This window comes from Nocardioides carbamazepini, assembly GCF_024614185.1.
GTDB lineage: Bacteria > Actinomycetota > Actinomycetes > Propionibacteriales > Nocardioidaceae > Nocardioides > Nocardioides carbamazepini.
In genome coordinates, this window is record NZ_JAHTLF010000025.1 from 622038 (window position 1) to 679708 (window position 57671).

Consider the following 57671-nt stretch of genomic DNA (forward strand, 5'->3'; position numbering starts at 1 on the left):
GGCGGAGCTGGTCGAGAGCCGTGCCATCGGTGACGTCGCGCTGTTGCGCTACGCGCTCTCCGACCGGTTCGAGGCCTGAACCTGCCGGATCCGCGGCAGGCAGGGGCCGTGGCTCACATTCGTGCAGCCACGGACCCTGCTCCTTTCTGAGCCGCAAGATCTCTTGTCGAGGGCGGGGTGTCGGCGTTTCGATGAGCGCGATCCACCCCTTCCATCGAAAGGTTCTTGCATGTTGTCTTCTCGGGTCCACAAGATCTCCGCCGGAGTCGCGTGCCTCGTCGCTGCCCTCGCGGGCGCGGCGGTGTCGACCACCGCAGGTGCGAACAGCACAGCGGACGTGCCGACGTTCAGCGAGTTCGAGTCCTCGACGTACGTCGACGTCGACGGCGCCTATGTCGTCAACGGCGACGAGGCCATCAGCACCAGGGCCGAGCTCCGCAAGTTCTACAACCGCATGGTCACCAAGCGGACGAAGGACAACGGCCTGGTCGTCAACACGGTGGGCGGCCGCGACGACAGGTGGAGCGCCGCGCAGGCGCTCAACCTGACCTACTGCGTCAGCACCAGGTTCGGCACCCGCCACGCCGACATCGTCGCCGCGATGAGCGCCGGCGCCGGGCTGTGGGAGGCCGCGACGTCGCGGATCAACTTCGTCTACGTCCCCGCCCAGGACGGCAGCTGCACCGTCCGCAACAACAACGTGCTGTTCTCGGTCGAGCCGGTCAGCACCTCGCAGTACATCGCGCGCGCCTTCTTCCCGAGCACCGCGAAGCGGCAGCGCAACGTGCTCGTCGACGACTCGATCTGGAGCTCCGGCACCTGGGAGCCCGGCGACATCCTCGGGCACGAGCTCGGGCACGCGCTCGGCTTCCGGCACGAGCACACCCGCCCGGAGTCGGGCACCTGCTTCGAGGACAACAACTGGCGCCCGCTGACGCCGTACGACGCGGCGTCGATCATGCACTACCCGCAGTGCAACGGCAGCTCGTCCGACCTGGAGTTCCAGGCGTCCGACGCGGCGGGAGCCCGAGCCCTCTACGGCTCCTGACCCGGTGACCGGCGCGGGGGGGGCTCCGACTCGGGGGAGCCCCACCCGCGCCGTCGTCGGTCGTGACCTCGCGGCGATGCGAGCGGCGGGGCCGCGCGGCCATAGAATCGCCCCCCGTGGCACTCACCATCGGCATCGTCGGTCTCCCCAACGCAGGCAAGTCGACGCTCTTCAACGCGCTGACCAAGAACGACGTCCTCGCGGCGAACTACCCGTTCGCCACCATCGAGCCCAACGTGGGCGTGGTGGGTGTGCCCGACCCGCGGCTCGGCAGGCTCGCCGAGATCTTCGGCTCCGAGCGCCAGCTGCCCGCGACCGTCGAGTTCGTCGACATCGCCGGGATCGTCCGCGGCGCCTCCCAGGGTGAGGGCCTCGGCAACAAGTTCCTCGCCCACATCCGCGAGTCCGCGGCCATCTGCCAGGTGACCCGCGTCTTCCGTGACGAGGACGTCACCCACGTCGACGGCGAGGTCAACCCCGGCAACGACATCTCCACCATCCAGACCGAGCTGATCCTCGCGGACCTCGAGACGGTCGAGAAGTCCGTCGTACGCCTGGAGAAGGAGGCGCGCAAGGTCAAGGAGCTCGCCGCCAACCTCGAGGCCGCGCGCGAGGCCAAGGAGGCACTGGAGGCGGGTACGCCGATCATCGCCACCTCGATCGACCGGGCACTGCTGCGCGAGCTCTCCCTGCTGACCGCGAAGCCGTTCATCTACGTCTTCAACTGCGACGCCGACGAGCTCCAGGACGACTCGCTGAAGGACAAGATGCGTGAGCTGGTGGCGCCTGCCGAGGCGATCTTCCTCGACGCGAAGTTCGAGTCCGAGCTGATCGAGCTCGACGACGAGGAGGCCGCCGAGTTCCTCGCCGAGGCCGGCGTCACCGAGCCCGGCCTGGAGGTTCTCGCCCGGGTCGGCTTCGACACCCTCGGCCTGCAGACCTACCTCACTGCCGGCCCCAAGGAGTCCCGCGCCTGGACGATCCCCAAGGGCGCCACCGCCCCCGAGGCCGCCGGCGTCATCCACACCGACTTCCAGAAGGGCTTCATCAAGGCCGAGGTCGTCTCCTTCGACGACCTCGTCGCCGCCGGATCGATGGCCAAGGCCAAGGAGGCCGGCAGGGTCCGGATGGAGGGCAAGGACTACGTCATGGCCGACGGTGACGTTGTGGAGTTCCGCTTCAACGTGTGAACCGGCGCGTTGTGCAGGTCCGAGGGGCAGGGGCCCTGCGGTCCGCACACAGTCCGCGACATTGCCAGCAGGTCGGTTCCCGGCTTGCCCCGTCATGCCGAGAACCGACACGTGTGTGTTCGAGCGGATCGGCACCTGGTCGGCGTACCCGCCTAACCTGAACCGGCCGCGCCCGAGTATCGGCAGCAGAGTAGGCACCATTCGCGGCGCTCGGACGCTAGGCGCCGGCAGCGGCGGATGCCTGCGTCAGGCGGCGTGGCTCGTCTGAGACGGGAGGCTGGGCAGTGACTCCCAGACCACCGGTACCCGGCGCATGAGGAGCGCGCTGTCGAGCTCAACGGTTCCGGCCGGAAAGCCTCCGGCGTCGAAGAAGGACGAGTGGGCGTGAATGACCGAGGTCGGCTCGATCTTCCAGGCCGTCGTTCTCAGCTTCAGGCCGTCGAACTGACCAGACTGTGCGGTGGCGGAGTAGCCGACGGCGCCGGACTCGAAGAAGGCCGAGGCCTCCTCGAGGTTCTGGAAGAGGCGGCTGCGGTCGAGCTGGTCGGCTGCGCGCACCGCGACGTCGACGGTGGCGGTGCCGTCGCACGATTCATATCCGACCCGAATCTCGGTGTCGGTCTCGTCCACGTGGAACCGTGCTCGGTGGTGCTCTCCGGGATACAGGCGGCCGCCGAGCAGCACGTTGGCTCTGGAGTTGGTGTCGCGACGCGGGATGTAGACCCCAGTTTGGGTGCCGTGGTCTGTTTCCCACTCGACGGCGATGCGGTGGGCTGCGTTCTCACTCCCGAGGCCGATCCAACGTGGCGTGTGCATGGGGCGGATCTGGCCAAGACGGATCAGGCAGATGCCGGCTACCGCGGCGCCATCGATCAACTGCGGTCGGAAGCGGTCTGGCAGAACTCGCGTGATGGCTTCCGGATCCACGCGGTAGTTCACCAGCAGTCGACGCTCGATCTGGCCCTGGATCTCGGGAAGTCGCACGCTGCCCTCCGTTCGGTCATGTCGATTGTCCAGGGCGTCAGCGTATCCAGTTTCGGTCGCCGCTGGAGCGGTTCGCGCGGGGGGTGGCTCAGCAGGCGCTTCTCGGCGGGACTGAGCGACTCGCGGCGTTTGTTTGGTGTGTGGTCCGAGGCGTCGCAGTCTCAGCGCTGACGTTCGATCTGCCGTTCCAGCTTCTGCAGCAGCTCCCAGAACTCACGCTCGAGCTCTCGCTCTTCCTCAGCTTCTGCTTCAGGTGTCAGCGGCGTGGGAGGCGACGGTGGCTGCCTTCCAGCGATGGCCGCCTCGGCTTCGAGGAAGACCTGCAGCGGTAGCCCGATGCCGTCGAGTCCCGACAGATCAGGCCCGGTGCCGATGCTGCCGCTTGCCCACCGTGCTCGTTCGGCATGAGGCCAGATGTCTTCCAACACTCGACGCTCCGCCGGTAGCAGCTGATCGTCATAGCGGATGAGCAACCTGGCGACGACGTCGAGCTGGTGGATTCGCTCGAAGTACCGGACCGCAAGGATCAACTCGTTGAAGTCGCAGACCTTCCGTGCATGTCGACCCGTCAGCCGCCTCTTGGTCCAGTGCTCAACGAGGGCGGCATTGACGCCCTCCGCGTCGTGGTGGCATGAGGCGCCGATGCCGAGCATCTGGAAGAAGAGGTCCCGGTCTCGGATGGCCTTGCCGTAGACGTCTACTCCAACTGGGCCGAGCATCCTCGCGACGCCTTGAAGAGCGGCCCGTCGTTGATGCGCGGAGGACTTGACCGAACGTTCGACGATGCTGATGAGCAGGCGCGCTGATTCCGAGTCCGGGTCTCCGACAGGCCCACCCGCCCGGCCAAGTCGGTACAACAGTGCGCTCCGGTTCCATTCGCCCCGCGCGACGGGCAGCACTGCGAGTATCCGACGCTGAAGCTCGGTGTCAGTCACGGACCGGACTCTAGGAGACTGTCAGCTTCGAACGTCCCGGAAACCGGCTACGTCGGCATCCTCTGCGCCCTGGAGCTGCGGCTATGTCTGACGCCAGCTCGCCGAGGCGAAAGGGGGCCTGAACGCGGCGCGTTCAGTGAGTGCCAACAGGGGGGTCGCGGTACTCCCAGATCGGCGGGTCCGCACTCTCGGACATGGGGTAGCCCGCACCGCAGACGTCGTTGATGGCGATGCCGCGGTCCCTGCAGAAGTCGAAGACGTTCTGCGACCGAAGGTGTCCTCTGATGCTCTGGAGGTGCCAGGACGCGAGCTCCGCGTCCTTGTAGGGGTACTGGAGCATGACTGCGTCGTTGTCCAGGCGGAACACGACGATCTCGGCATCGACTCGTGGGCTGTAGTCCCAGAATCCGTAGGGGATGAGCGAGGCGACGAGCGACCTCACTGAACGCCAGAACCGCCGCCCGGTGCTGGCCTGGAGGACGACGGCCTTCACCCCGAACCATCGGGCTGCTTGTGAGCCTTCAGTCACCAGGTTCTGCCTCTCGACTCGATGCGTTGCCCCGTTCCGGAGGACTCTAGGACGTCCCCTTCACCGCGAAAGCGCTCTTAGGAAAGAACCTGCTACACGTTCGGGGGTGGCAGCCCGAACTCCGCTCAAGGGCGCGCCCTCGCTGCGGACTGACGCTGCTTGGGAGCTACACCGCCATCGGGGACTCAACCACAGCGGGGTCGAAGTCCTTTCGCTCATCGCCGGCCGGTCCGCGCGTCGTCGGGCCATCCGTCGAACAGGACATCGTGCAGGTCGTCGGGGTCGAGAGTGTTGTGCCGGAAACGGACGGGCCCTCCGGTACGTCGGCGAGGGTCGTTGCCGTCCCGATACACCGTCCGATGGAGGACGACCCCGTTCGGGAGCTCGGAGCTGACGCGGAGCTGGTACCACGCGTGGTCGTCGTCGCCGGGCTCCTCGATCACTCGGTCGACTCGCCCTGTCGACACGTACGCGTCGGCGAAGCAGGCTACGAGACGCTGGCGGCTGCCGACGGCCATGACGATGCCTCCGACGAGCGGTACGCCGACGGCGATGCCCCACAGCCACCAGTAGACGTCCGTGCGTTCGATGCCGGCGACACCGAACCAGACGAGGAGGACGACCGTCGCGACCGGGGCAGCAAGGAGCAGTATGAGGCCGATCAGCGCTACCGCCAGGCCGATCGACTCCGCCCGCGACCAGCGCCGGATGCGTGCGCGCGTCTCGGGTGTGCGCGCGCTCGCCATCCACTCCGTGGTCTGGTCGTCAGCGTTGTGGAGCGGGATCGTCTGGTCGAGCCAGGACACGAGTCGCTCATAGGCCTGCATCGTCTCCCCTTCCCGAGAAGGATGGGACCGCCACGTGCACAGCACTCTCCCACAGGGGCTTCTCCCGATCCCGGAAGCGCCGGCGGGTACGCGGCATCGACCTCTGACGCGGTCGGCTGTCGAGCATGCGCATCGAGGCGTCGGTGAGATGGCACTTCTCATCGCTACTTAGGTTCGGCTAACCTATGGTCATGATCGTCTGCCAGTGCCGCGTCGTCACGGATCGTGACGTCGACGCTGCCCTGACAGGGGGAGCCAGGTCGGTCGGCGCGGTGTGCCGCACGACCGGCGCGGCGCAGGACTGCGGGTCCTGCATCTTCTCGGTGAAGGCGCTGGTGCAGCAGCACCACGAGCGCGAGTGTGCGCACCTTCGGGCCGACGGCGCCGCGAGCTGATCCGTACCCGAACCTCCAACTGAGTCTGTCCTCACCCCGGGGGCGGTGTGCCAGCATCGGGCGGCAGGGTCCCCAACGCCGGAGGTGTGTCGTGCAGCCAGTCGATCCCCGCGTCGTCGAGCTCCTCAACGAGGCACTCACCTTCGAGCTGACCGTCACCAACACCTACTTCCTGCATGCCCGGATGCTCGACAACTGGGGTCTGCCGAAGCTGGGGAAGGTCTTCTACGACCTCTCCATCGACGAGATGCGCGACGCCGACGACCTGATCAACCGGATCCTGATGTTCGACGGCCATCCCAACGTGCAGCGGCTGGGCGCCATCCAGGTCGGCGAGACGGCCGAGGAGATGCTCGACCTGGCCCTGGCCAGCGAGCGCGCCGCGGTGGCCCAGTTCAACGCAGCCGCCGAGGAGTGCCACCAGCTCGGTGACCACGGCACCGCCGCGGTCTTCGAGGAGATGGTCCGCGACGAGGAGAGGCACGCGGACTGGTTCGAGAGCCAGGTCGACGCGATCGGCCGGGTCGGCGCCCAGCAGTACCTCGCCCAGCACATCGGTGCCGGCGAGGGCCCCGCCTAGGCGGGGAGTCCCGGCAGCGCCAGGAGTGGGATCCCGCGCCCGAGGCGCAGGGGCGCGGCGATCAACCCGTCGCCCCACAGGTGCGCACTCGCCACGCCCCATGGCATGACCACCGACGCGACGACCTCGCGCGCGGCGTCCAGGACGAGCAGCCGCTGACCGTGCTCGCCCGGGTACGCGCTCGTGGCGCCGACCAGCAGGTGGTCGCGTTCGAGGAGCACGCGGACGACGCCGGCGCGGGCAGCGGCGACCTCGATCGACCGGCCCGGGACCGGGGTACGGCGCTGCCGCCCGGCGTACTCCAGGGTCGCCATCGACACCAGCGCCTCGGTGGTCTTGGCCTGCTGCCCGATCGCGACCAGGCCGTCGCGCTCGAGACGGATCTCGTCGTTGTGCTTGCCGATCCGCGCCGTCAGCTTCCTGGTCACGACCGGCGTCGCGAGGTCCGCCTCGAACAGGCCGTGCTCGGTGAGCAGCAGTGCGCGCCGGTCGGGCAGTGGCACGGCACCGCGCAGCATGCCGCGCACGCCCGTGAGCACGCGCCAGGCGCCGTCGACGAGGTCCAGGATGCCGACCCTCACCGCGGCGGTGCCCTCGACCCACGAGGTGAGCAGCGTGTCCGGGCCGAGCAGGACCGTCGTGGTCGCGAAGCCCTGCGGATTCTCGCCGCGCGCGGGCAGCGGGATCTCGAGGGTGGCGCCTGCGGTCATGCGCTCACCCTAGGCTCGCGTCGATCCTGATCCCTCGAGGAGCCTTCGGGAGGTACGTCGTCGCCAACGACGATCTCGTGGTCGCCGGGTGTGAGATCGCCGTCGATGAGGACCACGGACCGAGCGACCGGATCCGGTGGAACGAGCTCGTCGGGTTGTGTCGTACCCCTGTTGTTGGGTTGGGGCATGGTCAGTGATCGGGTGGTGGCGGGTCTGGAGGACCTGTCGGCGGCGGGGGTTCTCGACTTCGTCGAGGCCCAGCATGCTGCGCGCCTGTCAGCTGAGCGGGAGATCTTGAGGGCGGCGTATCAGTGGGCGGTACTGCATTCCCCGGACCGGCTCCCGCCCGGTGATCGTCGGAGCAGGTCACGGGCTCGTCGTGTGGGTGGGGTCGGGACGCCGTTGGTCACCGAGCACGCCGCAGCAGTGTTCGGTGCCCGGGTCCAGACCAGCCCCTACGGTGCACGGCGGCTGATCGCCGACGCCGTCGACCTACAGCTACGGCTCCCGCGGTTGTGGGCCGGCGTGGAGGCAGGCACGGTCCGGGTCCCGCATGCACGTCACGTCGCCCAGGTGACCCGCGACCTCGCACCCGACGAAGCGGGGTGGGTCGATGGTGAGGTGGTCGAGGTCGCGGACGGTCGTCTGGCGTGGGCCCGGTTCGAGACCCTGGTCGAGGGCAAGGTCGCGGCCGCGGCCCCCGAACTCGCCCGTCAGCGTGAGGACGCTGCGGCGCGGGAGCGGGGCGTGCGCGTCTCCCGGGTCAACAAGCACGGCATGAGCACCCTGATCATCAAGGCCGACGCGATCACCATCGCCGGCATCGACGCCGCCGTGACCGCGGTCGCGGACAAGCTGACCGAGTCGATGCCCCACGCGGATCGCAATGACCGCCGGGTCGCGGCCGCAGCACTCCTACTGAACCCAGCGGCTCGTCCCGATCTGTCGGTGGGTCCGGTCAAGGTACGGGCCAAGGTCTACCTCCACCTCACACCCCAGACACCCATCGCGCGTGTGGAGGGCCACGGGCCACTCACGATCGGCCGGGTCGTGGAGCTGCTGGACGCCACGGCTGCGAAGGTCCAGATGACCCCGGTGCTCGACCTGGCCGCCATGGCACCGGTCGATGCCTACGAGATCCCCGCCCGCCTCCGTGAAGCAGTCCACCTGATCCACCCCGCCGACGTGTTCCCCTACGCCACCAACACCACCCGCCGCATGGACCTCGACCACGCGATCCCCCACAGCCAGGGCGGCGCGACCAGTGTCGACAACCTCGGACCCCTGACCCGCACCCACCACCGGATCAAGACCCACACCGGCTGGGAAGCACGACATCCGTTCCCCGGGATCGTGATCTGGCGCGATCCCTACGGGGCCCACTACCTCATCGACCCGACCGGCACCAGACGCCTCACCCCCAGCAGCAGCGGGGAGACACCCACCCGGGTCGACATCATGGTCACCCAGCTGCTGCTCGACTACACAGCTGCCTGAGCGTCACCGGAGTCGAGTTCCGGCGGAGTGCCGGCGAGCTCGCGCAGCGTCTCGGCCTGACGCACCAGGAAGGCACGCTCGTCCAGCTTCTTGCGCCTCATCCAGGTCACCACCTCGACGTTGCACTTGCTGGCGTTGCACGAACGGCAGGCGGGGACGACATTGGCCAGCGTGTAGCGGCCGCCCCGTGAGATCGGCAGGATGCAGTCCTTCTGCAGTGCCACACCGTCGGCGCGACAGTAGGCGCACCCGGACCATGCGTCGAGGATCGCGGCCCACTGGGCATCGGTCAGGTCGTGCTCGACCTTGGCCATCCGCCGCTTGCGGCGGCGGGCGTAGGTCGCGGCGCGGCTCCGGTTCACGCGGACGAGTATCGCGTGTCCCGCGTCGCTAGGGTCGGACCGTGGCCGTGACCATCGACGAACTCCTCATCGCCGACCCTCCCCAAGCGTGGCGGGAAGCCGGGTTCGCGGTCGACGACGACGGCACCTGCCGGGTCGGGACCGTCCGGATCCGGCTGGTGGGCCGGGAGCGCGGCACGGGGATCGTGGGCTGGTCCCTGCGCGGCCTGCCGGGCGACGGGGCGACGTTCGATCTCGACGGCATCGCGACCACGTCCTCGGCGGCGGCACCGCCGGTGCCCGCGGCCCACGTCACCGGAGTGACGCACATCGACCACGTCGTGCTGCTCTCGCCCGACCTCACCCGCACCCGCGGTGCGCTGGAGGCGATCGGGCTCGACGTACGGCGGGAGCGGGACGCGATGCTGGCCGGAACGCCGATGCGGCAGATGTTCTTCCGGCTCGGCGAGGTGATCCTCGAGGTCGTCGGATCGCCCGACGAGACCGGCGAGGGGCCGTCGAGCCTGTGGGGCATCACCTACACGGTGGCGGACATCGATGTCGCGGCGGAGCGGCTGGGTGTGCGGACGTCGGTGGTGAAGGACGCGGTGCAGCCAGGTCGGCGGATCACCACGCTGCGCCATCGCGATCTCGGCATGTCGGTGCGTACCGCGCTGATCTCACCCCACGTGCGTCGCGGCTGATGCGCCGGGTCTCGGTGGTCGGCAGCTCGGGGACGGGCAAGACCACGCTCGCGCGCCGCCTCGCGGCCTCGTTAGGGGTCGAGTACGTCGAGCTCGACGGCCTGTTCTGGGGGCCGGACTGGTCGCCGGCCACCGCCGACCAGCTGCGTGAGCGGGTCCGGACCGCGACCGCCGGTGACGCCTGGGTCGTGGACGGGAACTACCAGAGCAAGCTCGGCACCCTGGTCTGGGAGCGTGCCGACACCGTCGTCTGGCTGGACCCGCCCCGCTGGCGGGCAATGTGGCAGTCGGTCACCCGCACCGCACGCCGAGCGGCGACCCGTCAGGAGCTGTGGTCGGGCAACCGCGAGACCTGGCGCGGCCTGATGTTCTGGCGCGGTGAGGACTCGGTCGTGTGGTGGGCCTGGACGTCGTACCGCCGCACCCGGGAACGGTACGCCGCCGCGATGGAGGGCGCACCGGCCACGGGCCCGGCCTGGCACCGACTGCGCACCCGCCGTGACGTCGCGCGCTTCCTCGGCGCCGTCAGGGACGGCGCTGCAGCACGACCCAGCCCAGGGCCACGCCGAAACCGGCGATGATCGGGCCGATGATCGAGAAGGTCTCGGACTTCGTGTCGCCGATGACGCCCCACGACAGCAACGTCCAGTAGCCGCCGACCACCAGCAGGAGCAGGGCCGGAGGCAGGCCGAGAAGCAGTTTCTGCCGGCGCGATCGTGCGCCGTAGCGATCCTGGTTCACGTCCCGCAGGCTACTCGGCGGCCCCCGCCCGGCCCGGACCGGACCAACCTTCGGCCAATCTTCGGCTGGTCTCCTGGAGTGACCGTCATCTCATCTCGGGAGAGTCAGTCATGGGGAAGTCACTCGGGCCCGCCGGCATGCCCGCACCACCGAATGCCGGAAGACCATCCACGGCCCGAACACCATCCACGGCCGGAACACCGAAGACCGGGATCGGCCGCCGCTCCTTCGTCGGCTACGTGATGGGCGGGACCGGCCTGGTCGTGGCCGCGGACCTCGCGCTCGGCGCGGCACCGGCGCAGGCCGCGGGCCTGCCGATCCCTTCGGTGCCGCAGATCCCGGAGGTCTACGACCTCAACGACTTCCTCACCCATTGCGCGCTGCCGACGTCCGGGCTGATCGCGATCCACGTCGATGAGCTGGGCGACGCGCATTTCGCGCTGCCGCGGATGGAGGTCGGGCAGGGCATCACGACCTCGACGGCGATGATCATCGCCGAGGAGCTCGACCTGCCGCTCGACCGGGTACACGTGACGCTGGCGCCGGCGCGCAGGGATCTGCTGTTCAACCAGCTGACCGGTGGCTCCAACACGACCATCTCGACGTACACGCCGATCCGGGTCGCCGCCGCCGTGGCCCGCAAGGCGCTGCTGGACGCGGCGGCGATCCAGCTGGGCGCGCTGGTCACCACCCTGACGGTGAAGGGCGGTGTCATCAGTGACCTGCTCGGCAACGTGCTGCCCTACGGCGATGCCGCTGCGCTCGCCGCACCCGCGACGACGCGGAAGGTGGAGGTCGAGCTGAAGGCGGAGTCCGAGCACACGATCGTCGGTACGCCGCAGCGGCGGGTCGATGCCCGGGACGCGGTCACCGGACGCAAGCAGTTCGCGATGGACCTGGACGTGCCCGGGGCGCTGCCGACCATGGTCTGCCGCGCCCCCGACCTCAACGGCACGGCGAAGGAGGTCCGCAACCAGGCGGCGGTCGCGGCGATGCCGGGGGTCACCCACGTCGCGATCATCCCGACCGGTGTCGCCGTCCGGGCGCGGACCTTCGGTCAGTGCATCGACGCCGTCCGCGCGCTCGATGTCGCGTGGAACGCCGGCACGGTCCCGGGCAGGTCGTCGGAGGACATCCTCAAGGAGCTGCGCCGGGCCCAGCTCCCGCTCGCCGTGCCCAAGCTGGGCGCGACGACCGTCGAGGGCGAGTTCGTCTTCCACTTCCGCAGCGGCTCCGCCCTCGAGCCCAACTGCGCGGTCGCCGACGTCCGGGCCGACTCCGCCACCATCTGGGGTGGGCTGAAGTCGCCGATCGTCGCGCAGTCCGAGGTCGCCCGGGCGCTGAAGCTGCCGCAGGGCAAGGTGACGGTCAACGTCGTCCAGGGTGGCGGCTCCTTCGGCCGGAAGCTGTTCAGCGACGCGGCGATCGAGGCGGCGCACGCGTCGAAGGCGTTCGGTGCGCCGGTCAAGCTGATGTGGCACCGGGCAGACGAGCCCCGCCAGGGCCGGGTGCATCCGATGGCGACCTCGCGGATCCGGGCGACCGTCCTGCTCGGCAGCGTGATCAGCTTCGAGCAACGGCACACCTCGGTGTCGACGGACTTCACCCACGGCCTGGGGGAGCGACTGACCGCCGAGGTGGCAGCCCTGCCCACCGGTCTCGGCAACCTGGGGTTCTCCGAGACCGTGTTCCTGCTGAGCCAGGAGCTGCCCTACAACTTCGGCGTCGTCACCCAGCTGCTGAACGAGTCGAACTACGACTTCGACCGGTTCAACACCAGCTCGGTGCGCAACATCTACTCGCCCGACGTACGTTGTGCCAACGAGCTGATCGTCGACCGACTGGCGGCCAGGCTGAAGCTGGATCCCGTCGTGTTCCGGTTGAGGTATGCGAAGAGCGGCATCGTCAAGCGAGTCCTCAAGCGGGCGGCCGAGCTGGGGGAGTGGGGCAGGGCGATGCCCGCCGGCACGGCGCAGGGGATCGCGATCCACAAGGAGTACAAGGGCGCGACAGCCGTCCTCGTGGAGATCGACTGCCGGCCAGAGACGGTGAACCGGAAGGTCCGCGACGCCGTCACCGGGCCGCGGGTCACGAAGGCGACCGTCGTGGTCGACTGCGGCCTCGCCATCAACCCCCTCGGCATCCAGGCGCAGATGATGGGCGGCTTCGCCGACGGACTGGCCCAGGCGTTGAGCTACGGCAACCACCTCGTCGACGGCCACTTCCTGGAGGCCAGCTGGGACAACTCGGCGTACACCCGGCAGTGGAACTCCCCGTTCGACTTCCACTGCGAGGTGCTGGACTCCGACAGCCCGGAGCCCGGTGGGATCGGGGAGGCCGGTGTCGCGGCATCGATGGCCGCCGTCGCGTGCGCCTACGCACGGGCCACCGGGACGATGCCGACGGAGTTCCCGATCAACTTCCGAGACCCCCTGCACTTCGAGCCGAAGCCCTTCGTCCCGTCCATCCCCGAGTCGCCGGTCAACGGCCTCGACCACGTCTCCTGAGGTACCGCCATGACCACGCACACCTTCCGGCTCAACGGCGAGACCGTGTCGGTCGACGTCGAGGACGACGTCCGCATCCTCTGGGTCCTGCGCGACGTGCTCGGGGTGACCGGCCCCAAGTACGGCTGCGGGATCAACGTCTGCAAGGCCTGCACCTCGCACATCAACGGCAAGGCGTTCAACCCGTGCGCTGTGCCGATCGGCGAGATCGGCGCCGACGACGAGATCACCACGATCGAGGGCCTGGCCGACACCGTCCCCGGTGACGGACTGCATCCGATGCAGGAGGCCTGGCTGGAGTACGACGTCGCCCAGTGCGGCTACTGCCAGCCCGGGCAGATCATGGCGGCGGTGGCCCTCGTCGACCGGGTGCGCGCAGAGAACCGGGCGATCACGGAGGACGACCTCGACTCGATCCGCAACGTCTGCCGCTGCGGCACCTACCCGAGGATCCGTGAGGCGATCCGGGCCGGAGCCGAACACTCGTAGTGCTCAGCCCAGCGCGAGCTTCGCCGCGACCAGCACCATGGTTCCGGCGATGCACAGCTCCACGACCTGCCAGGCCCGTGGACGGGCCAGCAGGGGGGCCAGCAGCCGCGCGCCGAAGCCGAGGCCGCAGAACCACAGCACGCTCGCCAGGGCCGCGCCCACCCCGAACCACCAGCGCCCGGACGGCTCGCCGCCGTCGTGGGCGGCGGCGACCGAACCGATGAGGAGCAGCGTGTCGAGGTAGACGTGCGGGTTGAGCCAGGTGAGCAGCACGGTCCGGGTGACGACACTGCGCCGGGTCTCGGACGCGGCATTCGCCGTGCCGTTGGCAGCGGCCAGCGCCTCGGGCCGGGCGGCGCGCCGCAGCGACCCGGCGGCGTACCCGAGCAGGAAGGCGACACCGAGCCATCGCACCACGTCGAGTGCCCAGCCGGTCTCGTCCACGATCGCCCCGACGCCGGCGATTCCGGCGGAGATCAGGATCGTGTCGGACGCCGCGCAGATGAGGACCACGATGCCGACATGGGAGCGGAGCAGGCCTTGCCGCAGGACGTAGGCGTTCTGAGCGCCGATCGCGACGATGAGGGACGCCGTGGTCAGTAGCCCGGCGAGGGCGGGGGCGAGCACGGGTCGAACCTAGAGCGAGACATGGGTGAAGACCAGCGAATGTTCCTTCAGGAACATGAGCACAGCTTAACCTGAGCCCCGTGCGCTTCGAACCGACCCAGCTGGAGACCCTCGTCGCGATCACCGAGGAGGGAACCTTCGAGGCCGCCGCCCGCCGCCTCCACGTCACCGCGAGCGCGGTGAGCCAGCGGGTCCGTGCGCTGGAGCAGGCGGCCGGTCAGGTCCTCGTCCGCCGTACGACGCCCGCGGCCGTGACGCCAGCGGGGGAGCCGCTCGTCCGGCTCGGCCGTCAGCTGCGTCTCCTCGGGGCCGAGGCGTCGGCGAGCCTCGGTGGCGGCGAGGTCGTCGACCTCGCCGTCGCGGTGAACGCCGACTCGTTGGCGACCTGGTTCCGACCGGTGCTGGCGGCGCTCGCGCAGCGTCCGGGGACGGCGCTGTGCCTCCATGTCGAGGACCAGGCCTACTCCGACGACCTGCTGCGCCGCGGCGAGGTGCTGGCCGCGGTGACGGGGGAGCCGCGGCCGGTGCAGGGCTGCGTCGTCGAGCGGCTCGGCGGCCTCCGCTACACCGCCGCGGCCGCGCCGGGGCTGGTCGAGCGGCATCGCCGCGGCCGCGGCGTCGACTGGGCGGCGATGCCGCTGGTCGTCTACAACGAGAAGGACCACCTGCAGGACGACCTGCTCGCCGCCCACGGCGCGGGACGGCCGCCCGTCGTGCACCGGGTGCCCAGCACCGCCGACTTCCACGAGGCGATCCGCGCCGGCCTCGGCTGGGGGATGCTCCTCGATCCGCAGCTCGCCGCCAGCCTGGCCGCCGGCGAGGTGGTCCGGCTGCCCGGCGCCCGCCCCGTGGTCGTTCCTCTCTTCTGGCAGCGCTGGCGACTCGACAGCCCGGCGCTGGCGGCACTGACCGAGGACGTCCGGCACGCGGCGCGCGCCTTGTCGGCGGCGGGCGCTAGGAAGGTGTCATGACCGACGTGTGGCCGATCGTCCGCGAGGAGCGCCTCGCCCTGTCCGCCGACCTGGAGCCGCTGGCGCCCGATCAGTGGGAGCAGCCGTCGCTGTGCGCCGGGTGGACCGTCCACGACGTGCTGGCGCACCTGGTCGACACGGCGAAGACGTCCGTGTCGCGCTTCCTGCTGACCATGGCGCGGGCTCGGTTCGACTTCGACCGCCAGAACCAGGACGGCGTGGACCGCGAGCGTGGGACCACGCCGGCGCTGACGCTGGAGCGGTGGCACGCGGTCACCGACCTGCGCCGCTCGCCTCCGGCACCGCGCGACAGCCGCCTGGTCGAGGCGATCGTCCACGGCGAGGACATCCGTCGCCCGCTCGGCATCGCCCGCGCCTATCCCGCCGCCGCTGTCGCCGCGGCCTTCCGGCTGCAGGCCCGCACCTCCGAGGCGATGGGCGGCACCCGCCGCACCCTCTCCGGCCTGACGCTGGCCGCGACCGACACCGACCTGGTCCACGGCGACGGGCCGCGCGTCGAGGGGCGGGCTCTCGACCTGCTCCTCGTCTCGGCCGGGCGCACGGTCGTCCTCGACGGGCTCACCGGACCGGGGGTGGCGACGTTGCGGGAGCGGCTCGTCTGAGCGGCGGCCACTCAGGCCTCGGCGGCGGCCTTGATCCCCGCCAGCGTCTGCCGCATGCCGTCGCGCAACGACGCGGTGAAGGTGTCCATGCCGCCCAGGAACCCCTCGGTGAGCTCGCGGGAGAGCTCGGAGATGCCGTCGGGCGTGGCCCTGCGCTGGGTGAGCCGGGTGCCGGCGCCGTCTGGGCCGTCTGGGCCGTCTGGGCCGTCGGGCGCCAGGTGGAAGGACCAGACTGCCCAGTTCTCCTCGATCCGGAAGGCGATCTCCTCCTCGGGCGTGAACCGCACGATGCGGGCGTGGGTGGTCCACTCCAGCTCGCCGTGCCGGTTGCGGTTCGTGAATGCGGTGCCCTCGCCGAGCTCGGCTCCTTCCGCGATCCGGGTCGAGGTGACCTGGGGACTCCACTCGGCCATGCGGCGTACGTCGCTGACGAGCTCCCACACCCGCGCGAGCGGCGCGTCGATCGCGATCGAGTCCTCGAGCTGCTGGTCCATGAGTCCTCCCGGGGGATCTGTGCGACCGGTCGGTCGCATTTCGCGGCACGGTAGTCGCGACCCGGTCGACGACGCCTTCCGGATCGATGCCCATCTCACCGCTGCGGACACCCGGCGTCAGCTGTTCGGCGACGACACAGCTCTCGACCGGGCGCGGCGGCACGCTCGCGGTGTGGTGCCGCCGGACCGACCGGACCGACCAGCATGAACAGCTGAGGAAACGGCTCGCGCCGACACCCACCGTGCCGGATACTGCGAGACATGCCGTCCGCCAGCCAGCTCGCCGCGTTCGCGATCGCTTCGTTCCTGTTCATCCAGGTGCCGGGTCCGAGCCTGCTGTTCACGATCGGCCGGGCGCTCACGGTCGGTCGCCGCGATGCGCTTCTGTCCGTGGTCGGCAACGCGCTCGGCCTGGTCGCGCAGGTGCTCCTGGTGGCCGTCGGCCTCGGCGCGGTGGTCGCCGCGTCGGCGACCGCGTTCACGCTGCTCAAGCTCGCCGGGGCGGCCTATGTCGTCTATCTCGGTGTCCGCGCGATCCTGCACCGCGCCGACGCGCGGGCGGCCCTGGAGGCGGTCGGCGTCGGCGAGGCGCCCGCGCGCTCCGCGGGCCTGGTCTCGGTGCGGACCGGCTTCGTGGTCGGTGCGACCAACCCCAAGACGATCGTCTTCTTCGTCGCCTTCCTGCCGCAGTTCATCGATGCCGGCGCGCCCGCCGCGCCGCAACTGGTGCTGCTCGGGCTGCTGTTCGGCGTGATGGCGGTCTGCTCCGACGGCTGCTGGGCGCTCGCCGCCGGACGGGCGCGGGACTGGTTCGCCCGCAAGCCGGAGCGGCTCGACTCTCTCGGCGCCGCGGGCGGCGTGATGATGGTCGGCCTCGGTATCACCCTCGCGACCGCGGAAAGTCACTAACCTGTAGGCGATGAGCACGGATCCGGCCGCCGGGCCGGGCGCAGCCGTCACGGTCAACGGAGCCGCCCGGGCACTCGTCGGCGCCCAGCCGCCGGTCACCGCTCTCGACTGGCTGCGCGGGATCGGGTTCACCGGCGCCAAGGAGGGCTGTGCCGAGGGGGAGTGCGGCGCGTGCGCCGTCCTGCTCGCCCGGCCGTCCCTCGACGGCTCCAGTGACACACCGACGGAGTGGACCGCCGTCAACGCCTGCCTGGTCCCGGCCGCCGCGCTCGCCGGCCAGGAGGTCGTCACCGCCGAGGGCCTCGGTACGCCCGACGCGCTGCATCCCGTCCAGCACGAGCTGGCCGTCCGGGGCGGCTCGCAGTGCGGCTACTGCACGCCCGGCTTCGTCTGCAGCATGGCCGCCGAGTTCTACCGCCCCGGCCGCGAGGCCTTCGACCACCACGCGCTGTCCGGCAACCTGTGCCGCTGCACCGGCTACCGCCCGATCGTCGAGGCCGCCGAGGCGTTGGGCGCGCCGGCCGTCGGTGACCCCCTCGCCTCCCGTACGACGACGCCACCACCGTCGGCGCCTCCCCACTCCGTGCCCGGCTGGGTGCGGCCCGCCGGTCTCGACGAGGCGCTGGCCCTCCTCGGCGAGCCGGGCGCGGTCGCCGTCGCGGGCGCCACCGACCTCGGTGTCGAGGCCAACCTGCGCGGATCGCGTCCCAGGCTCCTCGTCGCCGTCGACCGGCTCGAGGAGCTCCGGACGACGAGCGTCGACGACGGCGTCGTCGAGATCGGCGCCGCCCTCTCGCTCAGCGAGGTCGAGCGCCGGCTCGCGGGGCGGATCCCCTTGCTGGACGAGGTGTTCCCGCAGTTCGCGTCCCGGCTGATCCGCAACGGCGCGACCATCGGCGGCAATCTCGGGACCGGGTCGCCGATCGGCGACCTGCCCCCCGCACTGCTCGCCCTCGACGCCGAGCTCGTGCTCGTCGGGCCGGCCGGCGAGCGGACGGTGCCGCTCACGACGTTCTTCACCGGCTATCGCCGGTCGGTCCGGCAACCGGGCGAGCTGATCGCCCGGATCCGGGTCCCGCTCCCGCTGGCCACGACCACCGCGTTCCACAAGATCGCCAAGCGTCGCTTCGACGACATCTCCTCGGTGGCGGCGGCCTTCGCGCTCGACCTCGCCGACGGTGTCGTGGTGCGCGCGGCGATCGGGCTCGGCGGCGTCGCCGCCACCCCGGTCCGCGCGACCGCCGCCGAGCAGGCGCTCCTCGGCGCCGCCTGGACGCCGGAGGGGATCGCGCCGGCGGTGCGGGCGCTGGCGACCGCCGGCACCCCGATCGACGACCACCGGGCGAGTGCCGCCTACCGCGCGGCGATGCTCGGGCAGTCCCTCCCGCGGCTCCTCGCCGAGAGCGCGGTGACGCGATGAGCGTCGGCGAGGCCCGCCCCCACGAGGCCGCGGCCCTGCATGTCACCGGCCGGGCGCTCTACACCGACGACCTCGCGCTGCGCGCGCCCGGCGTCCTCCACGCCCACCCCGTCCAGGCGCCGCACGCACACGCCCGGATCACCCGGCTCGACCCGCTGCCGGCGTACGCGATCCCCGGTGTGGTGCGGGTCCTGACCGCCGCGGACGTGCCCGGTGCCAACGACTCCGGCACCAAGCACGACGAGCCATTGTTCCCCGACGAGGTGATGTTCCACGGGCAGTCGGTCGCCTGGGTGCTCGGCGAGACGCTGGAGGCCGCGCGACTCGGCGCGGCGGCCGTCGACGTCGGCTACGAGCCGCTGCCGTCGCTGGTCACCATCGCCGACGCGGTCGACGCCGACAGCTTCCAGGGGGCCCGCCCGACGATGGTCCGCGGCGACGTCGAGGCCGGGTTCGCCGCCAGCGCCCGGGTGTTCGAGGGCGTGACCTCGTTCGCCGGGCAGGAGCACTTCTACCTCGAGACGCACGCGTCCTTCGCCCAGGTCGACGACGACGGCCAGGTCAACGTGTCGTCCAGCACCCAGCACCCGACCGAGACCCAGGAGATCGTCGCCCACGTCCTCGGTCTCGCCAGCCACCAGGTCACCGTGCAGTGCGTGCGGATGGGCGGCGGCTTCGGCGGCAAGGAGATGCAGCCCCACGGGTACGCCGCCGTCGCTGCCCTCGGCGCCACGCTGACCGGCCGCCCGGTGCGGGTGCGGCTCACCCGGCAGCAGGACATGACGATGAGCGGCAAGCGGCACGGCTTCCACGCCACCTGGAAGGTCGGCTTCGACGACGACGGCCGGCTGCAGGCGCTGGAGGCGACGCTCACGTCCGACGGCGGCTGGAGTCTCGACCTCTCCGAGCCCGTGCTCTCGCGGGCGCTGTGTCACGTGGACAACGCGTACTGGATCCCGCACGTCCGGGTCGCCGGCCGGATCGCCCGCACCCACACGACCTCGCAGACCGCGTTCCGCGGCTTCGGCGGCCCGCAGGGCATGCTCGTGATCGAGGACGTCCTCGGCCGCTGCGCGCCCGTGCTCGGGCTGGCTCCCGAGGAGCTGCGGCGCAGGAACTTCTACGTCGAGGGCCAGGCGACGCCGTACGGACAGCCCGTGCGGCATCCCGAGCGGCTCGACCGCGCCTGGCAGCAGGTGCTCGACACCGGCGAGTACGCCGTGCGGCGCAAGGAGATCGAGCGCCACAACGCCGGCGACCCCCACCGCAAGCGGGGTCTGGCCATCACGCCGGTGAAGTTCGGGATCTCGTTCAACTTCACCTCGTTCAACCAGGCCGGCGCGCTCGTGCACGTCTACAAGGACGGCTCGGTGCTCATCAACCACGGCGGCACCGAGATGGGCCAGGGCCTGCACACGAAGATGCTCCAGGTCGCCGCGACCGCGCTGGGCCTGCCGATCGAGCGGGTCCGGCTCGCGCCGACCCGCACCGACAAGGTGCCCAACACCTCGGCCACGGCGGCCAGCTCCGGAGCCGACCTCAACGGCGCCGCCGTCAAGGACGCGTGCGCGCAGATCCTCGCCCGCATCGTCCCGGTCCGCGCCCGGCTCGGCACGGACGCGCCGTGGGAGGACGTCGTCCGCGCTGCCTATCTCGACCGGATCCAGCTCTGGGCGGCCGGCTTCTACCGCACCGAGGGCCTGTCCTGGGACGCGACCACGATGACCGGCACCCCCTTCAAGTACTTCGCCTACGGCGTCGCCGCCGCCGAGGTCGAGGTCGACGGCTTCACCGGTGCCTACGAGGTCCGGCGGGTCGACATCGTCCACGACGTCGGCGACAGCCTGTCCCCGCTGGTCGACCTCGGCCAGATCGAGGGCGGCTTCGTGCAGGGCGTCGGGTGGTTGACGCTCGAGGACCTGCGCTGGGACGACTCGGAGGGGCCGCACCGCGGCCGGCTCGCGACGCAGTCGGCGTCGACGTACAAGCTGCCGAGCCTGTCCGAGCTCCCCGCCGACCTGCGCGTCGCGCTGCTGGAGCGGGCCACCGAGGACGGTGTGGTCTACGGGTCGAAGGCGGTCGGCGAGCCGCCGCTCATGCTGGCCTTCTCGGTGCGCGAGGCGCTGCGCGACGCCGTGGGGGCGTTCGGGACGCCGGGGACGAGCGTGGAGCTCGCCTCACCGGCCACCCCCGAGGCGGTGTGGTGGGCGATCGAGAGCGTGCGGAGGTGAGCATGGACTGGCTGCGCGCGCTCCAGCATCTCCGCGAGACCCGCACGCCCGGTGTGCTCGTCACGATCACCGAGGTCCACGGCCACGCGCCGCGGGCTGCCGGCGCCAAGCTGGTCGTGGCGCCCGAGGCGACCTGGGGGAGCATCGGCGGCGGCAATCTCGAGGAGACGGCCGTACGACGCGCCCGGGCCCTGTTGCGCGACCCGGCCGCGCCGCCCGCCACCGAGCGCCACGACCTCTCCGACCGGGCTCCTGCCGAGCACGGCGTCCAGTGCTGCGGGGGCCGGGTGACCCTGCTCTACGAGCCGCTGCCGGTCCGGCGCTCGGTCGCGGTGTTCGGCATCGGCCACGTCGGCCTCGAGCTCGCGCTGCTGCTGAGCCGCCACGACCTCGAGCTCCACCTCGTCGACTCCCGCTCCGACCAACTCGCCGACGACCGGGTCGCGCCGCTGCTGACCGGCCCGGCCGACGTACGCGTGCACCGGGTCCCGGTGCTGCCCGAGCTCGTCATCGCGGAGCTGCCGGCCGGCACCGACGTCCTCGTGCTCACCCACGACCACGCCGAGGACCTGGCGCTGCTCGACGCGCTGCTCCGCGCCGAGGTGCCGGGCTCGATCGGGTTGATCGGGTCGAGCGCCAAGTGGGCCCGCTTCCGCGTCCGGCTCGCCGAGCTGGGCCACGACGAGGCAGCGATCGCCCGGGTGCGCACGCCCATCGGGGACCCCGCGATCACGGGGAAGGAGCCGGCCCGGATCGCGCTCGCCGTGGCCGCGGGTCTCCTCGGCGCAGCCTCGGACCGCCGCCCGATCCCGGCCGGCCCGTCGACCGGCGGCCGGCAGGTTTGAGTTCGCGCTCCGAGGTTAAGGTTCACCAGCCAGAGGGCCTGGCTTCGACGAACTGCGAGCGCGACGCGCGCGTGAGGACTCCTCTCCATGAATCACCCCCAGCCAGGTGCGCCTCCGTCCGGACCGGGCGGCTACCCGCCGCCCCCCGGGCAGCCGCCGTACCCGCAGGGCTGGCCGGCCCCCGGCGGGCCGCCCCCGAAGCGCGGCCGCACCGGACTGACCCTCGCCTTGCTGGCTGCCGGCCTCGTGCTGGTCCTGGTCGTGATCGGCGCCGTCGCCCTGGTTGTGCGTGGCGGGGACGCGGAGGACTCGGACAGCGGTGCCGGTGGCGCTCACGAGGCATCGTGCGAGGTCTACGCGGACGTGGTGTCGAGCAGCGAGATCTGGGCGGCCACCGAGTTCGACCCCGACAAGCTGCAGGAGATGTACGACGCGGCGCTCGCCGACATCACCGACGACGAGATCGAGGAGCTGGTCTCGGCGGAGGCGACCGTCGTCGTGGCGTACTACCGAGCGGTCGCTGAGTGGAAGCAGTCCATGATGGACGCCCTGGGGCGCGGGGAGTCGCCGGAGACGACGCTGCCTGACGAGCTCACGACGCAGCAGGGCGAGATCCCCCGCGTGCAGGGCGCCGTCATCGAGGCCTGCGCGGACGTGCTGCCCCAGCGTGAGGACGACGCGCCCGTCCCGCGGGTCACCGCTCCGTCGCTGGACAAGCCGACCTGGATGGACGAGTGATGTCGGGTCACCCCTATCCGCCCGCACCGCCGACGGGCGGCGGGCGACGCGGCTTCCCCTGGCTGGCGGTCCTGGGCTCCCTCGCCCTGGCGCTGGTCCTGGTCATCGGCGTGACCGCGGTCCTGGTGCTGGATCGCGACGAGGAGCCGAAGGAGCGCCGGAGCACGAGCGACGAGCTGCGGGAGCGTCTGATCGGGGACAGCCGTGTCGAGCTCCCGACCACGGCGGAGGTCGACGACGCGCTGTCGGGCTACGACTTCACCTCGGTCGTCACCGGGGTGGGCACCGATGCGGACCTGACGGTTCCGGCCACCTATGACGCCGACGTCGCGGATCCCTGGCTGGGTGCCGCCGGCAAGATCGAGGTGTACGCCGACGCGGCCCTGACGCGCCCCGTGCCGATCTCGATCCTGCCGGACCTGACCTCGTCCGGCTCGGATCCGCACCTGGCGATCACGCCGGTGAAGGTACGCCGCACGCACATCACGCACGAGGGCGGGCAGGCCCAGGGAACCCTGGCCGACCTCGGCACCTACTGGAACCTCAGCCCGCACGTGTACGTCGTGCAGTACCTCACCCCCGACGGTGCCCAGCGGCCGCGACCCCTGGTCACCGAGGTCCACTTCGAGGCCGAGACGCCGGCGCCGGCCCAGGTCGCCTCGTCGGTGACCGAGGAGGGCGACGCGCTGCTGGAGTGGTCGCCGGTCGAGGGGGCGACCGAGTACGTCGTGGTCCTGGAGCAGCGGCGCGACAGCAGTCTCGACGGCACGGTGCGGGTCATCGGGCGGACGACGGAGACCACCTGGTCGTCAGCGGAGACGACGCGGTGCCGGCGTGCCTCCTGCACCCAGAACGACGTGCTGAAGCTGACCACGGTCGACGCCTCCACCATGGCCTCGCTGCCCCAGCTGGCGGGAGAGAGGATCGACGCCCGCCTCGGCGTGGTCGCTGTCGTGGATCGGCAGGCGTCGGTGCTGGCGGCGGTCGACTTCAGCGGCCTGGAGACGCTTCCGGTCCGGTCCGACCGGAAGTGGGATGCCGGGGCCGACGTGTGGAGCCGCGGCCTGCAGGCGCTGCCGAGCCGCTTCCTGTTCGCCTCCATCGACGGGTCGACCCGGGCGACGGGCGCCTATGTCGACCGCGCCGAGGTACGCCGGCAGGGCCGCTTCTGGAGAGTGCCGTTGCGGGGCCAGGGGACCCGGCTCGTCGATCCGGTCCGGATCCCGGCCGACCAGGTCGGCGACATCGATGCCGCGGTCGCGACGTTCAACGAGCGCGCGCTGCGCGACTACCCGAAGGCCGGCCTGACCGAGTCCAGCCTCGTGATCGACGTCGACCATCCCCAGGTGCCGAGCCCGGAGCTGCCTGCGCCGGACTATCCGGTCTTCGGCAGCAACGAGCTGACCAGGTTCATCGCCGGGCAGCTGATCGCCGGCTCCACGGCCATCGACCTCTCCGAGTTCGCCGACCAGCCGGGCCTGCCCAGCGTCGAGGATGCGTGGGACGAGGCGGTCTACCAGAATCCCTACGCTCTCTCGTACTACGACCGGTCGACGTTCGACGGCAGCGTCCTGCACGTGGAGCCGATGTACACGCAGGCCGAGAAGCGGGTGCTGCAGGACCAGCTGGCCGACGCTGCCGAGAGGATCGTGAAGAGCGAGATCACGGCGGGCATGAGCGTGGCCGACAAGGTGAGTGCGCTCAACCGCTATCTCGTGGACAACGCGGACTACGACCACGCAGCGCTCGAGGGATCGCCGGGGAAGTACCGCGCGGACACTCCGGACAAGTACCGCTACGCCTGGGAGCAGGGCATCCTGCTGAGCGGCAGCGGGGTGTGCATGAGCTACTCGTACGCCTTCCAGGCGCTCGCGGACGAGGCCGGCGTCGAGTCGGTCGTCGTCACCGGCGATCTCGCCAACGGCGGCGCTCACGCGTGGAACAAGGTGAAGGTCGGGGACAGCTGGCGCGCGGTGGACGTGACGTGGAACGACCCGGGCGGGCCCTGGAACTCCTCGGACGGCACCCGCTATCTGATGATCCGCGACGGCGAGTTCACCGGCAATGCGCTGCGCTCCGAGAGCGACGACTGGGTGGCCGACGCCTACGTCGGCCAGTACGCGACGCGCTGACGCAGCATCGAGAAGAGGGTGAGCAACCTGAACGCCTACGAACCGCAGCCTCGTGCCGCCTTCCAGGGATATGGGACGGCACCGGGGGGATCCGGTGCGGTGCCGGTCTGGCTGATCGTCGAGGACGGCGTCATCGCGCTGCTGGCACCGGGGCAGAGCCCGACGGGCTTCGTCGACGTCTTCCGGGTCCCGGTCCACCAGGCGAGGGTGAGCTCGGCCGCCCAGCGGATCACCGTGACGGTGGGCGGTACGGCGTACCCCGTGCTGGCCCGGCCGCACGGACCGGTCATCGGGGCGGGACTCGCCGCCGCAGGCTCGGTGGCCGGTCTCGCGGGAGCCGGTGTCGCCCACGGCGGGACCGCGGCGGCTCGTGCCGGCAACCTCGCCGCCGACGCGTCCGCGTTCGCGCGGCAGGGCGGTCACGAGCTCCTCGCCGCGCTGCGGCAGTCGGGCGCTCCGGTGCGCCGGGTCGGCTACGGACCACTCCTGGCCGTGGGCTTCGCGGTCGGCCTGCTGCTCGTGGTCCTGGTCACGGTGGTCACCGTCGTGGCGGTGTCCTGACGATCCGCTCCCCGGGCCGATCGCAGGACCGATCTCAGTAGGCCGTGCGCGCCTCGTTGGCCAGCCAGGCGTCGAAGGGAGCGGCGGCATCGGGCAGGCGGACGTTGGCGACGTCCATCGACCACGCCGAGCGCGGCCGGTCGAAGAGCTCGTAGAAGGCGCGGTCGTCGAAGCCGCCGCGGGCGGCGTCGTCCCGGTCGGCGGCATACACGACGCGGTCCAGGCGTGCCCACAGAGCGGCAGACAGACACAACGGGCAGGGCTCGCAGGACGTGTAGAGCGTGCAGCCGGCCAGCTCGAAGGTCGCGAGCGAGGTGCAGGCGGCGCGGATCGCGACCACCTCGGCATGAGCGGTCGGGTCGAGGTCACGGGTGACGTGGTTCTGGCCCTCGGAGACGAGGACCTCGCCGCGGACGATCACGGCACCGAACGGCCCGCCGCCGTCGGCGACATTGGCGGTCGCCAGCGCCACGGCGCGGGCCAGCCAGGTCTCCTCGCTCATGGCGCCCATTCAACAAGGCAGGTCAACCCTGTGACGCCACGAGCCGCTCCATGACGCGGCGCAGCGCCTGGACGACGCGTTGCGCCGAGCGGCGGCGCAGGGCCTCGGGGCGCGCGAGGACGTCGATGGTGCGGCTGGTGCTCAGCCCGTGCAGGGGGCGGAGCACGACGTCGTCGTACGGGTGGGCGGAGGTGTAGCGCGGCAGCAGCCCGATGCCGGATCCGGCGGCGACCAGCGCCGCGACGGCGCCGTAGTCGTTGACGCGGTGGACGACGTCGGCGCTGCGCCGGGTGAGTGCGGCGACGGCGGTGAGGACGTCGTCGGGGGAGTAGCCGGCCCGGCTGGTCACCCAGCGCTCGCCGACCACGTCGCGCGGGCGCAGCCGGTCGCGTGCGGTGAGGGGATGGCCGGCGGGGAGGGCGACGTCCAGGGGCTCGCGGGCCAGGGTGACGACGTGCAGGTCGTCGGTGGGCCAGGGCGGGCTGTGCTCCATCCGGTGGGCGAGCACGAGGTCGTACTGGGCGGTGAGGGCCGGGAAGTCGCGCTGGGCGACGTCCTCGTCGGTCAGCCGGAGCTCGGGCGCGTCGGGGCCGGCGTCGAGCTCGCGCAGCAGCGGGCCGAACAGCGCCTGGCCCGCGCTGTGGAAGCTGCTCAGGGTGACCGTGCCGCCGGGGGAGTCCTCGAACTGCTCGACGGCCGTGCGGGCCGCCGCCATCGCGTCGATGACGCCCGCGCCGGCCCGGGCGAGGACCCGGCCGGCGTCGGTCAGCGTCAGCACCCGTCCCTCGCGCCGGGTCAGGGGGGTCGCGAACTGTCGCTGCAGCGCGGCCAGGTGCTGCGAGACCGCGGACGGCGAGACGTGCAGCGCCTCCGCGACGGCGGTGACGCTGCCGAGGGCGCCGAGCTCGCGCAGGATCGTCAGCTGGTGGATCTCCACGCGACCCAGCCTACGGTGAAGTGATCTCTTAACAGACCATGCAGGAAGTGCCCGTTGCTCTGCACGGTCGCGGAGCGCTGCAATGGACCTGTGAAGGCGCTCTTCAAGGCCGAGGCGGGCCCCGGGCTCGCGCTCGTCGACCGCCCGGACCCGGTCTGTGGTCCGGCCGACGTGGTGATCCGCGTGCTCCGCACGGGCATCTGCGGCACCGACCTCCACATCCTGCGCTGGGACGACTGGGCGGCGGGCGCGGTGCGGGCGCCGCTGACCCCCGGTCACGAGTTCTACGGCGAGGTCGTCGAGGTCGGCCCGCTCGTCGACGATGTCGCGGTCGGAGACCGCGTCTCCGGCGAAGGCCACATCGTGTGCGGCACCTGCCGCAACTGCCGCGCCGGGCGACGCCAGATGTGCATCCGCACCGTCGGCCTCGGCGTGCAGCGCGACGGGGCGTTCGCGGAGTACCTCGGCCTGCCGGCCAGCAACGTGTGGGTCCACCATCCCGACGTCGCACCCGACCTCGGTGCGATCTTCGACCCGCTCGGCAACGCGGTGCACACGGCGCTGGCCTTCCCGCTCGTCGGCGAGGACGTCCTGGTCGCCGGCTGCGGCCCGATCGGGCTGATGGCGATAGCGATCGCCCGCCACGTCGGCGCCCGGTACGTCGTCGGGACCGACGTCAGTCCGGCCCGCCTCGAGCTGGCCACGGGGATGGGAGCCGATGCCGTCGTCGACGTGTCGACCGGTTCCGTGGCCGACGTGCAGCGGGTGCTGCACATGCGCGAGGGCTTCGACGTCGGCTTCGAGATGAGTGGCGCCCCGTCGGCGCTGCCGCAGATGATCGACAACATGAACCACGGTGGCCGGATCGCGATGCTCGGCCTGCCGAGCGCACCGTTCGCCGTCGACTGGGGGAAGGTCGTCACGCACATGCTGACCCTCAAGGGCATCTACGGTCGCGAGATGTTCGAGACCTGGAACGCCATGGGCGCGATGCTGCAGTCGAGCAGCACCCTGCGCGAGGCGATCGGGTCGGTCATCTCCGACCGGCTGCCCGCGCGCGAGTGGGAGCAGGGATTCGCGATCGCGGCGTCCGCCGGGGTCGGCAAGGTCGTGCTGGACTGGACGGAGCTGTGATGTACGGAGACTTCAGGAACCACCTCACCGACGAGCTCGACGGGATCGAGCGGGCCGGGCTCACCAAGCGCGAGCGCGGCATCCGCGGCCCGCAGCGGGCCGAGATCGTCGCCGACGGCGCCGAGGTGCTCAACTTCTGCGCCAACAACTATCTCGGCCTGGCCGACGACCCGCGACTGCTCGACGCCGCCCGCGGGGCGCTCGACACCTGGGGCTACGGGATGGCCAGCGTCCGGTTCATCTGCGGCACCCAGGAGCAGCACCTCGAGCTCGAGCGCCGGCTCTCGGACTTCCTCGGCACCGAGGAGACGATCCTCTACTCGTCGTGCTTCGACGCCAACGGCGGCGTCTTCGAGACGCTCTTCGGGCCCGAGGACGCGATCATCTCCGACGCCCTCAACCACGCCTCGATCATCGACGGCATCCGGCTCTCCAAGGCGCGCCGCCTGCGCTACGCCAACCGTGACATGGCCGATCTCGAGGAGCAGCTGAAGGCCGCCGCCGACGCGCGCTTCCGGGTCGTCGTCACCGACGGCGTGTTCTCGATGGACGGCTACCTCGCGCCGCTGCGCGAGATCTGCGACCTCGCCGAGAGGTACGACGCCCTCGTGCTCGTCGACGACTCGCACGCGGTCGGGTTCATCGGGGCCGGTGGCCGCGGGACGCCCGAGCTGTGCGGTGTCGCCGACCGGGTCGACATCTACACCGGCACCTTCGGCAAGGCCCTCGGCGGCGCGTCCGGCGGGTACGTCTCCTCGCACCGCGAGATCGTCGCCCTGCTGCGGCAGCGCTCGCGCCCGTACCTCTTCTCCAACACCCTGGCCCCCACGATCGTCGCGGGCACACTGCGGGCGCTCGACCTGGTGGAGGACTCCGGCGAGCTGCGCGAGCGGCTGCGCGCCAACGCCGCGCTCTTCCGGGAGCTGATGGGCGCCGAGGGCTTCGACCTGCTCCCCGGCGAGCACCCGATCGTCCCGGTGATGTTCGGGGACGCCGCCCTCACGGCCCGGGTCGCCGACGAGATGCAACGGCACGGCGTCTACGTGACGGCGTTCAGCTTCCCCGTCGTGCCCCGTGGCGAGGCCCGGATCCGGGTCCAGCTCTCCGCCGCCCACACCGAGGACCAGGTACGCCGCTGCGTGGCCGCCTTCGTCGCGGGACGCGAAGCGTCCCAGGCCTGATGTGGACCAGGAGTGTCGCCCTCGGATTGATCTGACAGGAAGATCTCCTGTCTAATGGAGCTATGACGGATCTTCTTTCATTCGCTGACCGCAAGGACCTCCGCGGCGACGCCGTCGTGGCGCAGCCGGCGTGGCGGGCGCTGAAGGACGTCGTCGAGGAGATCCGCACCTGGCAGCTCGCCGACGGCTCGATCGATCTCGGCGCCGAGGGCGCGCCCTCCCGTGAGGCGGCGGCCGCCGCGGTGGCGCGGGTCACCGACGCCGTCGAGCACCTCTCGCCGCTGCTCCCGCACGACGCGGCCTACCACCGTGCCGTCGTCGCCGACCTCCGCCGCTGGGCCGAGACCGGGTTCGGCGTACCGGACTTCCTCGACTCCCTGCTGGCCTTCACGCCCGCGCGCGAGCGCACCGACGGTCGCCAGCACCTCGTCGTCTTCCCGATGTACACCCAGAACGGCAACCCCGACCGCAACCTCGAGGCCGTCGTCTTCCGGATGGTGTGGCCGGACTGGCTGTCCGAGCTCGAGGCGACCCGCTACGACAACCCGCTGTTCTGCGGCATCGCGTTCGAGGACTTCACCAGCGGCTACGACACCAACTCCGCCGTGCTCTTCCCCGAGACCGTCGCGGTGCGCGAGGTGCCTGAGCGGTTCAGCTGGGGCGGCATCTTCTGCGACCGCGAGGCCGCCCGCTTCCGGCGGGTCAGCCGGGCCGCCGTCGACCTGCTCGGCGTCGACCTGCCCGACGAGGTGCGCGGCCTGATGGACGACCAGCAGCGCAGCCAGGACGCGTTCGTGCTCTGGGACATGATCCACGACCGGGCGCACAGCCACGGCGACCTGCCCTTCGACCCGTTCATGATCAAGCAGCGGCAGCCGTTCTGGATGTACGGGCTGGAGGAGCTGCGCTGCGACCTCACCGCGTTCAAGGCCGCCGTCGAGCTCGAGGCCGAGGGGGTCACGCAGGCGACCGACGTGCAGCACGCGATCCTGCTCGACCGGATGTTCCGCTTCCCGGTCACCGGCGAGCGCAGCCGCAACTACGACGGACTGGGCGGCCAGCTGCTCTTCGCCTATCTGCACCGGCACGACGCGATCCGCTGGACCGACAACACGCTGCGGATCGACTGGGAGCTCGCGCGGGAGACGACCGGAGCGCTGTGCTCGGAGATCGAGCAGCTCTACCGCGACGGGATCGACCGGCCCAAGCTCGTGCACTGGCAGGCCGGCTACGCGCTGGTCAGCCGCTACCTCGCGCCGCACCCCGCCTCGAAGTGGGCGCGCGGTGCCGAGGCGCTCGACCTCACCCGGCAGCCGCGCGAGCTCGTCGACGATGTGCTGCCCGACGAGTTCCCGTTGAGTATGTTCTTCGAGGCGCTGGCGAAGAAGCTCAAGAACGTCATCGCGGAGACCCGCGGCATCCGTGCCGCCGCCTGACTGAACGGAGCACATCACCCGTGGCCGACACCGCAGCACAGCGCCGGCACGACCCCGACGCCCGCCAGTTCGCCAGCGACAACTACGCGGGCGTGCACCCCGAGGTGATGGCGGCGCTCGCGCTCGCCAACGGCGGACACCAGGTGTCGTACGGCGAGGACGCCTACACCGAGCACCTCCAGACGATGATGGCCGGCCTGTTCGGGGCCGGCGTCGAGGCGTACCCCGTCTTCAACGGCACGGGCGCCAACGTGATCGGCCTGCAGGCGCTCACCGACCGGTGGGGCGCCGTGATCTGCGCCGACACCGCGCACATCCACAGCGACGAGGGCGGTGCCCCGGAGCGGATGGGCGGGCTCAAGCTGCACACCGTGGCGACACCCGACGGCAAGCTGACCCCCGAGCTGGTCGACCGGCACGCCTGGGGCTTCGAGGACGAGCATCGCGCCATGCCGCAGGTCGTCTCGATCACCCAGTCCACCGAGGTGGGCACGCTGTACACCCCGGACGAGGTCCGGGCGCTCGCCGAGCACGTCCACGAGCTCGGCATGCGGCTGCACCTCGACGGCGCCCGGCTGGCGAATGCCACCGCCGCGCTCGGCGTACCGGTCCGGGAGTTCACGTCCGACGCCGGCGTCGACGTGCTCTCCTTCGGCGCGACCAAGAACGGCGCCCTCGGCGGCGAGGCCGTCGTGGTCCTCAACCCCGACGGCGTCAGCCACCTCAAGCACCTGCGCAAGCTCTCGATGCAGCTCGCCAGCAAGATGCGCTTCGTCTCGGTGCAGTTCGAGGCGCTGCTCGCCGACGGGCTGTGGCTGCGGCTCGCCGACCACGCCAACGCGATGGCACAGCGACTCGCCGCCGGGGTCCGGGAGATCGACGGCGTCGAGATCCTCCACCCGGTCCAGGCCAACGGCATCTTCGCCCGGCTGCCCCACGACGCCAGCCGCCGGCTGATGAAGCGGCACCGCTTCTACTTCTGGGACGAGGCCGCCGGCGACGTGCGCTGGATGTGCTCCTTCGACACCACGGAGGACGACGTCGACGCGTTCCTCGCTGCGCTGCGCGAGGAGATGGGCCGCTGACCCCGGGTTCGGTCCGGACTCAGCCCGGCAGGTCCTGACGCCGCATCGCGAACACCCAGCGCCGGCGCGGGTGCTCGCTGACCGACCACAGGCAGCCCGTCTCGGGCCACCACACCAGGTCCTCGGGGCCCGGCGGCGTCGCCCAGCGGTGCTCGCGCAGGGCACCCGGCAGGCCGACGTACACGGATCCGGGCCGGTGCTGCCCGCGGGACCGGGTGATGACATAGGTGCCGTCGACCGCGGCCACCCCCTGCATCCGCGGTACGCCGCGGTCGTCGACCTCGGCGACCGAGCGCCCGTCGGCGGCGTGGTGGGGCAGCCCGCTGGCGAGGTCGATCGCGAACCGGGCCATCCGGCGGGTCTGCGCCGCGGACCCGTACTCACCGACGAGCAGGGCCGGCTGCTCCTGGCTGCGGTCGAGGGTGAGGAAGGAGTACCGCAGTCGCTCCACGCCCTCGTCGTGCCCGCTCTGCTGGGTGAACCGGATCGGAAGCACGTAGCGGTGCCCGAACGTGCGGTACGGCGACCCGGCCGGCACCCGCAGCACGTCGCCGACATGGGCGCTGTGGATGCCGGCGCCGGTCGCCGCGACGTGCAGGAAGTCGTCGTGCCACACGATGCCACCGGCATGCACCTTCAGCGGCTTGAAGCCCGCCCGGCCGTCCTCGAGCGTCGGCACCACCAGCAGCACGTGGCCGTAGCGGCGGCGAGCCAGGTCCACGACGCTGATCCGGGAGCCGCCGGCGGTCCGGGCGTACCAGGAGCTGACCAGCACGTCGTGGCCGTGCCGCTCGCGGAAGCCCGTCTGCGCGGAGGTGGTGATGCCCTGGGGGTACCAGTTCCGGTCACGTCGGTCGGCCGCCTCCCAGGTCCACGCCGCGCTCACCTTCAGGCCGAGCAGCCGGGGGAGCGGCGCGAACGTCCGCCGCAGCCGGAGCGGCAGATCCGCGGCCATGGCTGCGATCCCGACCCGGCCGCCGCCGTCGGAGGTCAGTGCGGCGACGAGCGCCTCGATCTCGTCGCCGTTCTCGGCCGTGCGGGTCAGGTGCAGTCCGGACACGGCCGCCACGGTAGCCGAGCGCAGCATCTCCGGCGGATCGGGGAGTTGCGCAGTCGCCTGGTGACCGCGGGGCTCCCCGATGTCGGCGTAGGGCTGGGATGATGGCGCCATGCGGGGCATCTTCTTCGACGAGGACGACGCGCGGGCGGCCGCGTCGGTGCTGGTGCGCGGCGGCTTCTCGGCCGAGGTGGTCCGCGAGCGGCTCGCGGGCGAGGACGACGACGAGGACCACCCGTGGGCGATCGTCACCGACGCGCCCGAGATCCAGCTCGAGATGCTCGTCGAGACCTACGACGGGTGGCTGGACCGCGACGAGGATCCCGACGGGTCTCCGGGTGCACCCGACCAGGCGGGGCTCGTGCTTCCGCTCCCCGACGCGCCGCGGCGGATCAAGCGCCCGGAGTGAAGCGCGCGGGTCCCCTCATTAGGCTCGTCCCCATGACCGCAACCGCCGCCCACCGGCTGCTCCTCGTGCACGCCCACCCCGACGACGAGTCGATCGGCCAGGGCGCCACCATGGCGAAGTACGTCGCGGAGGGTCGGGGCGTCACGCTGGTCACCTGCACGGCGGGGGAGATGGGCGAGATCCTGGTGCCCGAGCTGGAGCATCTCGCCGCCGACAAGGAGGACCGGCTCGGTGAGCACCGCCGCGGTGAGCTGGACGACGCGATGAAGGCGCTCGGGGTCACGGACCACCGGTTCCTCGGCGGATTCGGCACCTACCGCGACTCCGGGATGAAGTGGCACGAGGACGGTCACGCGGTGGCGGCCGACGACGTGCACGAGAACGCCTTCTGGAACGCCGACCTCACCGAGGCCGCCGACCACCTCGTCGCGGTCATCCGCGAGGTGCGCCCGCAGGTGCTGGTGATCTATGACGAGTTCGGCGGCTACGGCCACCCGGACCACATCCAGGCCCACCGGGTCGCGATGTACGCCGCGCAGCTCGCGGCCGTGGCGTCGTACCGGCGGGACCTGGGCGAGCCCTTCGAGATCGCGAAGATCTACTGGGGCGCCATCGCGGAGAGCCGCATCCGCGAGGGCCTGCGCCGACTGCGGGAGGCGGGCGACACGACGACCTTCGAAGGCATGGACCCCGACAACCTGCCGCCCATGTTCCGGCGCGACGAGGACATCTCGTGCGAGGTCGACGCGAGCGAGCACGTCGAGCGCAAGCTCGACGCGCTGCGTGCGCATGCCACCCAGATCACCACGGACGGGCCGTTCTTCGCGCTGTCCAACAACGTGGGGGCCGAGGCCTTCGGGCGTGAGCAGTTCCGGCTGGTCAAGGGCGTCGCCGGTCCGCTCGACGCCGAGACCGGCTGGGAGACCGACCTCTTCGCCGGCATCCCGGAGCGGTGAGAGCGGGACCGGTTCGCCCGCTGGTCGCGCTCGCCTGCCTGCTCCTCGGCGCCGGCGTCGGGCTGGCCACCGTCCTGCTCCACGGCTACGGCTGGGGGCTGGGCCTCGGCATCGCCGCGACGACGGCCACGCTGGTGGCCCTCCCCGGCGGCTGGTGGCGGCGGCTGCCCTTCGCCCTCGGCTGGACGGCGATGCTCGGCGTGGCGAGCGTCCAGCGGCCGGAGGGTGACTACGTCGTGTCCAGCGACGCCTCCGGCTACCTGCTGCTGGCGTTCGGTGCCGTCGTCCTCGCCTCGGGCTTCCTGGGACTGCTGTCGCGCTCCGCTGCCCCGTCCGCTGCCCCGTCCGCCGCTCCCGGCGCGACTGAGAATGCGGACGGGTGAGCAACCCCTCCTTAGGATGGCGCGTGTGACCTTCTGGGACTCTGATACGCGCGGGGACTCGGCGGCGAAGGCCGAGCGGCCCGGCGGCCGGATCGTCGTCGTCGTCATCGTCCTGCTCGTGCTGCTCGCCGGGGGCGGGTACGTCGCCGCCCATGCCGTCGCCGGCGACAAGGTGCCCACCGGCACCGCCATCTCCGGCGTCGAGGTCGGCGGGCTCACCCGCGACGCGGCGATCGAGAAGCTCGAGCAGGCCTTCGGGCCCCGCGCCGACACGCCGATCACCGTGAGCGTCGGGCACCAGGGGCAGACCGGCAAGGCCAACGACGCGAAGGTCGAGCCGGGCGACATCGGCCTCGCCATCGACTACGCCGCGTCGGTCGACGCTGCCGGTGCCGGCGAGTCGTGGAGCCCGGCTCGCCAGTGGGACTACTTCACCGGTGGCGGCGACGTCGACGCCGTCGTGGACGTGGACGAGGACCTGCTCGACGAGAGGCTCACCGAGCTCTCCGAGGGCCTCGGCACACCACCGGAGGACGGCACGGTCACCTTCACCGCCGACGGCGTGCAGACCACGCAGCCCCAGGCGGGGCAGGCGGTCGACCGCGACCAGGCCCGGACGGCGATCACCGACGCCTTCCTCGCGGGCGAGACGTCCGTCGAGCTCGAGGTCGCCCCGGCGCAGCCCGACATCGACGCCGCCGACGTCGCGGAGGCGCTCGACGCCTTCGCCAACCCGGCGATGGCCAACGCCGTGACCCTCCAGTTCGGGGAGAACGACGTCAAGCTGACCCCGCGCCGGTTCGCGGGCGCGCTGTCGATGAGGCCCGAGAACGGCAAGCTCGCCCCGGCCGTCGACGAGGCGGTCCTCGCCGAGCTGGTCAAGGGCGCCACCGCCAACGGTGAGCCGGTCGACGCGACCGTGAAGCTGAACAAGAAGAGCAAGCCGAAGGTCGTCCCGGCCAAGCCCGGCGTCACGTTCGACCCCGGCGAGGCGGCCCAGGTCTTCCTCGGGCTGCTGACCGCCCCCGAGGGCTCCCGCAGCGGTCCGGTCACCGCGCAGGTGGTGGACGCCGCCTTCACGACCCAGGACGCCGAGAACCTCAAGATCGTCGAGCTGGTCTCCGAGGAGCACACGCTCTACCCGCACGCCGACTACCGCAACATCAACATCGGCCGCGCCGCGGAGCTGATCGACGGCACCGTCCTCAAGCCCGGTGAGGAGTTCTCCCTCAACGGGATCGTCGGTGAGCGCACCGCGGAGAACGGCTTCACCGAGGGCTACATCATCAGCAACGGGATCTTGAAGAAGGACCTCGGCGGCGGCGTCTCGCAGATGGCGACGACGATGTTCAACGCGATGTTCTTCGCCGGCCTCAAGGACATCGAGCACAAGCCGCACTCGTTCTACATCGACCGCTACCCGGTCGGCCGTGAGGCCACGGTCGCCTGGCCGACGGTCGACCTGCGCTTCCAGAACGACACCGAGTACGGCGTCCTCATCCACGCCTGGGTGGTGCCGAGCACCTGGTCCCGCCAGGGCAAGGTGACCGTCCAGATGTGGTCGACGAAGGTCTGGGACATCGACTCCAAGACCTCCGCCCGCTACGCCTACGTCCCGCCGGCCACCCGCACGCTGACCACCCCGGACTGCGAGCCGCACACCGGCTGGTCGGGCTTCCAGGTCGACGTCACCCGGATCTTCCGCAAGCACAAGGAGTCGGCGGTCGACCACACGGAGAAGTTCCACACGGTCTACACGCCCTCGGACACGGTGAAGTGCGAGCAGCCGAAGCCGCCGGCGGCGGGGAACCCCGACCCCGGCGACGGCTGAGCCTGGCCCCGTCCGGTCCCCTGCGGACGACCGTCACTCACCAAGCACTTGCTTGGTAGCATGGGTCCATGACCCCCGTGATCGAAGGCTGGTTCACCACGGGAGCCGAGCCCCGACTGCTCGCCTCCCGGTGCACGCGATGCAGCAACGTGGTGTTCCCGCCGGTGTCGTCCGCCGCCGGCGCGGCCGCGTTCTACTGCCGCAACCCCGCCTGCGACGGCCAGGAGCAGGACAGCGTCGAGCTCTCCCGCCGGGGCCGGGTGTGGTCCTACACGGACGCGCAGTACCAGCCGCCGGCGCCGTACCAGCCCGCGGGCGACCCGTTCCAGCCGTTCGCGCTGGCCGCGGTCGAGCTGCCCGAGGGGCTCGTGGTGCTCGGCCAGGTGGCCGACGGCTACGGCGTGAGCGACCTGAAGGTCGGCACCGAGGTGGAGCTGGTCGTCGAGACGCTCAACGTCGACGAGACCGGGGAGCGCACCATCTACCGCTGGAAGCCGATCGCCGGACAGGAGGCGAGCGCATGAGCGTCGTCATCACGGGTGCGGGCATGCACCCCTGGGGCAAGTGGGGCCGCGACTTCACGGAGTACGGCGTGCACGCCGCCCGGGCGGCGCTCGCCGACGCGGGCATCGCGTGGGCCGACGTCGACCTCGTCGTCGGCGGCGAGACCGTCCGCAACGGGTACGCCGGCTACGTCGCCGGCTCCACCTTCGCCCAGGCCCTCGGCTGGAACGGCGCGCGGATCGCGACGTCGTACGCCGCCTGCGCGACCGGTGCCCAGGCCATCGACACCGCCCGGGCCCGGATCCTGGCGGGCATGAGCGAGGTCGCGCTGGTGGTCGGGGCCGACACCACCCCCAAGGGCTTCCTCGCCCCCAACGCGGGCGAGCGCTGGAACGACCCCGACTGGCTGCGGTTCCGGCTGCTCGGCATGACCAACCCGGCGTACTTCGCGCTCTACGCGCGCCGCCGGATGGACCTCTACGGCGCGACGTCCGAGGACTTCGCCCAGGTCAAGGTCAAGAACGCCAAGCACGGCCTGGCGAACCCCTACGCGCGCTTCCGCAAGGAGTCGACGGTCGCCGAGGTGCTCGCCTCGCCGGTGGTCTGCGACCCGCTGCACCTGCTCGACATCTGCGCGACCTCCGACGGCGCGGCCGCGGTGGTGCTGACCAGCGCCGACTACGCCAAGAGGCACGGCATCGCGTCGCCGGTGACGGTCGCTGCGGTGTCGACCGTGACGCCGACCTTCCCCAACACGGTGATCGACATGCCGCTGCTCGCCACCGACTCGTCGGCGGTGACCGGGGTGCCGGAGCGGACCTTCAAGGAGGCGATCGGCCAGGCGGCGTACGAGGAGGCGGGGATCGACCCCTCCGAAGTCGACGTCGCCGAGGTCTACGACCTCTCGACCGCGCTCGAGCTGGACTGGATCGAGGACCTGCAGCTGTGCAAGCGCGGCGAGGCCGAGGCCCTGCTCCGCGCCGGCGACACCACCCTCGGCGGCCGGATCCCGGTCAACCCCTCCGGTGGCCTGGCGTGCTTCGGCGAGGCGGTGCCCGCCCAGGCGATCGCCCAGGTGTGCGAGCTCACCTGGCAGCTCCAGGGCCGCGCCGAGGGCCGTCAGGTCGAGGGCGCCAAGGTCGGCATCACCGCCAACCAGGGCCTCTTCGGCCACGGCTCGTCGGTGATCCTCTCCGTCTGAGCCCGACGTGGTGTCGGGCCGGACTCAGCTCCCGGGAGGGCGGATCTCCCAGACGACGTGCTCGCCGGTGAGGCCCTTGAGCTCGACTGCGTCACGCTCGACCAGGGCCAGTGCGGCGTCGTCGTCCAGCGCGTCGCGGACGGCGTCGCTGGCGAGGATCTCGCCGCCCCGGGCGAGGTTCGCGACGCGGGCGGCCATGGCGACGTTGCGGCCGAAGTAGTCGCCGTCGCGGGCGACCACCTGGCCGGTGTGGACGCCGATCCGGACCAGGATCGGGCCGTAGCGGCGCAGCGTCACGTCACGTGGCAGGTCGCGCTGGATGCCGAGCGCTGCTCGGCAGGCGGCCTCCGTGTCGCGGAAGGCGACCATGAAGCCGTCGCCGGCGGTCTTCACCACCTGCCCGCGGTACCTCTCGATCCGGGTGCGCAGCACCCGGTCGTGGGCCGCGAGGACCTTCACCCAGGTCGCGTCGCCGAGCCGGTCGTTGAGCGGCGTGGAGTCCTCGATGTCGGAGAAGAACAGGGTGACCGTGCCGTCCGAGTCGGCCATGTTGAGGATGTCGGCGCGCTCGTCGTCGCTGGCCCAGCTCTGCAGGTCCTCGACCGTGCTCTGGATCAGGCCGGTGATGCCGTGGGAGCGCACCTTCGACGCGGTCCGGATCACCCGGCGTACGGCGCGCTCGGCCGAGTTGGCGGGCGGCGGCGGGCGCAGCGCGGCGTCGAGGTCCGACTCGAGCTGGGCGATGTGCGTCCGGGCGTCGGCGAGCCGCTCCTGCAGCCGGGCACGATCCCGGGCGAACAGCACGACCAGACCGAGCAGGCCCGCCACCAGGAGGCACAGGAGCACGACGACGACCGCCACGATCGAAGACTAGGGCCCGCGGGGGTCTTGCGGGCGGCAGTAGCGTGAGACGGTGACCACTCCGGCTCCGAGGACGGCTCCGACGTCCGCCCCCACGATCAGCACCCTCGGCGAGCTCCGTGCCTCCGGCCACCAGCACAAGCACCTGCGGGCCGAGCTGCGCGACAACCTGCTCGCCCTGCTCGCCGCCGGCCAGGACCCCTGGCCCGGTCTCCACGGCCTCGAGGACACGGTCATCCCGCAGCTGGAGCGGGCGATCATCGCCGGCCACGACGTCGTTCTCCTCGGCGAGCGCGGCCAGGGCAAGACGCGGCTGCTGCGCACCCTCGTCGGCCTGCTCGACGAGTGGACGCCGGTGATCTCCGGATCCGAGCTCGGCGAGCACCCCTACGACCCGGTCACCGTCACGTCCAAGGCGGCCTTGGCGTCGTACGGCGACGACCTGCGGATCTCCTGGCGGCACCGCGAGGAGCGGTACGCCGAGAAGCTGGCCACGCCCGACACGAGCGTCGCCGACCTGATCGGTGACGTCGACCCGATGAAGGTCGCCGAAGGCCGCTCGCTGGGCGACCCGGAGACCATCCACTTCGGCCTGATCCCGCGCTCCCACCGCGGCATCGTCGCGATCAACGAGCTGCCCGACCTGGCCGAGCGGATCCAGGTCGCGATGCTCAACGTGATGGAGGAGCGCGACATCCAGATCCGCGGCTACGTGCTGCGGCTGCCGCTCGACGTGTTCGTCGTCGCCTCGGCGAACCCGGAGGACTACACCAACCGCGGCCGGATCATCACCCCGCTCAAGGACCGCTTCGGCGCCGAGATCCGCACCCACTACCCGAAGGCGCTCGAGGCAGAGATCGCCGTCGTCCGGCAGGAGGCGGACCTGCTGCCCGACCTGGTCGACGTCCCCGACTTCCTGGTCGAGATCCTGGCCCGCTTCACCCGCAACCTGCGCGACTCCAGCGCCGTCGACCAGCGCTCCGGGGTCTCTGCCCGCTTCGCGATCGCCGGTGCCGAGACCATCGCCGCCGCGGCGCTGCGCCGCGCCACGATCCAGGGGGAGGACCGTGCCGTCGCGCGGGTCGTCGACCTGGAGACCGCGGTCGACGTCCTCGGCGGCAAGATCGAGTTCGAGTCGGGCGAGGAGGGCCGGGAGGGCGAGATCCTCACCCACCTGCTGCGCACGGCGACCGCGGAGACCGTCCGCGAGCGCTTCCGCGGCCTCGACTTCGCGCTGCTCGTGGAGGCCGTCGAGGAGGGCGCGACCGTCGTCACCGGCGGCCAGGTGTCCGCGCGGGACGTCCTGGCCGGGCTGCCGGTGCTGGGGGAGTCCGACCTCTACGACCAGGTCTGCGAGCGCGTCTGTCCCCCGTCACCGGGGGTGGCCGGTGGCGGTCGCACCGACGGCGAGCGCGCCGCCGCGATCGAGCTCGCCCTCGAGGGCCTGTTCCTGGCCCGCAAGATCGGCAAGGACTCCGACGGGGTCGAGACCGTCTATGGCTGATCCCTCGCCCTACGCGGTCCGCGTCGGCTCCGGCACCCTCCGTGACGACGGGGGGCGTCGAGTCGAGGGCGTCGTGCTCCCGCACGCCTGGACCGAGGAGGGCGTCCTCGCGGGACCGGCCACCAACGGTGCCCAGGTGCTCCACCTCGCGGTGGCGCTGTGCGTGCTCAACGACACCTACCGCGAGGCGCGGCGGCTCGAGGTGCCCGTGCACGGGGTCGCCGTGACCGCCGACGGCGGCTTCGACGACGTGGGGACCTCCACCGGCATCGCCTACGACATCACCCTCGACACCACCGCCCCCTCCGAGACCGTGCAGCTGCTGCTCGAGGTGGTCGAGGAGGTCGCCGAGATCCCGCGGGCGATCCGTGCCGGGGCCGACGTACGACGGAGGCTGACGTGAGCCGCTACCGCAGGTACGACGGCGGCGACCCGCTCGCCCCGCCGGTCGACATCGCCGAGGCGCTCGACGCCATCGGCGAGGACGTGATGGCCGGCTACAGCCCGGAGCGGGCGATGCGGGAGTTCCTGCGCCGCGGGGGACAGGACCAGGCCGGCCTCGACGACCTCGCCCGGCGGGTGGCCGAGCGACGTCGCGACCTGCTCCAGCGGCACAACCTCGACGGCACGCTCGACGAGGTCCGCGAGCTGCTGGAGAAGGCCGTGTTGGAGGAGCGCAAGCAGCTGGCCCGTGACGCGATGATGGACGACGGCGAGCGCGCCTTCCGCGAGCTGCGGTTGCAGAGCCTGCCGGACTCGCCCGCCGCCGCGGTCACCGAGCTGGGCGACTACGACTGGCAGTCCCGCGAGGCGCGCGAGGCCTTCGAGCAGATCAAGGACCTGCTCGGCCGCGAGCTCCTCGACCAGCGCTTCGCCGGGATGAAGCAGGCGCTGGAGAACGCCACCGCGGAGGACCGGCAGGCGATCAACGAGATGCTGACCGACCTCAACGAGCTGCTCGAGCAGCACGCGGCCGGCCAGGACACGCAGCAGGACTTCGACGACTTCATGGCCAAGCACGGCCAGCACTTCCCGGAGAACCCGCGCGACGTCGACGAGCTGATCGACGCGATGGCCCAGCGCTCGGCCGCCGCCCAGCGGATGCTCAACTCGATGAGCCCCGAGCAGCGCGCCGAGCTGATGCAGCTCTCCGCCCAGGCCTTCGGCTCCCCGGCGCTGGTGGAGCAGCTGGGCCGGCTCGACCAGAACCTGATGTCTCTGCGCCCGGGCGAGGACTGGGGCGGCTCGGAGCAGTTCGGCGACGGCGACCAGGGCCTGGGCCTGGGCGACGGCACCGGTGTCCTGCAGGACCTCGCCGACCTCGACGCGCTGGCCGACCAGCTCGCCCAGGCGGGCAATATGGGCGGCGCCCGCTTCGGCTCCGCCGATCTCTCCTGGGTCGACCTCGACAAGCTGGCCCGCCAGCTCGGCAACGAGGCCGCGGTCGATGCCCGCAAGCTGCAGGAGCTCGAGAAGGCGCTGCGCGAGTCCGGTGCGATGGAGCGTGGCTTCGACGGCGAGCTGCGACTCACGCCGAAGGCCATGCGCCAGCTCGGGAAGGCGCTGCTGCGCGACGTGGCCCAGCGGATGTCGGGCCGTCAGGGTCAGCGCGACCTGCGTCAGGCCGGCGCCGCCGGCGACCTGTCCGGCGCGACCCGGTCGTGGGAGTTCGGCGACACCGAGCCGTGGGACCTGCCTCGGACCATGCTCAACGGCGTCCTGCGCCGCGCCGGCGACCCCGGTGGTCCGCTCCTGTCGATCGACGACGTGGAGGTCGCGGAGACCGAGGCACGCACCCAGGCCGCCGTCGCGCTGTGCGTCGACACCAGCTTCTCGATGGCGATGGACGGGCGCTGGGTGCCGATGAAGCAGACCGCGCTGGCGCTGCACACCCTCATCGGCTCCCGGTTCCGCGGCGACAGCCTGGAGCTGATCGGCTTCGGCCGGCACGCCCAGACGATGCGGATCGAGGAGCTCACCGCTCTCGATGCCCGCTGGGCGAAGGGCACCAATCTCCACCACGCGTTGCTGCTCGCCAACCGTCACTTCCGCAAGCACCCCAATGCCCAGCCGGTGCTGCTGATCGTCACCGACGGTGAGCCGACCTCCCACCTGGAGTCGAGCGGCGAGGTCTCCTTCTCCTACCCGCCGCACCCGATGACGATCGCGCTCTCCGTCCGCGAGCTCGACAACGCTCGCCGGCTCGGGGCGCAGACGACCTTCTTCCGGCTCGGCGAGGATCCGGGCCTCGCGCGCTTCATCGAGTCGATGGCGCGCCGCGTGGACGGCTCCGTGATCGCTCCCGAGTCGGGCGACCTCGGTGCGGCCGTCGTCGGGTCCTATCTCGGATCCCGCGGTGGCGGGGCCGGTGGATCGGGCGGCTCCGGGCCGGGGACGTACGGCGACTGGTTCGGTTCGCGCGGCTTCTGGGTCGGCTGAGAGGCCCTTCCTGAGCGGGGATCCCGGGTCCGCTGTGGACAACCGGGATCGCTCGTTTCCCGGCGGTGACCGTCGGGCAGCCGACGGTGCATGAACCCCTACCTCACCCCACCGGTGCCGTCATGGCCGTGATCCTCGACGTCCCGTACGCCGTCCTCCGCGCCGCACGCGAGCGCTGGGATCTCGTCGGCGACGAGCTCGACGGTGCCTGGCGCCGCCTCGCCGCGGCCTCGACCACCGACCTGTCCGCCACCGTCGCCGCCGCCGTCACGGGCTTCGCCGAGCCGTGGGCCGACGAACTCAAGGCGGCGGCTGCTCTGGCCGCCGGCTACGCCGAGGAGTTCGTCTTCTTCCACCGGCGGCTGGTGGTCGTCGACCGGGCGCAGGCCGAGCGGCTGCGCTCGCTGCTCCCGTGGGCGGAGCGCGACGCGGCCGTCAGGGAGGTGAGCCGGCCGTGACGATCGTCCAGGTGCCCGCCCACGTCCCGGCCTGTCCGCTCCTCGACTCGAAGCCCGCCGGTGCCCAGGACCTCGCCACCGACCTGCGCGCCGTCACGATCGCGGTCAAGAACGTCCAGGACCGGGCGGCCTCGGCAGGGGCGCCGGCGTGGGCGGGTGACGCCGCCGACGCCCACGACCACGCGTCCACCCGATTCGCCGCCCGGCTCGATGCCGGCGAGGCCGCCCTGGACCGGGCGGTCACCGCGGCGGACCGCTTCGGCGAGCGGCTGGCGGGGCTCCTCGGCCGGCGCGACGACCTCACCGTGCGGCGCAACGGGCTCAACGACGAGATCGACGCCCTCGCCGCCGAGGTCGTCGCGGCGACCGGCGACGACCGGCTCCCGGAGTTCCGGCAGCGGGCCGCACAGCTCACCGCCCGGGCCGACGACCTGCGGGTCCGGATCGCCGCGTGGGGCCAGGACGAGGCCGACGCGGAGACGGACCTGGTCGCCGCGCTCCGGTCCGTCGACACCACCGTCGAAGGCAGGGAGCTCGCCGCGGACCCCGCCCGACCGGGCTCCGCCGACCTCGCCCGCCGGCTCCGCGCCCTGCTGGGCGACCCGGCGGCGCTGGCCGCGTGGTGGCGCGGCCTCCGCCGCGCCGAGCAGGAGGCGCTGACCACCGAGCATCCCGAGCTGGTCGGCAACGCCGGCGGGGTGCCGGTCAGCGACCGCGACGAGGCCAACCGGGGCGAGCTCGCCCGCGATCTCGACCTCTACGCCCAACGTGGCGAGGACGGGCAGCTCACCCACGACGAGAAGAGGCTCGTGGCGAACGCGTCCCACGTCCACCAGGGTCTGGAGGAGTACCGCGACCTCCGCGACACCGGGACCGGCACCCACCTCACCGAGCTGATCGCCTACACCCCGGGCCTGCACTCCGGCGACGGCGGCGTCGCCGTCAGCTTCGGCGACCCCGACACCGCCGGCCACGTGTCGGTCAACGTGCCCGGGCTCACCACCGAGGCCGCGAGCCTGTCCGGCAACCTCGACAAGACGCTTGCCCTGCACCAGGCAGCGGTCGCCGAGGACCGAGGCAGCGTCGCGTCGGTCCACTGGGCCGACTACGACGCGCCGAGCGGCAACCCCCTCAACCCGTTCGACCCGTTCGGGCAGCTCGACTTCGGGGGCGTCGCCCTGTCCGACAAGGCGGAGGCCGGCGGCGAGCGACTGTCCGACTTCGTCGACGGCATCCGGGCCTCCGACCAGGGCGCGCCCGCCCACCTGACGGCGATCGGGCACAGCTACGGCTCGACCACCCTCGGCCACGCGCTCACCGGCGGCCTTCCGGTCGATGACGCGGTCCTGCTCGGCAGCCCCGGCGTCCCTGCCGCCACGGCGGGGGAGCTCACCTCGGCCGAGGTCTGGGTCGGCAGCAAGGACCACGATCCGGTGACCCTGCTCGGGGGCGTCGGCCCGCTCGGCCAGGACCCGGCCGACGACGGCTTCGGCGGCACCCGGTTCGAGACCGGCGACGGCGCGCTGAGGGCCGAGGAGCTCCTCGACAACCACACGTCCTACTTCGAGGGGGCCTCCCTCGACAACGTGGCGCACGTCGTCGCGGGCGCTGGCGGCGAGGTGAGCGAGCAGCCGCCGCGCGGGGCGGGCGGCAGCGCGCACCTCACCCTGTCCGAGCTGCTGGTCGCGTCGAGCGCCGCGAGCGTCGGTCACGGCCTGGCCGAGGCCGGCACCTGGCTCTGGGAGCAGACCCGGTTCGGCGGGCTCCGGTGACCACGCGCCGGACACCGTCCGTGGCCCGCGCCGTCATCGTCGCCGTCCTGACGGCCCCCGGGCTGTCCGGGTGCGCCGATGGCGCCGCACCGGCCGGTCCCGAGGGCGCCGAGGGGACTGCAGCCGTCGAGGCCGTCGTCGCGGCGTCCGACGACGCCCTCGAGGGGGTCCTGCGCGACGTGGCCCGCACCCTCCGGCTCGAGAGGGCGCGGGGCAGCCGGTCGTTCACGATCTGTGGGGACGGCCCGTCGCCGCGCGGCGTGGTGACCAACAGCTTCGTGCACTTCGACTCCGCGTCCGGCCTCACTCGGCAGAAGGCGACGGCCGCCGCCGTGGCGCTGCTCGAGGCCGACGGCTGGACGGTCGACGACCCCGGCGACCAGGTGCTGCTCACGGCCGGCAAGGGGCGACTGCTGCTGCAACTCCAGATCGCGCCGAGCCTCGTGCAGGTCGACCTCGGATCGGAGTGCATCGAGACGTCCGGTGACGTCGCGCGTGCGTACGACGCCCGGCCCGTCGCCGGGCTGGAGGACCTGCCGGCCTCGTAGAGTTCGGCGACGTGGGGGACCTCAGCCTGACCGTCGTCGCGCTCCTCGCGCTCGCGGCCCTCACCGCCGGCTTCGTGGACGCCGTGGTCGGTGGCGGTGGCCTCGTGCAGCTGCCTGCCCTGCTGCTCGGCCTGCCCGGCGCGAGTCCGGTCCAGGTGCTCGCGACCAACAAGATCGCCTCGGTGTGCGGCACGGCGGTCAGCTCACTCACCTACTACCGCCGGATCGGGCCCGACCCGCGCACGTTCGTGCCGCTCATGGCGCTCGCCCTCGGCGGCGCGTTCTCCGGAGCCCTGCTGGCGTCCCGGATCCCGCGCGACGCGTTCGAGCCGATCGTGCTGGTCGCACTCGTCGCCGTCGGCGGATACGTCCTGCTGCGCCCTCAGCTGGGGGAGCGGACCGCACTGCGCTTCGCCGGCCACCGGCACCTCGCGGCCGCGATGGGCGTCGGGTTCGTGATCGGCTTCTACGACGGCATCCTCGGTCCGGGCACCGGCAGCTTCTTCGTCTTCGCCCTCGTCGGCCTCATGGGCTACGACTTCCTCCAGGCCTCGGCCAAGGCCAAGCTCGCGAACTTCGCGACCAACATCGGTGCGCTCCTCCTCTTCATCCCCAGCGGAGCGGTCCTGTGGGACGTCGGGTTGATGATGGGCGCCTGCAACCTGGTCGGCGGCTACCTCGGCGCCAGGACCGCCGTCGCCCGCGGCTCCCGGTTCGTCCGGGTTTTCTTCATCGCCGTGGTGAGCGCCTTCGTCGTCCGGATCGGTGGCGGTGTGCTCGGCCTGTGGTGAGGGCCCCGGGCGACGCCTAGCCTGGGGGCCATGAGCATTCCGGTGGATCCCGCGGACCTGTGCCAGGCGCTCGGCGACTTCGGCAGCGGCTACCTGCTGACCACGTCCTCCCCGCAGGTGAAGGTCGTGACCGTCGACCCGGTGGCAGGTGACGACGGCACCTTGCGGATCGCCGGTCCGGGACGGGGGACGCTGCGCAATCTCGCCGAGAATCCCGCGGTGACGGTGGTGTTCCCGCCGCAGGAGCGCCACGGATACACGCTCCTCGTCGACGGCACCGCCGCGACCGACGGTGAGGACGTCGTCGTCACGGCGAGCGCCGCGGTGCTGCACCGGCCCGCTGCCCACGCCGACGGCCCACTGCCGCCCGACGGCTGCGGCCACGACTGCGCGCCGGTGGGCGGATGACCGCGCCGACGAGTCCCTTCTGGGTCACCGCCTTCCTCGACAACGCGGCCACCCACCACCACGAGAGCGTCGGGTTCTGGCAGGAGGCGACCGGGTACGCCGTCTCGCCCCCGCGCGGCGACCACGACGAGTTCGCGTCCCTGCTGCCGCCGGACGGCGACCCCTTTCTCAAGGTCCAGCGCCGCCATGCGGGCGTGGACCGGCTCCACCTGGATCTCCATGTCGCCGACCCGCTGGCCGCGGCCGACGCGGCTCGGGTCGCCGGCGCGACGATCGTCGCCGACCGCGGGCACGTCGTCCTGGCCTCGCCCGCCGGCCTCGTCTTCTGCTTCGTCGATCACCCCGCGTCGCGGCGTCCGGCCGCGGCCGTGCACCGACCGGGATCGGCCGCGCGGGTGCGCCAGGTCGCGATCGACGTGCCGCGGGCGGCGTACGAGAGGGAGCTGGGCTTCTGGGCCGCCGTCACCGGGTGGCGGCAGCGCGCATCGACGGTCACCGAGGACTTCAGGTTCCTCGTCGCCCCGGCGGGCCAGCCGCTCGGGCTGCTGGTCCAGCGACTCGGCGCGGACGACACCGGTGACGTGCGGGCGCACCTCGACTGGGGCACCACCGACCGGGCCGCGGAGACCGAGCGGCATCTCGGGCTCGGCGCGCGGGTGCTGGCGCAGCACCAGCACTGGACCGTGCTCGCCGATCCGGTCGGCCGGGTCTACTGCCTCACCGACGGCGATCCGGCTTAACGGGCCAGAACACCTAGTCCGCCGGGGTGAAGCCCGGCAGGAACTCCTGCATGATCGCCCGGAACGGCGCCTCGGCCTCGAGCTGGCTGAGCACGCCGACACCACCGAGCCAGGTGCGGTGGATCAGGACGTAGGACGGGGGCAGGTTGAGCTTGATGCTCACCGTGTACGCCGGGTCCTTCGGGTTGTTGATCCGCTGGAACTGCTCGCGCATCCACTCCCGGCTGAACCGGAAGCGCTCCACGAGCGTCGGGTCGACGAAGGGCGACAGGTAGTCCATGAGGAGCCGCGGCTCGATCCGGATCCGGTCCTTGAGGAAGCCCTCGTCGCGCAGGCCGGCGATCAGCGCATCGCCGTCGCCGGCCGCGCACAGCGTGATCAGCCGGCCCATCGGCTCGGGCAGTCCGCGCTGGGGGAGCCGGGCCACGGCGCCGAAGTCGAGGACGCCGATGCGACCCGGTGAGCCGTCCTCGTGGGGGATCACCCGGAAGTTGCCGGGATGCGGGTCGGCATGGAGCAGGCCGGTGCGCGCCGGTCCGGAGAACAGGAACCGGGTGAAGATCTCGCCGTAGTGGTCGCGCTCCTGCGGCGTGCCGTCGGTGATGACCGCCGCCAGCGAGCTCGTCGAGTCGAGCCACTCGGTGACCAGGACGCGGGGCCCGACCGCGACGACGTCCGGGACGACGATGTGCGGGTCGTCGCGGAACTCCCGGGCGAACTCGCGTTGAGCCTCGGCCTCGAGGTCGTAGTCGAGCTCCTCGCGGGCCCGCGCCTGGACCTCCTCGACGAGCGGCTTCATGTCGACGCCCGGGATGAGCGGCCCGATCGCCCGGGCGGCCCGGGCCAGGGTGCGCAGATCGGCCATCAGCGCCTGGCCGGCGTTGGGGTACTGCACCTTCACGGCGACCCGCCGGCCGTCGTGCCACCTGCCCTCATGGACCTGCCCGATGCTCGCGGCCGCCGTCGGTGCCCCGTCGAGCCAGACCAGCTGCTCCCTCCAGTCGGCGCCCAGATCCTCGGCGAGGATGTCGCGGACCGTCTGGGTCGGCATCGGGGGAGCGGAGTCCTGGAGCCGGGTCAGCTGCTCGCGGTACGGCGCCGCCATCTCCTCCGGCAGCGCCGACTCGAGCACCGACAGGGCCTGGCCGAACTTCATCGCCCCGCCCTTGAGCTCGCCCAGGGTCCGGAACAGCTGCTCCGCGGTGCGCTGCTGGATCTCGCTCATCACCGCCTCGGCCGGTGCCCCGCCGAGGCGCTTGCCGAACCCGACGGCCGTGCGGCCGGCGTACCCGAGGGGGAGTGCCGCGAGCCGCGCTGTGCGCGCCGCGGCCTTCCGGGGGAGGTCAGCCATGCCCTCAGTCTGTCAGGTGGCCCCGTACCGGGACGCCCTCGTGGCCGGGCGCCCGTCCCGAGATCGGGTTCCCGAACGGCTCAGGTGCGCCTGATCGTCGCCGATGCGCCCCGTGACCCTCGCCCGGACGGGTCGTTCCTCCTCCCGAGGCGAGCACGGGATCGGCCACCGTCCCCGCCGTCCGTCGAGAGCTCGTCGGAGCGCGCGTTCTCGGATATCGAATGCCCCACGCTGAGGGCGTGGCGCACGACACATCCGGGTCGCCCAACAAGTCCCCGCATGGTCCGGACATCGCCTAGGAAAGCACCTAGCGTGAGAGCCGATCAATGGGACACGCCCGTCTCGATCCGTGGGAGGGAAGAGCGGGCACAAGGCTGGAGGGGCCTTCATCATGGGCGTAATCGCCGACCGTTTTTCCGGCGCGCTGTCACGGCGACCGGGCGCGATCCGTCGAACGGGGATCAGGGCGATCGCCCTGGCCCTGTTGGCCGGTGGCATCAACATCGGCGTCGGACTGTCGCCGGCCACGGTGCCGGCCGCCCAGGCCGCCACGATCACCATCGGCCAGGTGACGGCGCAGATGAGCGATCACGCGCCGACCAGTGGCAACTGCATCCGGTACGCGCCGGCCAACACCTCCAGCAGCTCGACCTATGTCACCTCGTCGGGCGAGGCTCTCACCGCCCACGGCTACGACGACGACTGTCCGTCGAGCCTCAGGAAGAGCGAGCAGAGCGCGGTCGGGGTCGTCCCGACCGCCGCCACCACCACCCAGGACGGGACCCCCTTCCTGCTGGGCAAGGTGACCCACTACAACAACCCGGTCCAGACCAACGACGACCGCTTCACCGGGAAGATGAGCTTCCAGCTCGCCGGCGTCACCGGCGCCAACACCTTCACCTGGGACTGGACCCTGTGGGAGACCTCGAACAGCAGCTCCTCGTGTCCCTCCGGCTGGTGGAAGGGCAACGGCAACTGCCAGGACCAGATCAAGTTCACCAGCGCGATCAGCCAGCAGACCGTGACGATCGGCGGGGCCAGCTACCGCCTCGCCGTCGACGGCTTCCGGGCCCCCGCGTCGAACGGCACCTGCCCGGCCGCGCCGGGCGGAGCCACCGCCAACGAGTTCCTCACCGACGAGAACGCCCAGACCTCCGCGTGCATCTACGTCAGCCTGGTGCAGGTCCGCAGCCTGAAGATCGTGAAGAAGGTCGTCGGGCCGTCCGGTGTCTCCGTGCCGAACACGTCCTTCGGGTTCGGCTCGACGTCCAACCGGCCCGGCTCGCCGTGGGACGCCGGCTCGTTCAGCCTCTCCTCGAGCACGAGCACGTCCGACTCCACGACCAAGGAGCTGCTGCAGACCGAGTCGGTCTCCGTCACCGAGTCCGCGCCCAGCGGCGCCGGCAGTGACCGCTGGTCGCTGACCGGCATCGCCTGTGTCGACGGCACCGGTGCCACAGTCCCGCAGGCGGCCTACAGCCTCCCGGCACGCAAGCTCGACCTGACGAACGTCCCGGCCCCGGCCACGACCGCCGCCGGCCCCATCACCTGCACCTTCACGAACACCTACACCCCCAAGGGCACGCTGACCCTGGTCAAGACCGTCCAGAACGGCGGTGGCGGCAGCGCGACCGCGGCGAGCTTCACCCTCACCGCGACCGGCGCCACGACGATCTCCGGCCCCGGCGGCTCGGCAGCGGTCACCGCTCAGCGGGTGGGCACCGGCAGCTACGACCTCAGCGAGACCGGTCCGGCCGGCTACGTGAGCCAGGGCTGGTCGTGCACCGGCGGCACCGGCAACGGTGCGAACGGCTCGGTCACGGTCGGCGACGGGCAGAACGTGACCTGCACCGTGGTCAACCGCTACCAGACAGGCACCTTCAAGATCGCCAAGACGATCGCCGACCCGGCCGACGGCTTCACCGGCTCGGCGAGCACGCCGTTCACCGGGACCTACAACTGCGGCAGCGGCAACGTCGCCTTCTCGGTCTCGACCGGCACCGGGTTCACCTCCCCGGCGATCCCGGTCGGTCGCACCTGCACGGTGACCGAGACCCAGCCGACGGGCAATCTGAAGAACGCGTCGTACTCGTGGTCGGCGCCGTCCTACGCCAACAACGGCGTCACCATCGCCGACGGCGCCAGCCCGACGGTGACCGTCACCAACACGATCACCCAGGCCACCGGCTCGATCCGCGTCGCCAAGGTCGTCGCCCCGCGCGCGGGCACGCCCGCCGGTGGCTACACCGGTGGCAACGCTCGCCCGTTCCCGGTGGCCTACACCTGCTCGCTGCCGGCCAACACGGTCGTCGCCTCCGGCACGGTCGCCGTCACGCCGGGCACTCCGGCCGTCGTCCCCGGCATCGCCGCCGGGGCGTCCTGCACCTTCACCGAGACGCAGACCGCGCAGTCCGGTGACTTCGCCGACGGCTCCTACGGCTGGGACGGCAACGCCTTCGCGCCGACGAGCATCACGGTCGCGGCCGGCCAGACCACGTCGACCACCGTCACCAACCACTTCAAGCGCAACCTCGCCGACCTGGTCCTGAAGAAGGTCGTCCAGGGCGGCGGGTACGTCGGCAGCGGCACGCCGTTCGCCGTCACCTACGACTGCGGCAACAACCCGGTCACCGTGAACCTCGCGGCGACCGGCGCCCAGAGCCAGCAGACCGTCTCTGTGCCGGCCAACGTCAACTGCACCGTCGTCGAGACCGCGCCCGCGGGCAACCTGCTCGCCGCCTCCCACGAGTGGGGCACCCCGTCCTACGCCGGGCTGACCAACGGCACCGTCGCCGTGCCGACCGGCGGCTCCAAGACCGTCACCGTCACCAACCCGACGGTCCCGGTCTACGCCAAGCTCTCCGTCACCAAGGCGATCGCGCCGACGGCGCTGGCCTCCGGCGTCGCCTCCGGCACCACGTTCCCCGTCACCGTCGCCTGCGATCAGCCGGCCAGCGGCGGGGGTGCGGACTACCAGCACACCTTCGCCCTCGCCGTCGGCGCCACCGCCACCACGCCGGACCTCCCGGTCGGCACGTCGTGCACCGTCACGGAGAACGCGCCGAGCGGCTCCGCTGGGCTGGTCGACGAGTCCTATGTGTGGGACGGCGCTCCCGCCCCGGTCACGAAGACGCTGAGCACCAAGAACACCACCGTCGGCGTCACGGTCACCAACAAGATCAAGCGCGCCTACGGCGACCTGGCCGTCACCAAGGCGGTCGACGGGCTGGGCGGCGTCAACGGCGCCGGCACCACGTTCTCCGGGACCTGGTCGTGCGTCTACGGCGGCGACGCGCCCGTCTCCGGCACCTGGCAGCGCACCGGCGCGGGCGCCGCGACGGTCAGCGGCCCCACCGGCTCGATCCTGCTTGGCTCCACCTGCACGATCACCGAGAACGCCCCGTCCCCCGCCGCGCCGAGCGCCACCGACGCCTCCTACGTGTGGGGCGCGGAGACGATCACGCCGGCGAGCGTCAAGGTCACCAAGGCGAACCCGACGGCTACGTTCAGCGTGACCAACCCGGTGCGCCGGGTCACCGGGTCCTTCGCCGTGGGCAAGGTCGTCAACGGCGGCGCCGCCGGCACGGCCTATGCCGACCAGCCGTTCACGTTCGACTACTCCTGCACTCCGGCCGGCGGGGGCACCGCGCAGACCGGCTCCCTGCAGGCCCGCGCCGGTCAGACGACCAGCCTGCCCGCGGGCGTCGAGATCCCGGCCGGCAGCTCCTGCACGGTCACCGAGGGCGCCAACCCGGCGCCGATCGATCCGTTCCGATGGGACGCGGGCGTCACGTTCGCGGTCACCGGTGCCCAGGGCTCGTCCTCGGGACGCGGCGTCACCTTCACCACCCCGGCCGACGGCGCGCCCGTGACGGTGCAGGCCACCAACACGATCAGCCGTCGCGAGGTCGACGTCGCGGTGGCCAAGAAGGTCGTCGACCCCGACGGCGGGTTCACCGGCGCCGCCAGCACCAGCTTCCAGGTGTCGCTGACCTGTGCCGGCACGACCTACGGACCGAGCGCCGTCAAGGCGGGCGACTCGGTGAGCTTCACGGTCCCGCTGGGCGTCACCTGCTCGGCGAGCGAGGCCCCGATCCCGGCGGGCGCCGGTCTGGCCGACGCGTCCTTCACGTGGTCCGGCAGCCCGGACATCGCGCCGGGGTCGGTCAAGGCGACCGAGGGCTCCTCGCCCGAGGTCACGGTGACCAACACCGTGGAGCGCGTGCGTGGCGCCGTCGACCTGACCAAGATCGTCGACGAGGCCGGCCACTCGGGCGTCCTCGCCGCCGACCGCACCTACTCGGGCACCTGGACCTGCACCTACCCCGGTCAGTCGGGCCAGCAGGTGGGCGGCACCTGGACCGTCGACGGCGCGGGTGCGGCCACGCTCACCGGCCCGGCCGGCAGCGTGCTGCTCACCTCGCAGTGCACCGCCACGGAGGACGACCGCGGCGCCGTGAGCGGCGACCCGTCGTACGTGTGGGAGACCCCCACGCTCACCGGTGTCACGGCGAGCGCGGCAGGCCCGAACACGATGAAGGTGACCAACAAGATCAAGCGCCTGACCGGCGGCCTCCTCGTGACGAAGAAGGTCACGGGGGAGACCGACGGCTACACCCGCACCGCTGCCGACTTCACCGTCGCCTACCGCTGCTACCTGGCGGACCCGGCCACGGGTCCCTTCTTCGAGGGCGAGGTGCAGGTCGTCGCCGGTGCCGCCGCGGTCCAGCTGGCCGGGGGCGTCCCGCGGGGCTGGACCTGCGCGGTCCGCGAGACCGCGCCGGGGGCCAACCTGTTGCGCGACGCCTCCTACGCGTGGGGCGAGCCCACGATCGAGGTCGACGGTGACGAGACCGACACCGTCGAGATCGGTGCCGGCAGTGCCGCCGTCGCGGTGGCCAACCCGATCAGCCGGGTCACGGGCGACCTCGAGATCCGCAAGGCCTACGGCCCGGGCGTGACGTCGGGCGTCGTGACCTCCGGCACCGGGTTCTCCGGCACCTGGTCCTGCGTCTACGACCAGGGCAAGGCGACCGAGGAGACCTTCTCCGGCACTTGGCGCGTCACCGGCACCGGCGACGCCGCCCTCACCCCCGACGTCGACCTGCCCCTCGGCACGGTCTGCTCGGCGGCGGAGGACGCGCTCGACGACGGGGACCTGACCGACACCTCCTGGACGTGGACCGCACCTCAGGTCTCCGGGCCGGTCACCGTCGGTACGACGACGCCGGCACTGGTGGTCACCAACGACGTGAAGCGGGTCTACTCCGACCTCACCGTGGTCAAGGAGTACGCCGGTCCCGCGGCCGCCCTTCCGGGTGGCACCACGGTCCAGGGCGCCTGGAGCTGCCGCTACGACACCACGGTCGTCGGCCAGGGCCGCTGGGAGCTGCCGGCGACCGGCGGATCGGTCCAGGTCGCCGGTCCGGCGGAGCGGATCCCCGCCGAGTCGGTCTGCACCGTCAGCGAGGACACGCTGGACGACGGCGACCTCGCGGACGGCTCCTACACGTGGCTCGCGCCGGTCATCGCCCCGTCGGGGGGCGTCGTGACGCTCACCGCGGCCGGCGGTCACCAGGTGACGGTCACCAACGACGTCACCCGCGTCTACGGCAGCCTGGAGATCACGAAGGAGATCGCGGGCGGCCAGGCGATCGACGACGGTCTCACCTTCACCGGCGGCTACACCTGCACCTACGGCAACGACGCCCCGGTCACCGGCTCGTGGACGGTCACGGACGAGGGCACCTTCACCGTCGGCGGCGTGCTGGTCGGCTCGACCTGCACGGCCACCGAGGACACAGCACTCCGGCCCGCGCCGGTGGCCGGTGACCCCTCGTTCGTGTGGCAGGCGCCGGTCATCTCGCCCGACTCGGTCACCGTCGGTGCCGGGACGACGGTCACGCTGACCGTCACCAACACGGCATCGCGGACGACGGGCGCCTTCGCCATCACCAAGGCGCTGACCGGAGCGACCGCCGGCGAGCCGGCCGACCAGACCTACACCTTCGACTACTCCTGCGTCGCCAAGAACGGCGACAAGGTCGAGGGCACCTCCGACGCGATCGCGGCGGGTGGGATCTGGAACGCTCCGGACGTCCCGGTCGGCAGCGCCTGCACGGTGGGCGAGAACGCGCTTCCCGCGCTCGGCGACCCGTCCTACTCCTGGGCCGACCCCGCCTACGACGTCGACGGCGTCGACGAGAACGGCGTCAGCACCGGACCCGCGGGCGTGTCCTTCACCCTTCCGACCGGACAGGTGGCGGTCGTCGTGACGGTCACCAACGAGCTCCAGCGGCACACCCGGACGGTCGAGGTCGCCAAGACCATCTCCGGCACCAAGGCCGGCTACGTCGGCGGAGACTTCGCCGTGGACGTGACCTGCACGCCGGTCAGCGGCGCCGCGATCACGAGGACCCTGACGGTGTCGCCCACCACGTCGTCGACCGTCAACGACGTGCCGATCGGCTCCACCTGCACCGTCGAGGAGCAGGCGACCCGTCCGGCACTCGCCGACCCGTCGTACCGCTGGGGCACGCCGACCTACACCCCGTCCGGCCCGGTGACCGTCACCGCCGGGCAGGGGCCGGCCCGGGTCACCGTCGACAACCCGATCAGCCGGGTCTTCGGCACCTTCACGGTCAAGAAGCTGCTGACCGGATCCGGCGTCCCCGCCGGAGCGCCGCAGGCAGGGACGACGTACCCGTTCGACTACGCCTGCGACGTGCCCGGCGCCACCGACCCCGTGACCGGCCGGATCGACGTGCCTCGCGACGCGGTGACCGCGTACGACGGCCCGCGACTGCCGCAGGGCAGCACCTGCCGGCTCACCGAGCCGAGCGCCGAGCTGCCCGCCCCGGACCGCGGTTACGCGTGGGGAGGCGTCAGCTACACCGTCGACGGCGACCCCACCGGGTCGGGGCGCGACGTCGACCTGACCATCGGGGACGACACCACGGTCGCGGTCGTGGCCACCAACACGCTGCACCGCACCCCGGGCGGCTACCGCGTCACGAAGACCTCGAACCCGGGGTCCGGGGCGGTCGTGGCTCCCGGTGACGTGATCACCTACACGCTGACGATCACGCCCGACGGCACCAACCCGGTCGACGACGTGGTGGTGATCGACGACCTCGCCGAGGTCGAGCCCTACGCGACCGCCGTCGGTGCGCCCGTGGCCAGCCAGGGCACGGCCGTGATCGACGGTCAGAAGATCCGGTGGACCGCGGGCACTGTCGACGGCAACCAGCCGCTGACGCTGACCTACCAGTACAAGGTCGATGCCGGAGCGGTCGGCGTGGAGCTGCGCAATGTCGCGTCCGCGACGGGCGAGGTGCCGCCCACGACCTGTGAGCCGTGCCAGACCACGCACGACACCAAGGCGGAGTGGGATCTGACGAAGACGGCCGATCCGGCCTCGGGCTCGCAGGTCGCTCCGGGCGGCACGATCACGTACACGCTCACGGCCACCAGCCGGTCCAAGAAGTCCGCGGTCGTCGGCATCGTGGTCGAGGACGACCTGACCTCCGTCCTGGGCAACGCCCAGCTCCAGCCGCTCGGCACCCCGAGCACGGGAAGCGTCACCCGGACCGGCAACCGCCTGGTGTGGCAGATCCCCTCCCTCGCGCCGGGAGCGGTCGCGACGCTGCGCTACACGGTCGTCGTCAACACCGCTGCCTGGGGGGTGACCCTGCGCAACGTCGTCAGCGGCAGCGCGGAGGACACGCCGCCGTCGTCCTGCCCCAAGGTCGGCAGCCCGGCCCGCGTCGCGGCCCTGTGCACCACCGAGCACACCACCCCGCCCGGCGAGGTCGGTGGCGTCGACGAGGGCGGCAAGGGCGGCGGCAAGGGCGGCGGCAAGGGTGACGTCGGCGGCGCGACCGCGCTGCCCGACACCGGCAGCTCCGCCAGCCTGCCGTGGTACCTCGTCTCCGGTGTGCTGATGCTGCTCTGCGGTGGCTACCTGGTCGGCCGGAACCGCAAGGGAACCCACCGGGGCGGCGCCAGGAGGGCCTGAGCGACCCCGTCGGACACGGGCGTGCTCTTCTCAGCCGGGGAAGGGTACGCCCGTGTTGGCGTGGCAGCGGTAGCCGTGCGGCACCTTGTGCAGGTACTGCTGGTGGTGCGGCTCGGCGTAGTAGTACGCCGGGGCGGGCGCGATCTCGGTGGTGATCGGGTCCAGGCCGCGGCGGGCGAGCTCGTCGCCGTAGACCTGGGTCAGCGCGCGGGCGGTCTGCTCCTGCTCGGGCGTCGTGTAATAGATCGCGGAGCGGTACTGCGTGCCGACGTCGTTGCCCTGGCGCATGCCCTGCGTCGGGTCGTGGACCTCGAAGAACCGCTTGACGAGGTCGGCGTAGGAGACCTGGGCCGGGTCGAAGACGAGCCGGACGGCCTCGGTGTGGCCGGTGCGGCCGCTGCAGACCTCCTCGTACGTCGGGTTCGGGGTGCTGCCGCCGGCGTACCCGACCGAGGTCGACCACACCCCCGGGACCTGCCAGTAGATCTCCTCGGCGCCCCAGAAGCAGCCGAGGCCGAAGATGGCGACCTCGAGGCCGTCGGGGACGTCGTCGGTGACGAGCGGGGTGCGCAGGACCTCGTGCAGCGTGGGGAGGGCGAACGCCGGGGCGGTGCGGCCGGGCAGTGCCTCGGCAGGGTCGACCAGGTCGGGCGTGCGGCGGGAGAACATGCAGCCATTGTCTCCCCGCCGGCAAGGGGCGGCTGCGCGGCTCAGTCGTCGAACCGGAGCTCGCGGCTGAACCTGAGCTGGAGCAGGGCGCTGCCGCCGTCGACGGGCAGCTGGACGCCATTGACATAGCCGGCTTCGTCCCCGGCGAGGTAGAGCACCGCGGCGGCCACCTCCTCCGGCTGCGCCCACCGTCGCGATGGGACCGTGCTCAACGCGTGCTCGCGGACGTCGTCGGGGGCATCGGCGAGCCGGGGCACGTCGATGACGCCCGGCAGCACGCAGTTGCTGGTGATCCCGTGGGGGCCGTACTCCAGCGCCACGGTGTTGGACAGCCCGATCAGGGCGGCCTTCGAGGCGGCGTAGTGGGCCTGGCGGTAGCCGCCCTGCACCGAGCTGATGCTGGCCACGTTGACGATGCGCCCGTAGCCGGCGGCGAGCATGTCGGGGAGGACCTCGCGGATGAGCAGGA

Annotated in this window: 55 protein-coding genes (2 of these 55 cut by a window edge); 39 read left to right on the top strand and 16 right to left on the bottom strand. The window is 71.9% G+C overall.

Translation table 11 applies throughout. The annotated features are described in order from the left end of the window. The 3 genes from KVF89_RS29115 to ychF form a co-directional block, all read left to right on the top strand. A protein-coding gene (locus KVF89_RS29115; protein WP_257430651.1) for a RibD family protein crosses the window boundary here: on the top strand, window positions 1–79 show its final stretch. The gene continues 611 nt to the left of window position 1, outside the view; 79 of the gene's 690 nt are visible here — the last part of the coding sequence; its start codon lies beyond the left edge, outside the window; the stop codon is at window positions 77–79. Between the two features lie 150 nt (window positions 80–229). Next, window positions 230–1048, top strand: coding sequence for a M57 family metalloprotease (locus KVF89_RS29120; protein ID WP_257430653.1), 819 nt, complete (start codon window positions 230–232; stop codon window positions 1046–1048). Window positions 1049–1164: 116 nt separating this feature from the next. Then, complete coding sequence (ychF, locus tag KVF89_RS29125; RefSeq protein ID WP_257430655.1) at window positions 1165–2238, top strand: redox-regulated ATPase YchF; 1074 nt, start codon at window positions 1165–1167, stop codon at window positions 2236–2238. Window positions 2239–2484: 246 nt separating this feature from the next. Here the strand turns inward: ychF and KVF89_RS29130 are convergent, their stop codons facing one another. The 4 genes from KVF89_RS29130 to KVF89_RS29145 all read right to left on the bottom strand — a co-directional run bounded on the left by KVF89_RS29130 (window position 2485) and on the right by KVF89_RS29145 (window position 5513). Further along, window positions 2485–3222, bottom strand: coding sequence for a DUF2071 domain-containing protein (locus KVF89_RS29130; protein ID WP_257430656.1), 738 nt, complete (start codon window positions 3220–3222; stop codon window positions 2485–2487). Window positions 3223–3383: 161 nt separating this feature from the next. Then, window positions 3384–4157 carry a hypothetical protein gene (locus KVF89_RS29135; protein WP_257430657.1) on the bottom strand — a complete coding sequence of 258 codons (774 nt, stop codon included), beginning with the start codon at window positions 4155–4157 and terminating at the stop codon, window positions 3384–3386. Between the two features lie 133 nt (window positions 4158–4290). After that, window positions 4291–4650 carry a hypothetical protein gene (locus KVF89_RS29140; protein WP_257430658.1) on the bottom strand — a complete coding sequence of 120 codons (360 nt, stop codon included), beginning with the start codon at window positions 4648–4650 and terminating at the stop codon, window positions 4291–4293. A 251-nt stretch (window positions 4651–4901) separates the two neighbouring features. Next, complete coding sequence (locus tag KVF89_RS29145) at window positions 4902–5513, bottom strand: hypothetical protein (RefSeq protein WP_257430659.1); 612 nt, start codon at window positions 5511–5513, stop codon at window positions 4902–4904. 191 nt (window positions 5514–5704) lie between these two features. Between KVF89_RS29145 and KVF89_RS29150 the strand changes: the two genes are divergently transcribed. Continuing rightward, window positions 5705–5908 (top strand): (2Fe-2S)-binding protein, encoded by a 204-nt coding sequence (locus tag KVF89_RS29150; RefSeq protein WP_257430660.1) that lies wholly within the window; start codon window positions 5705–5707, stop codon window positions 5906–5908. Window positions 5909–5999: 91 nt separating this feature from the next. Further along, window positions 6000–6488, top strand: a complete 489-nt coding sequence (gene bfr / locus KVF89_RS29155) for a bacterioferritin (protein WP_257430661.1) — start codon at window positions 6000–6002, stop codon at window positions 6486–6488. On the opposite strand, the gene KVF89_RS29160 is transcribed toward bfr, so the two are convergent. Next, entirely contained in the window at window positions 6485–7198 is a 714-nt protein-coding gene (locus KVF89_RS29160) for a hypothetical protein (protein ID WP_257430662.1), read from the bottom strand. The genes bfr and KVF89_RS29160 overlap by 4 nt on opposite strands. 381 nt (window positions 7199–7579) lie before the next feature. On the opposite strand from KVF89_RS29160, the gene KVF89_RS29165 reads away from it, so the two are divergent. Then, window positions 7580–8695: an HNH endonuclease signature motif containing protein gene (locus KVF89_RS29165; protein WP_257430663.1), complete on the top strand. Its 1116-nt coding sequence runs from the start codon at window positions 7580–7582 to the stop codon at window positions 8693–8695. On the opposite strand, the gene KVF89_RS29170 is transcribed toward KVF89_RS29165, so the two are convergent. Next, window positions 8680–9057 carry an HNH endonuclease gene (locus tag KVF89_RS29170; RefSeq protein WP_257430664.1) on the bottom strand — a complete coding sequence of 126 codons (378 nt, stop codon included), beginning with the start codon at window positions 9055–9057 and terminating at the stop codon, window positions 8680–8682. The two genes, KVF89_RS29165 and KVF89_RS29170, sit on opposite strands and share 16 nt — an antisense overlap. A 41-nt stretch (window positions 9058–9098) precedes the next feature. Between KVF89_RS29170 and KVF89_RS29175 the strand changes: the two genes are divergently transcribed. Then, window positions 9099–9740 carry a VOC family protein gene (locus KVF89_RS29175; RefSeq protein ID WP_257430665.1) on the top strand — a complete coding sequence of 214 codons (642 nt, stop codon included), beginning with the start codon at window positions 9099–9101 and terminating at the stop codon, window positions 9738–9740. After that, window positions 9740–10321, top strand: a complete 582-nt coding sequence (locus KVF89_RS29180; protein WP_257430667.1) for an AAA family ATPase — start codon at window positions 9740–9742, stop codon at window positions 10319–10321. The genes KVF89_RS29175 and KVF89_RS29180 overlap by 1 nt, the downstream gene beginning before the upstream one ends. Here the strand turns inward: KVF89_RS29180 and KVF89_RS29185 are convergent. Beyond that, the gene (locus KVF89_RS29185) at window positions 10266–10481 is read right to left on the bottom strand and encodes a hypothetical protein (protein WP_257430669.1); all 216 of its coding nucleotides are present in this window, start codon (window positions 10479–10481) and stop codon (window positions 10266–10268) included. The two genes, KVF89_RS29180 and KVF89_RS29185, sit on opposite strands and share 56 nt — an antisense overlap. 242 nt (window positions 10482–10723) lie before the next feature. On the opposite strand from KVF89_RS29185, the gene KVF89_RS29190 reads away from it, so the two are divergent. Together KVF89_RS29190 and KVF89_RS29195 are read left to right on the top strand one after the other, a co-directional pair. Then, complete coding sequence (locus KVF89_RS29190) at window positions 10724–12988, top strand: molybdopterin cofactor-binding domain-containing protein (RefSeq protein ID WP_257430879.1); 2265 nt, start codon at window positions 10724–10726, stop codon at window positions 12986–12988. A gap of 9 nt (window positions 12989–12997) precedes the next feature. Beyond that, window positions 12998–13477: a (2Fe-2S)-binding protein gene (locus KVF89_RS29195; protein ID WP_257430670.1), complete on the top strand. Its 480-nt coding sequence runs from the start codon at window positions 12998–13000 to the stop codon at window positions 13475–13477. 3 nt (window positions 13478–13480) lie between these two features. Here KVF89_RS29195 and KVF89_RS29200 read toward each other — a convergent pair whose 3' ends face one another. Beyond that, on the bottom strand, window positions 13481–14104 hold the full coding sequence (locus KVF89_RS29200) for a LysE/ArgO family amino acid transporter (protein ID WP_257430671.1): 624 nt from the start codon (window positions 14102–14104) through the stop codon (window positions 13481–13483). 80 nt (window positions 14105–14184) lie between these two features. On the opposite strand from KVF89_RS29200, the gene KVF89_RS29205 reads away from it, so the two are divergent. Continuing rightward, window positions 14185–15075 (top strand): ArgP/LysG family DNA-binding transcriptional regulator, encoded by an 891-nt coding sequence (locus tag KVF89_RS29205; protein ID WP_257430672.1) that lies wholly within the window; start codon window positions 14185–14187, stop codon window positions 15073–15075. After that, complete coding sequence (locus KVF89_RS29210; RefSeq protein ID WP_257430673.1) at window positions 15072–15698, top strand: maleylpyruvate isomerase family mycothiol-dependent enzyme; 627 nt, start codon at window positions 15072–15074, stop codon at window positions 15696–15698. The genes KVF89_RS29205 and KVF89_RS29210 overlap by 4 nt, the downstream gene beginning before the upstream one ends. Before the next feature lie 11 nt (window positions 15699–15709). On the opposite strand, the gene KVF89_RS29215 is transcribed toward KVF89_RS29210, so the two are convergent. After that, a complete protein-coding gene (locus KVF89_RS29215; protein ID WP_257430674.1) occupies window positions 15710–16192 on the bottom strand; it encodes an SRPBCC family protein in 483 nt (160 codons plus the stop codon). A gap of 261 nt (window positions 16193–16453) precedes the next feature. On the opposite strand from KVF89_RS29215, the gene KVF89_RS29220 reads away from it, so the two are divergent. From KVF89_RS29220 to KVF89_RS29250, 7 genes are all read left to right on the top strand, one after another. Further along, entirely contained in the window at window positions 16454–17101 is a 648-nt protein-coding gene (locus KVF89_RS29220) for a LysE family translocator (protein WP_257430675.1), read from the top strand. Between the two features lie 10 nt (window positions 17102–17111). Further along, window positions 17112–18521, top strand: coding sequence for a xanthine dehydrogenase small subunit (locus KVF89_RS29225; RefSeq protein ID WP_257430677.1), 1410 nt, complete (start codon window positions 17112–17114; stop codon window positions 18519–18521). Beyond that, window positions 18518–20752, top strand: a complete 2235-nt coding sequence (gene xdhB / locus KVF89_RS29230; protein ID WP_257430678.1) for a xanthine dehydrogenase molybdopterin binding subunit — start codon at window positions 18518–18520, stop codon at window positions 20750–20752. The genes KVF89_RS29225 and xdhB overlap by 4 nt, the downstream gene beginning before the upstream one ends. Window positions 20753–20754: 2 nt before the next feature. After that, window positions 20755–21597 (top strand): xanthine dehydrogenase accessory protein XdhC, encoded by an 843-nt coding sequence (gene xdhC / locus KVF89_RS29235; RefSeq protein WP_257430679.1) that lies wholly within the window; start codon window positions 20755–20757, stop codon window positions 21595–21597. Window positions 21598–21684: 87 nt separating this feature from the next. After that, window positions 21685–22335 carry a hypothetical protein gene (locus KVF89_RS29240; protein WP_257430680.1) on the top strand — a complete coding sequence of 217 codons (651 nt, stop codon included), beginning with the start codon at window positions 21685–21687 and terminating at the stop codon, window positions 22333–22335. Then, complete coding sequence (locus KVF89_RS29245) at window positions 22335–24467, top strand: transglutaminase domain-containing protein (protein WP_257430682.1); 2133 nt, start codon at window positions 22335–22337, stop codon at window positions 24465–24467. The genes KVF89_RS29240 and KVF89_RS29245 overlap by 1 nt, the downstream gene beginning before the upstream one ends. A gap of 18 nt (window positions 24468–24485) precedes the next feature. After that, a complete protein-coding gene (locus KVF89_RS29250; protein WP_257430683.1) occupies window positions 24486–25028 on the top strand; it encodes a hypothetical protein in 543 nt (180 codons plus the stop codon). A gap of 34 nt (window positions 25029–25062) precedes the next feature. Here the strand turns inward: KVF89_RS29250 and KVF89_RS29255 are convergent, their stop codons facing one another. Together KVF89_RS29255 and KVF89_RS29260 are read right to left on the bottom strand one after the other, a co-directional pair. Next, window positions 25063–25530: a nucleoside deaminase gene (locus KVF89_RS29255; RefSeq protein WP_257430684.1), complete on the bottom strand. Its 468-nt coding sequence runs from the start codon at window positions 25528–25530 to the stop codon at window positions 25063–25065. Between the two features lie 22 nt (window positions 25531–25552). Further along, complete coding sequence (locus KVF89_RS29260; RefSeq protein WP_257430686.1) at window positions 25553–26467, bottom strand: LysR family transcriptional regulator; 915 nt, start codon at window positions 26465–26467, stop codon at window positions 25553–25555. Window positions 26468–26557: 90 nt separating this feature from the next. Here KVF89_RS29260 and tdh point away from each other — a divergent pair, with 90 nt between their 5' ends. The 4 genes from tdh (at window position 26558) to KVF89_RS29280 (ending at window position 31303) form a co-directional block, all read left to right on the top strand. Then, window positions 26558–27601: an L-threonine 3-dehydrogenase gene (tdh, locus tag KVF89_RS29265; RefSeq protein ID WP_257430688.1), complete on the top strand. Its 1044-nt coding sequence runs from the start codon at window positions 26558–26560 to the stop codon at window positions 27599–27601. Further along, complete coding sequence (locus KVF89_RS29270; protein WP_257430690.1) at window positions 27601–28782, top strand: glycine C-acetyltransferase; 1182 nt, start codon at window positions 27601–27603, stop codon at window positions 28780–28782. The genes tdh and KVF89_RS29270 overlap by 1 nt, the downstream gene beginning before the upstream one ends. Before the next feature lie 62 nt (window positions 28783–28844). Continuing rightward, on the top strand, window positions 28845–30218 hold the full coding sequence (locus KVF89_RS29275) for a DUF6421 family protein (protein ID WP_257430692.1): 1374 nt from the start codon (window positions 28845–28847) through the stop codon (window positions 30216–30218). Window positions 30219–30238: 20 nt separating this feature from the next. Further along, window positions 30239–31303, top strand: coding sequence for a threonine aldolase family protein (locus KVF89_RS29280; protein WP_257430694.1), 1065 nt, complete (start codon window positions 30239–30241; stop codon window positions 31301–31303). Between the two features lie 19 nt (window positions 31304–31322). On the opposite strand, the gene KVF89_RS29285 is transcribed toward KVF89_RS29280, so the two are convergent. Beyond that, entirely contained in the window at window positions 31323–32474 is a 1152-nt protein-coding gene (locus KVF89_RS29285; RefSeq protein WP_257430696.1) for a hypothetical protein, read from the bottom strand. Between KVF89_RS29285 and KVF89_RS29290 the strand changes: the two genes are divergently transcribed. The 6 genes from KVF89_RS29290 (at window position 32473) to KVF89_RS29315 (ending at window position 37644) form a co-directional block, all read left to right on the top strand. Beyond that, window positions 32473–32769: a hypothetical protein gene (locus tag KVF89_RS29290; RefSeq protein WP_257430698.1), complete on the top strand. Its 297-nt coding sequence runs from the start codon at window positions 32473–32475 to the stop codon at window positions 32767–32769. The genes KVF89_RS29285 and KVF89_RS29290 overlap by 2 nt on opposite strands. Window positions 32770–32801: 32 nt before the next feature. After that, entirely contained in the window at window positions 32802–33725 is a 924-nt protein-coding gene (gene mshB, locus KVF89_RS29295) for an N-acetyl-1-D-myo-inositol-2-amino-2-deoxy-alpha-D-glucopyranoside deacetylase (protein WP_257430700.1), read from the top strand. Then, window positions 33722–34108, top strand: coding sequence for a hypothetical protein (locus KVF89_RS29300; protein WP_257430702.1), 387 nt, complete (start codon window positions 33722–33724; stop codon window positions 34106–34108). Before mshB ends, KVF89_RS29300 begins: the two co-directional genes overlap by 4 nt. Window positions 34109–34133: 25 nt before the next feature. Next, window positions 34134–35939, top strand: a complete 1806-nt coding sequence (locus KVF89_RS29305) for a VanW family protein (protein ID WP_257430703.1) — start codon at window positions 34134–34136, stop codon at window positions 35937–35939. 68 nt (window positions 35940–36007) lie between these two features. After that, on the top strand, window positions 36008–36463 hold the full coding sequence (locus KVF89_RS29310) for a Zn-ribbon domain-containing OB-fold protein (RefSeq protein ID WP_257430704.1): 456 nt from the start codon (window positions 36008–36010) through the stop codon (window positions 36461–36463). Continuing rightward, entirely contained in the window at window positions 36460–37644 is a 1185-nt protein-coding gene (locus KVF89_RS29315; RefSeq protein ID WP_257430705.1) for a lipid-transfer protein, read from the top strand. Before KVF89_RS29310 ends, KVF89_RS29315 begins: the two co-directional genes overlap by 4 nt. Window positions 37645–37668: 24 nt before the next feature. On the opposite strand, the gene KVF89_RS30535 is transcribed toward KVF89_RS29315, so the two are convergent. Continuing rightward, a complete protein-coding gene (locus KVF89_RS30535; protein ID WP_257430706.1) occupies window positions 37669–38505 on the bottom strand; it encodes an adenylate/guanylate cyclase domain-containing protein in 837 nt (278 codons plus the stop codon). Between the two features lie 52 nt (window positions 38506–38557). Here KVF89_RS30535 and KVF89_RS29325 point away from each other — a divergent pair, with 52 nt between their 5' ends. From KVF89_RS29325 to KVF89_RS29365, 9 genes are all read left to right on the top strand, one after another. Next, on the top strand, window positions 38558–40009 hold the full coding sequence (locus KVF89_RS29325; protein ID WP_257430707.1) for a MoxR family ATPase: 1452 nt from the start codon (window positions 38558–38560) through the stop codon (window positions 40007–40009). Continuing rightward, window positions 40002–40412 carry an OsmC family protein gene (locus KVF89_RS29330; RefSeq protein ID WP_257430708.1) on the top strand — a complete coding sequence of 137 codons (411 nt, stop codon included), beginning with the start codon at window positions 40002–40004 and terminating at the stop codon, window positions 40410–40412. The genes KVF89_RS29325 and KVF89_RS29330 overlap by 8 nt, the downstream gene beginning before the upstream one ends. Further along, window positions 40409–42448 carry a vWA domain-containing protein gene (locus KVF89_RS29335; RefSeq protein WP_257430710.1) on the top strand — a complete coding sequence of 680 codons (2040 nt, stop codon included), beginning with the start codon at window positions 40409–40411 and terminating at the stop codon, window positions 42446–42448. Before KVF89_RS29330 ends, KVF89_RS29335 begins: the two co-directional genes overlap by 4 nt. 122 nt (window positions 42449–42570) lie before the next feature. Further along, window positions 42571–42906, top strand: a complete 336-nt coding sequence (locus tag KVF89_RS29340) for a hypothetical protein (RefSeq protein ID WP_257430712.1) — start codon at window positions 42571–42573, stop codon at window positions 42904–42906. Then, window positions 42903–44678 (top strand): alpha/beta hydrolase, encoded by a 1776-nt coding sequence (locus KVF89_RS30540; RefSeq protein WP_257430714.1) that lies wholly within the window; start codon window positions 42903–42905, stop codon window positions 44676–44678. Before KVF89_RS29340 ends, KVF89_RS30540 begins: the two co-directional genes overlap by 4 nt. Next, entirely contained in the window at window positions 44675–45226 is a 552-nt protein-coding gene (locus KVF89_RS29350; RefSeq protein WP_257430716.1) for a hypothetical protein, read from the top strand. Before KVF89_RS30540 ends, KVF89_RS29350 begins: the two co-directional genes overlap by 4 nt. Before the next feature lie 11 nt (window positions 45227–45237). Continuing rightward, the gene (locus tag KVF89_RS29355) at window positions 45238–46017 is read left to right on the top strand and encodes a TSUP family transporter (RefSeq protein ID WP_257430717.1); all 780 of its coding nucleotides are present in this window, start codon (window positions 45238–45240) and stop codon (window positions 46015–46017) included. Between the two features lie 30 nt (window positions 46018–46047). Continuing rightward, window positions 46048–46425: a pyridoxamine 5'-phosphate oxidase gene (locus KVF89_RS29360; protein ID WP_257430718.1), complete on the top strand. Its 378-nt coding sequence runs from the start codon at window positions 46048–46050 to the stop codon at window positions 46423–46425. Then, entirely contained in the window at window positions 46422–47165 is a 744-nt protein-coding gene (locus KVF89_RS29365) for a VOC family protein (RefSeq protein WP_257430720.1), read from the top strand. The genes KVF89_RS29360 and KVF89_RS29365 overlap by 4 nt, the downstream gene beginning before the upstream one ends. Window positions 47166–47178: 13 nt before the next feature. Here the strand turns inward: KVF89_RS29365 and KVF89_RS29370 are convergent, their stop codons facing one another. Further along, window positions 47179–48516 carry an ABC1 kinase family protein gene (locus KVF89_RS29370; RefSeq protein ID WP_257430721.1) on the bottom strand — a complete coding sequence of 446 codons (1338 nt, stop codon included), beginning with the start codon at window positions 48514–48516 and terminating at the stop codon, window positions 47179–47181. Between the two features lie 391 nt (window positions 48517–48907). On the opposite strand from KVF89_RS29370, the gene KVF89_RS29375 reads away from it, so the two are divergent. Next, the gene (locus KVF89_RS29375; protein ID WP_257430722.1) at window positions 48908–56533 is read left to right on the top strand and encodes a DUF5979 domain-containing protein; all 7626 of its coding nucleotides are present in this window, start codon (window positions 48908–48910) and stop codon (window positions 56531–56533) included. Window positions 56534–56563: 30 nt separating this feature from the next. Here KVF89_RS29375 and msrA read toward each other — a convergent pair whose 3' ends face one another. Then, a complete protein-coding gene (gene msrA / locus KVF89_RS29380) occupies window positions 56564–57202 on the bottom strand; it encodes a peptide-methionine (S)-S-oxide reductase MsrA (protein ID WP_257430723.1) in 639 nt (212 codons plus the stop codon). A gap of 41 nt (window positions 57203–57243) precedes the next feature. After that, window positions 57244–57671, bottom strand: partial view of an SDR family NAD(P)-dependent oxidoreductase gene (locus KVF89_RS29385; protein WP_257430725.1) — the 3' portion only. It continues 328 nt past the right edge of the window; 428 of the gene's 756 nt are visible here — the last part of the coding sequence; the start codon falls outside the window, past its right edge; its stop codon occupies window positions 57244–57246.

Bases quoted from the DNA above. Each gene is read 5' to 3' on its own strand.
- msrA (WP_257430723.1), bottom strand. From the start codon at position 57,202: ATGTTCTCCCGCCGCACGCCCGACCTGGTCGACCCTGCCGAGGCACTG.
- KVF89_RS29240 (WP_257430680.1), top strand. From the start codon at position 21,685: ATGAATCACCCCCAGCCAGGTGCGCCTCCGTCCGGACCGGGCGGCTAC.
- KVF89_RS29215 (WP_257430674.1), bottom strand. From the start codon at position 16,192: ATGGACCAGCAGCTCGAGGACTCGATCGCGATCGACGCGCCGCTCGCG.
- KVF89_RS29225 (WP_257430677.1), top strand. From the start codon at position 17,112: ATGAGCACGGATCCGGCCGCCGGGCCGGGCGCAGCCGTCACGGTCAAC.
- KVF89_RS29370 (WP_257430721.1), bottom strand. From the start codon at position 48,516: ATGGCTGACCTCCCCCGGAAGGCCGCGGCGCGCACAGCGCGGCTCGCG.
- KVF89_RS29275 (WP_257430692.1), top strand. From the start codon at position 28,845: ATGACGGATCTTCTTTCATTCGCTGACCGCAAGGACCTCCGCGGCGAC.
- KVF89_RS29245 (WP_257430682.1), top strand. From the start codon at position 22,335: ATGTCGGGTCACCCCTATCCGCCCGCACCGCCGACGGGCGGCGGGCGA.
- KVF89_RS29190 (WP_257430879.1), top strand. From the start codon at position 10,724: ATGGGCGGGACCGGCCTGGTCGTGGCCGCGGACCTCGCGCTCGGCGCG.
- KVF89_RS29360 (WP_257430718.1), top strand. From the start codon at position 46,048: ATGAGCATTCCGGTGGATCCCGCGGACCTGTGCCAGGCGCTCGGCGAC.
- KVF89_RS29290 (WP_257430698.1), top strand. From the start codon at position 32,473: ATGCGGGGCATCTTCTTCGACGAGGACGACGCGCGGGCGGCCGCGTCG.
- KVF89_RS29375 (WP_257430722.1), top strand. From the start codon at position 48,908: ATGGGCGTAATCGCCGACCGTTTTTCCGGCGCGCTGTCACGGCGACCG.
- KVF89_RS29285 (WP_257430696.1), bottom strand. From the start codon at position 32,474: ATGGCGCCATCATCCCAGCCCTACGCCGACATCGGGGAGCCCCGCGGT.
- KVF89_RS29180 (WP_257430667.1), top strand. From the start codon at position 9,740: ATGCGCCGGGTCTCGGTGGTCGGCAGCTCGGGGACGGGCAAGACCACG.
- KVF89_RS29365 (WP_257430720.1), top strand. From the start codon at position 46,422: ATGACCGCGCCGACGAGTCCCTTCTGGGTCACCGCCTTCCTCGACAAC.
- KVF89_RS29150 (WP_257430660.1), top strand. From the start codon at position 5,705: ATGATCGTCTGCCAGTGCCGCGTCGTCACGGATCGTGACGTCGACGCT.
- KVF89_RS29210 (WP_257430673.1), top strand. From the start codon at position 15,072: ATGACCGACGTGTGGCCGATCGTCCGCGAGGAGCGCCTCGCCCTGTCC.
- KVF89_RS29220 (WP_257430675.1), top strand. From the start codon at position 16,454: ATGCCGTCCGCCAGCCAGCTCGCCGCGTTCGCGATCGCTTCGTTCCTG.
- KVF89_RS29340 (WP_257430712.1), top strand. From the start codon at position 42,571: ATGGCCGTGATCCTCGACGTCCCGTACGCCGTCCTCCGCGCCGCACGC.
- KVF89_RS29120 (WP_257430653.1), top strand. From the start codon at position 230: ATGTTGTCTTCTCGGGTCCACAAGATCTCCGCCGGAGTCGCGTGCCTC.
- mshB (WP_257430700.1), top strand. From the start codon at position 32,802: ATGACCGCAACCGCCGCCCACCGGCTGCTCCTCGTGCACGCCCACCCC.
- KVF89_RS29270 (WP_257430690.1), top strand. From the start codon at position 27,601: ATGTACGGAGACTTCAGGAACCACCTCACCGACGAGCTCGACGGGATC.
- xdhB (WP_257430678.1), top strand. From the start codon at position 18,518: ATGAGCGTCGGCGAGGCCCGCCCCCACGAGGCCGCGGCCCTGCATGTC.
- KVF89_RS29315 (WP_257430705.1), top strand. From the start codon at position 36,460: ATGAGCGTCGTCATCACGGGTGCGGGCATGCACCCCTGGGGCAAGTGG.
- KVF89_RS29310 (WP_257430704.1), top strand. From the start codon at position 36,008: ATGACCCCCGTGATCGAAGGCTGGTTCACCACGGGAGCCGAGCCCCGA.
- KVF89_RS29145 (WP_257430659.1), bottom strand. From the start codon at position 5,513: ATGCAGGCCTATGAGCGACTCGTGTCCTGGCTCGACCAGACGATCCCG.
- KVF89_RS29195 (WP_257430670.1), top strand. From the start codon at position 12,998: ATGACCACGCACACCTTCCGGCTCAACGGCGAGACCGTGTCGGTCGAC.
- KVF89_RS29255 (WP_257430684.1), bottom strand. From the start codon at position 25,530: ATGAGCGAGGAGACCTGGCTGGCCCGCGCCGTGGCGCTGGCGACCGCC.
- KVF89_RS29160 (WP_257430662.1), bottom strand. From the start codon at position 7,198: ATGACCGCAGGCGCCACCCTCGAGATCCCGCTGCCCGCGCGCGGCGAG.
- xdhC (WP_257430679.1), top strand. From the start codon at position 20,755: ATGGACTGGCTGCGCGCGCTCCAGCATCTCCGCGAGACCCGCACGCCC.
- KVF89_RS29330 (WP_257430708.1), top strand. From the start codon at position 40,002: ATGGCTGATCCCTCGCCCTACGCGGTCCGCGTCGGCTCCGGCACCCTC.